The organism is Microbulbifer aestuariivivens, assembly GCF_039545115.1.
In the GTDB taxonomy this organism is placed as follows: domain Bacteria; phylum Pseudomonadota; class Gammaproteobacteria; order Pseudomonadales; family Cellvibrionaceae; genus Microbulbifer; species Microbulbifer aestuariivivens.
The window spans coordinates 1-57,671 of record NZ_BAABRT010000014.1 but is presented as its reverse complement, the minus strand read 5'-3'; the positions used below and the strand labels follow the sequence as shown (position 1 = coordinate 57,671).

Below are 57,671 nucleotides of genomic sequence, written 5' to 3'. Positions count from 1 at the left end.
TCCCGAGGAGTTCGGTGTTTATGCCGCGCGTTGCCTGGATGAAAAAATCCAGGAGCTGGGTCCGGACAATATCGCCGCCTTTATCGCCGAGCCGATCCAGGGCGCCGGCGGGGTGATCATTCCGCCGGAAACCTACTGGCCGGAAGTGAAGAAGGTGCTCGCTCAGTACGATATTCTGCTGGTGGTCGACGAGGTGATTTTCGGCTTCGGCCGCACCGGCGAGTGGTTCGGTTCCGACTACTATGGCCTCGAGCCCGACCTGATGACCTTTGCCAAGGCGGTGACCAATGGTTACTTCCCGCTGGGCGGCACCATGGTGAGCGACCGGGTGGCTGAGGTGGTCAAGTCCAAGGGCGGCGAGTTCACCCACGGCTACACCTATTCCGCGCACCCGGCCGCCTGTATGGCCGGTCTGGCGACCCTGAATATCCTGCGCGGCGAGAAGATCATCGACAATGTGCGCGATAACACCGGCCCCTACCTGGCCAAGCGCTGGGCGGAGCTGGCCGATCACCCCATCGTCGGTGAAACCCGCAGCCTGGGTATGGTCGGCGCTCTGGAGCTGGTTAAGGATAAGGGCAGCCGGGCGCGTTTTGATGACGACTGTACCGCCGGCGGTATCTGCCGCGATATGAGCATCAAGAATGGTCTCGTGATGCGCGCAACCGGCGACACCATGATCATCGCGCCGCCGCTGATTATCACCACCGAGCAGGTGGACGAGCTGGTGGAGAAGGCGCGCCGGGCGCTGGATGATACTGCCAAGGCTCTGGCGTAAAATGGCTGAATGCGGGCACGGCTAGTGCCCGCATTGCGTTCTGGCAACGATAAAAAACCCGGGCAATTTATGTCATCAGAAGAAAAGTTTTCCCCGTCTCCGGAAGTGCTGAGCACATCGCGCACTTTTCTGGAAGAAAACCCCGATCTCAAATGGGTCGAGGGTTTCGTGTTCGATATCAACGGCATCCCCCGTGGTAAATGGCTGCCGGCGGACTCGGCAGAGAAGCTGCTGGGTGGCGGCCTGCAGATGCCCCGCAGCGCGGTCAGTCTCGATGTCTGGGGGCGCGATATCGAGAACAGCCCGCTGGTATTCGCCAGTGGCGACAGTGATGGGGTCTGTATGCCGGTATCGCCGCTGGCTCTGGCGCCCTGGCATCGGGACAAGACCGCGCAATTGCATATGCAGCTCATGGAGGCCGACGGCACCCCGCTGTACGCTGATCCGAGAACCCAGCTGCAGCGTGTAGTCAAGCGTCTGGAGGGGCTGGGGTACCGCGCCGTGGTGGCCACCGAGCTGGAATTCTACCTGCTGCGGGAAGACGCGGATCACCTCGCGCGCCCGCGTCCGGTCAGTGACAATGACGCCGAACTGGTGCCCTCCACCGATGTCTACGACCTGTCCGAGCTGGATGCCCAGCGCGATTTCTTTGCCGATGTGCGGGCGGCCTGTGAGGCTCTGGGTGTCCCGGCGGATTCCATTCTTTCCGAGTGTGCGCCGGGGCAGTTCGAGATCAACCTCCTGCACTGCGATGATCCCGTGAAAGTGGCGGATCAAACGCTGCTCTTCAAGCACCTGCTCAAGGGGATTGCGCGCAGCCACGGTCTGCGGGTCAGCACCATGGCCAAGCCCTTCGGTGATCAGGCGGGTAATGGCATGCACGTGCACATGAGCCTGGTGGACGCCGGGGGTAACAATGTCTTCAACGACGGCTCCGACGAGGGGTCCGAGCTGTTGCGGCAGGCGGCGGCCGGCATGCTGGCGACGGCCAACGACGCGATGGCGTTTTTCGCCCCGCACTCCAACTCCTACCGCCGCTTCCAGGAAAGCTCGCACGCTCCCCTGAACCTTTGCTGGGGCTATGACAACCGCACTACCACCTTGAGGGTGCCGGCCAGCCCGCCGCAGGCGCGGCGCATCGAGCATCGCATCGCCGGTGCGGATGTAAACCCCTACCTGGTGCTGGCGGCGATTCTGAGCGGTGTCTGCTATGGTCTGGAAAACCGCTTGGAGGCGCCCGACCCTGTTTCCGGTGATGCCTATCAGGTGGAAAGCGAGCAGTTGATTAACACCTGGAGTGGTGCGCTCAAACGCTTTGAGCAGAGCCCGATCTGGCAGAAGTATCTGGACCCACGCTTTATTGAGCTGTTTTTGCTGTTGAAGCGGCAGGAGCTGCTGGAGATTGCCTCGCGCGTCACCGATGTGGAGTACCAGAGTTACCTGCATCGAGTGTGATTGCACGGACAGCAGGGTTGCCCGTAAAACGGGTAAAAAATGCCTGATTTGAGGTTTGTCACGTCACCAAGGTCAGCGGGATGGGATACTCTGCTATACCTAATGGTAAGCGCTAAGGCGCTTATGACTCTCCTCCTGAAAGTGTGTTCGAGAAATCTGGCCCGCCAACTGGCGGGCATTTTTTTGCCCGGAATTTTCTGACAGAGTTTTATTCCCTTGTTGCCTGCCTTCCTTAGACAAGCCTTGCTTGATTTCAAAAAAGCCTGCCTATACTGAAGTAACCGCGACTGCGGCGAAGGAGCGATTTAGCGTTACAAGGAGTTACCCATGAGATTCAAGCCTCTCCTCATTCCCATGGCCGTGGCGGGTTTTGCCGGCCTCGCCGCACAGTCTGCGCTGGCGGGCCCCTCTGGTTACCCGGTTGTGCAGCCAACGCCGCCCGTCTGGGGCGCAGGGACTTTTGCGGTACGCGTGGGGGCAGCCTACGTAGACCCAGGTGACCATGCGATTAGGAATGTCACCTCCAGTTTTGCCGATGACCCCTCCTCTGACCAAGTTGAAGAGGTCCCGCTGGATTTGACCACCCATCTGGACCTGGATGACGATACCAGCTGGTTCGTTAGTGCCACTTATGTCTTTATGGACCACTGGGCGGTTGAGCTTCACTACGCCGATGATGTCAGCTTTTCCGGCTCGCTCTATTCGAAAGCCAGTGCGCCCTCTCTTAGCTACGAAGGTGAATTCACTCAGGACCTGGGTGACTTCGATACCAATTACACCAAGCTGTTTCTGGACTGGTATTTTCTGGATACCACGTGCCTCTGGCAGCCCTATGTGGGGCTTGGGGTCGTGTACACCGATATCTCCGAGGACTTTATTCGCCCGGTTTACAATACGAACAACCGCTGGGGCGCCGGCAAGATTGGCTTTGGCAGTGACTTGAGCTGGGCTGCCCAGGTGGGTGTCGATGTTGTCCTTGGCAGGGAAAGCAACTGGATCGTCAATGCCTCTGCCATGTATCTGGATTCTTCGCCGGAATTTTTCATTGGTTATGATGTGCGTACAGATCTCCCTGAGTTTGGCGAGCCGGTAATCAGCTCGGTGCGGATTCGGGATTCTGGATTGGACCTCGATGCCTGGTCTTTCAATCTTGGGATCGGTTACAAATTTAATTTCTAGCACTTTCTGAGTGACACAAGAGCGAGGGCGCACTTTGTGCCCTCGCTTTTTTTTGCCCGGCAATAACCGCTAATAAAAGGTATTGCCACATATGGCGGAAAGTTTTCGCCTAGCAGTCATTGCCGCGCCAGTGTATTCTTGGCCTTTTTACCCGCCAATGCAGAATAGTAACGACACGGGGAAGCCATGACCGCCTTGGGGAATTTTGCCGACGGTCCCACCGCCAACGAATCTCGATCCTTGCGTATTTGCCTGCTCGGTTATCGCAGTCATCCCTACTGTGGTGGGCAGGGTGTCTATCTGCATTACCTGAGTAAAGCGCTCGTCGAAGCCGGCCATCAGGTGGATGTTATTTCGGGCCAGCCCTATCCTCAGCTGGATGCGCGGGTCAAGCTGATCAAGATGCCGGGCCTGAACCTGTTCGAATGCGAACATCCCGCCAGGGCACTGCGCTGGCGCCATTTGCTTTCTTGGGCGGATTTTTTTGAATGGTGGAGCAAACTCACCGGCGGGTTCGCGGAACCCTACACCTTCGGTCGGCGGGTGGCGAAATACCTGCGCAGTCATCCCGGTCGTTATGACATCGTGCATGACAATCAATGCCTGGCCTACGGCCTGCTGGAGATTGAGCGTCAGGGGCTGCCGGTGGTTGTCACGATTCACCATCCCATAACCCGCGATCGACAGCTGGCGCTGGATGCTGCACCGGACTGGGGTTACCGTCTGCTGGTGCGCCGTTGGCACAGCTTTCTACGCATGCAGATTCGTGTGGCGCGCCGCCTGCGAAATATCGTCACAGTTTCCGAGCAGTCGCGCAGGGATATTGTGCAGCAGTTTGGCGTGGCGCCGGAGCGGATCACGCTGGTGCACAACGGCATTGATACGACGATTTTCTGCCCCCGTCCCGAAATCGAAAAGCAGCCGTTTCGCATTATGACAACGGCATCTGCTGATCAGCCTCTCAAGGGGCTGCGCTTTCTGCTCGAGGCGGTGGCACAGCTCCGTGACGTCTTTCCACAGCTGGAGCTGTTGGTGGTGGGCCGGCTTAATCAGGGTGGGGATACGGAGCGACTCCTGCAGGCTCTGCGGCTGCAGGATTGCGTTCGTTTTGTCAGCGGTATTTCCAACGAGGAAATGGTGAATTACTACGCCGAGGCTGCGGTGGTGGCCTGCCCATCGCTCTACGAGGGCTTCGGTCTGCCTGCCGGTGAGGCCATGGCCTGTGGCGTGCCGGTGGTTTCCAGTGACGGCGGCGCACTTCCCGAAGTGGTTGGCGATGCGGGCATTATCGTGCCTGCAGGCGACAGCCAGGCGCTGGCCGGGGCCCTGCAAACCCTGCTGGAGAATCCGCAGTTGCGGGCTAGCCTTGGGGAGCGGGCGAGGGCCAGAATCCTGCAGCATTTTTCCTGGAAGCTGGCCGCAGATCGGCTCGTCAGATATTACCGGGAACTGCTCGGCCAGCCCGCGGTATCTGTTGAAGAGCAGCCAGCGCCGAGATCCATAGACAGCGTGGAGGCCGCCTGATGATTACCATTGATCCGCATCGTTTGCGCCTCCAGCCCGGGCAGCGGGTACTTGATCTCGGCTGCGGAGAAGGGCGCCATTCCATACATCTGTGGCTGAGCGATGCCGTCGATGTGTTCGGTGTTGATTTGAGCTTCAAGGATGTGAGCACGGCTGGGCAGCGCGCAAAGCCTTTTGCCGAAAGTGACCAGGTGCCCGGTCGTCTGCTGCTCAGTGTCGCCAATGGCCTGTCGTTGCCTTTTGCCGACAGTAGCTTCGATGTGGTGATTTGCTCCGAAGTGCTTGAGCATATCGATGATTATCCAGCGGTTCTGGCGGAAATCGACCGGGTGCTGAAACCCGCGGGTATTTTTGCCGCCAGTGTGCCGAGCTATTTCCCGGAGTGGGTGTGCTGGCAGCTCAGCGATGAATACCACCAGGTAGAGGGTGGGCATGTGAGAATTTTCCGCGAGCGGCAATTGCGCCGCAGCATCGAATCTCTGGGTCATCGCCGCTATGCCCGTCACCGGGCGCATGCCTTGCATGCACCTTACTGGTGGCTCAAGTGCCTGCTCTGGCAGCGTCCGGATTCGCGCCTGCTCAAGGCATATCACCGCCTGCTGGTATGGGATCTGATGCAGAAACCCCTTGTGACCCGCTGGCTGGAGAGGCTGCTGAACCCGCTTCTGGGCAAGAGCACCGTGATGTATTTCGTCAAGCCGGCAGCCTTGCAGCCGGAAACCCTGTCCCCGCTGGAGGCAGCGGCGTGACCGATTCCACGGCCGCAGCGGCGGCACCTCTGTATCCTGAGCATTTTCTGCGCACCAGCGCGGAATACATTCTTTCCCAGCAGTATGCCGATGGCCTGATCCCCTGGTTCAGGGGGCATCATGCAGACCCCTGGGACCATGTTGAAGCGGCGATGGGGTTGAGCATTGCCGGCGAGTGGGAGGCGGCAGAGCGGGCCTATCGCTGGCTGGCGGACAACCAGCTGGCGGATGGCAGCTGGTGGGCGGCATACCGCGATGGTGCTGAACAGGATCGCGAGCGTCGCGAAACGAACTTTGTCGCTTATGTGGCTACCGGTGTATGGCACCACTACCTGATTTCCTCGAACCGGGATTTTCTTGCTTCTCTATGGCCCACTGTCGAGGCCGCTATTGAATTTGTTGTGCGGCTGCAGACGGAGGAGGGCGAGATTCACTGGGCTGTCGATGTGGACGGTGCGCCGATGAAGGATGCCCTGGTGACGGGGTGCTCCTCGGTTTTCAAGAGTCTCGAGTGCGCGCTGCAGGTGGCTGAGACACTTGGCCGGCCGCGCCCGGCGTGGCGCCAGGCGAGGCAGAGGCTGGGCGAAGCGCTCAGGAGCAAGCCCTACCGCTTTGACCGCACATGGGAGAGTAAGGCCCGCTACTCCATGGACTGGTTCTACCCGGTGCTCACCGGCGTATTCAGCGTCGAGGAAGCCCGCCTGCGCTTGAATGCGCGCTGGAATGAATTTGTCGTGCCGGAACTGGGCTGCCGCTGCGTCAGCGATGAGCCCTGGGTGACCGTGGCGGAGTCCTGCGAGCTGACCATGGCCCTGCTGGCCGCCGGTGACAGAGAGCGTGCCGCGAGCCTTTACCGGGGTCTGCACCGCTGGGCCGACAATGACGGCGGTTACTGGACTGGCTATGTCTATCCCGACCGCGCCATCTGGCCTGAGGAAAAAACCACCTGGACCGTGGGCGCGATGCTGCTGGCAGCGGATGCACTGGCGGGTCTGACCCCCGCCAGCGGGCTGTTTACCAGACCCGGCGAGCGGTCAGAGCCTGCGCAGAATGCCGAGCGTGTCGACCATCTCCACGAGCTCGAACTGGCCGGAGGCCAGGGCTAGCTGGTAAATCTCATGCGGGGCCTGACCGCCGTCGGCGGGATCGGGGAAAATATCGTGAATGGCGAGAAAGCCGCCGGGCACGATATGCCGCGCCCAGCAGCGGTAGTCTGTGAGGGCGGCCTCGCGGGAGTGGCCGCCATCGATAAAGACCAGGCCCAGGGGCGTATTCCAGCGCCGTGCGGCAACCGCTGAAGGTGCTACTACCGGAACCACGCACTCCTCCAGTTCCGCAGCGCGCATATTTGCCCGAAAGGTGCGGAAGCTGTCCATCAGGTGAGCGCTGCTGTCGAACAGGGCCGGATCGTGGTACTCCTCTCCGGGCTGATGCTCCTCTGAGCCGCGATGATGATCCACGGCAAAAAGAATGTTATCGGTTTCGCGGCAGGCGGTGCCGAGATAAATGGAGGACTTGCCGCAATAGCTGCCGACCTCCAGGCAGGCGCCCAGCGCTGCGCATCCGCTGGCGAGGTGGAAGAGAGCTTCGCCCTCGCTGGCGGCGAGAAAACCTTTGACGGTGTCGATATCGACGGGAAGTTGAATAGACATGAAAATTCGAAATGTTGGCAAACTTGCGGCAACAGTAAACCGCCGGTTTGGCAAAAGCAATTGTGTCTGTATATCGGTGTGTACCTCTGTCTGTATAAATACTGCCCGCAATTGAATCTGCCCCTGCAAAGCCTCCCGGAGTTTTTCTGAATGCGCAAAGACCATCGGCCCTACTGGCTCAAGCGTTTACAGCTGCGCCTGCGCTACTGGCGAGTGCAACATTTTCTGTTGCCAGAATTTGATGCCATCGGATGTGAGCCGGAGATTATGGACCCGGGTTCGGTGAAGCTGTTTGGTCGCCACATTCGCGTTGGCAATTATCCGCACCTGATTTCCACGCCGGATAACTGCATACGGCTGACCACACTGGGTCACAGGGGCGGCGATGCATTGATTTCCATCGGTGATTACGTGCTGATCTCGCCCGGAGTACGTATTTCCGCTGCGGAAGCAATCACCATTGGTGATGCCTGTATGATTGCCGCCAATGTGTATATCTCTGACTCTGACTGGCATGGCCTGTACAATCGTACCCGCCCGTTTCGCTGTACAGCCCCCGTTACACTGGGAAACAATGTGTGGATTGGGGACAGCGCGATTATCTGTAAGGGAGTGACGATTGGCGATAACTCGGTGGTAGGTGCCGGCAGTGTCGTCACCAAGAGTGTGCCCGCGAATACGGTCGTGGCGGGTAATCCGGCCAGGGAGATAAAGTCCATCAATCCCGGCCGCCGCATGATCACCCGCGAGGCGCTATTTGCCGATGCATTCCGTCAGAGCCGTAATATGGACGGTCTGGATCGAATGCTGCTGGAGGGCAACTCACTGCTCGGATGGCTGCGCTCGGTGTTTTTTCCACGCCGGGGGGACTGAGAAAAGTCCCATCATGGCCAGGCCAGGCCAGGCCAGGCCAGCACAGCCAGTTTTGTTTATGGTGAATAACCGTCGTGAAAATAGTGGTAAAAAAGCGGTAAAAGTCGATGAAGAGCAATCAAAGTGTCGTTCTGATTGGAATGCCCGGTGCCGGTAAGAGCACGGTGGGTGTGTTGCTGGCCAAAGAGCTGGCACTGGACTTTGTGGATACCGACGTTCTGATTCAGTCGCGGGAGGGCAAGACCCTGCAGGAAATCATGAACGAGAGTGATTACCTGAACCTGCGGCGTATCGAGGGGGAGGTGATCGCCGAGGCCGACCTGCCCGGCTATGTGATCGCCACAGGCGGCAGTGCCGTGTACAGCGAGGAGGGCATGGCCAACCTGCGGCGTTTCGGCGCTATTGTGTTTCTGAGCTGTTCCGCTGAAGAGCTGCGCCGGCGCATCCATAACTATGAAAGCCGTGGCATCGCCAAGGCCCCAGGGCAGTCCTTTGCCGACCTGTTTGCAGAGCGACAGGCGCTGTACCGCAAGTATGCGGATATCACCATCGACTGCGATGGCCGCGATTTACAGGAAGTTCTGCAAGCCGTGTTAGCAGCCTTGAGTGATAGGCAGGCTTGAAGGGAAACGCAGGCCTGATAAACGTCTGCAAGAAAGTTGTGCCGTCGCTGCAAAAAAAGAGGATTGATTCAGAAAATTCGGCCGCATCGGCATAGCTATCACCATGGTGCTGGCGAGCAAGGCTTGTGGGTTGCGCTGATATGGGGGGATAGGCAGCCTTATGGGGCGCGGTTATGTGGCGGTTATGTATGAAACGCGGTTATGAGAGCCGCTTGAGGCGTGACTATGGCCATTATCGTCAGCGAGCTGGCGGTGATCCTGCCCCCCTTTATTATTCGGAGTGAAGCCAGAACCGCCGCCGGTCACCCTGCCGCCAGTTACAGTGGCAGCTGAGTGGTGTACTTGACCTGTTTAAGGGCAAAGGTGGAATTTACCGAGGCCACATTTGGCAGGTGCACCAGGGTGCGCTTCAGCAGTTGCTCGTAATGCGCCACACTGTCCACCACCACACGCAGCAGGTAGTCTTTGTCGCCACTGGTGGAATAGCATTCCACCACTTCCTGAACGCCCTGTACTGCGGATTCAAAATTGTTCAGCGATTCCTCGTCATGGTTGTGGATGGTCACATAGCAGTGAACCGTGACGCCGAGGTCGAGTTTTTGCGCATCAAGTAGAGTCACTCGGCCGCGGATGATACCCTCTGCTTCGAGGCGTTTAATACGGCGCCAGCACGGCGTGTGGGAAAGACCCACTTTGTCTCCGAGTTCCGCCATGGAATAATCGGCGTTCTCCTGCAGCGCTCGCAGAATCTTGCGGTCAAAATCGTCCAGGTCTGTCGAACGCTTCATAAAACTCCCATCCTACATTCTTCGTTCTGATCGAGATAGTTGTCACAATTTTACGCGCTATTGTGTAAATAAAGCAATGCTCGGTTGCCCTCAAGCATCTAGTATGAATTGACCGGCCCGTCGCTGGCGCGCCTGCCCCTTGGGGGCAAAGCGGTGTCACAGTCAACGTCCAGTCAAAGCTAAAACTCCCATCACTGAAAGCGAGCCGCCCCAGGCCCGGCGGGAAAACCGGACGAGTCACGACGCTCGCCCGAGCATCATCGAGCTGGGGAAATAACTGGAAGCAGGTATATGAGTGAAGACGTGCACAGTGCGCAGCAGAGCGAGGCTCCGCGCAGGAAGCCCATCTCCCTGGATGACCGTTACACCACCCTAAAGGGGCGGGTGCTGCTGTCGGGTATTCAGGCGCTGGTTCGCCTGCCTATCGATCAGATGCGTATGGATCGCGCCCGCGGCCTGAACACCGCCACTTTCATTTCCGGTTACCGCGGCTCCCCGCTCGGCGGTTACGACCAGCAGCTCAGGCGGGCACAGAAACACCTCGATGCGCTCAATATCCGCTTTCAGCCCGGCGTTAATGAAGAGCTGGCCGCCACCGCCGTCTGGGGCTCCCAGCAGGTTGGCCTGTTTGATGGCGCTCGCGTCGATGGTGTCTGCGGCATCTGGTATGGCAAAACCCCCGGCGTGGATCGCTCTGGCGACGCCTTCCGCCATGCCAACGCCGCCGGCTCCTCCCCCAAGGGGGGCGCCCTGATCATTGCCGGTGATGACCACGGTTGTAAGTCGTCCTCTTACCCCGGGCAGTCCGAGTTCGCCTTCGTCGATATGCATATCCCGGTGCTGAACCCGGCGACCGTGCAGGAGGTGCTGGATTACGGCCACTACGGCTTGGAGCTGTCGCGCTTCAGCGGCTGCTGGGTGGCCATGATCACCCTGGCGGAAAACATGGACAGTGCCTGCACCGTGGAGGTGGACCCGGACCGCGTGCAGTTCAGCTATCCGCAGATAGAGCGACCCGAGGGCGGTCTGAATATTCGCAAGCAGGACAACCCGCTGGAGCAGGAAGAGCGCCTGTGGCGCTACAAGAGGCCCGCTGCGCTGGCTTTTGCCCGTGCCAACCATCTGAACAGGGTGGTGCTGGGCAATCCGCAGGCGAAGCTCGGCATTGTCAGTACCGGCAAGGCCCATCTGGACCTGATGCAGGCCCTGGAAGATATGGGCATCGACGAGCAGCAGGCACGCGACCTCGGTATCCGTATCCTCAAGGTGGGTATGACCTATCCGCTGGATGTACCGGGCATTCAGGAGTTTGCCCGTGGTCTGGACCAGTTGCTGGTGCTGGAGGAGAAGCGCAGCCTGATGGAGGTGCAGCTCAAAGAAGAACTGTACAACATCCACCTGAAAGATCCCCATTTCCCGCGCATCCTCGGCAAAGTCGACGAAAATGACCGCCCCCTGATGCCCGTGTACGGCGAGCTGTCGCCGGCGGTGGTGGCCCGGGTGTTGGGCCGGCTGCTGGGTGACAGGCTCAGTGAGCGCGCTGGCCATCGGTTGGCGCGCCTCAATGCACTGGCGGAGCGTATTGCCCGTCAGACGGATTCCAGCGTCTCACGCCTGCCGATGTTCTGCGCCGGCTGCCCCCACAACCGTTCCACCAAGGTGCCCGAGGGCAGCCGTGCCCTCGCCGGCATCGGTTGCCACTATATGGCCCAGTGGCTGGACCGGGAGACCTACACCTTCACCCAGATGGGAGGGGAGGGAGTGAGCTGGGTTGGGCAGGCGCCCTTCACCAGTGAGCGACACGTATTCGTCAATTTGGGTGATGGCACCTATTTCCATTCCGGAATTCTCGCCATTCGCGCCGCCATCGCCGCCAAGGTGAATATCACCTACAAGATTCTGTTCAACGATGCCGTTGCCATGACCGGTGGACAGCCCCACGACGGGGAGCTGCAGCCGGATATGATCTGCCGCCAGGTGCTCGCCGAGGGGGCGCAGAAGGTGGTGTTGGTAATGGATGACAAGGACAAGTATCGCGGTGCCCTGTCTTTCCCCCGTGAGGTGCAGATCCGCCACCGCGATGAAATGTCGCGGGTGATGGAAGAGTTGCGCCAGGTGCCGGGTTGTAGCGTGATTATTTATGACCAGACCTGTGCCACCGAATTGCGCAGAAAGCGCAAGCGCGGGTTGCTGCCCAAAGCCGAGGGTAGACCATTTATCAATGAGCGCATCTGCGAAGGCTGTGGGGACTGTGTCAAGCAGTCGAGCTGTATCGCGGTGGAAAAAGTGGAGACCGCGCTGGGTGACAAGCGCAGGATCAACCAGACAGTGTGCAATCAGGATATGTCCTGCCTGAACGGTTTTTGCCCGTCTTTTGTCACCGTGAAAGGGGGGCGGCTGAACAAGCGCGCCGGTGTCGGCGATGTGCTGCGGACGGAAGCGGCAAAGCTGGATCGCCCGCAGCTGCCGGGAATTGCGCAGCCCTTCAACCTGCTGGTCACCGGGGTTGGTGGTACCGGCGTGGTGACAATTGGCGCGCTGCTGGCCATGGCCGCCCACATCGAGGGGAGGGCCTGCAGCACCCTGGACCAGACTGGACTGGCCCAGAAGGGCGGGGCGGTTTATTCCCATGTGCGTTTTGCCGAACGGCCTGAAGCGTTGCAGGCGGTTCGCATTTCCGATGGCCGCGCGGATGCGCTGCTGGCCTGCGATCTGATTGCCGCCGGCAATCTGCCGGCCTGTCTGGCCAAGCTGGACGAGACTCACAGCCGGGCGGCGGTGAACACACATCTGAGCCCCACAGCGGCTTCGGTGCTCGGCCGCGAGGACAGCCACTCGCCACAGGCGGTGCTGGACACCATCCTTGACGCTGTGCGCGATATGGAGACGGTTGACGCGCACCGGCTTACGAGCGCGGCACTGGGCGATACCCTGGCTGCCAATATCTTTATGTTGGGGTTCGCCTGGCAAATGGGGCTGCTGCCACTGCAGGAGGAATCCCTATTACAGGCCATCGAACTCAATGGCGTGGCGGTGGAGGCGAACCTGCAGGGCTTTGCCGCCGGCCGTCTCGCTGCCGGCAACCGCGCAAGGCTCGACCGTATGCTGCGCGCCGAAGAGCCCGGACAGCAGCTGCCGCAAGGGCTGGAAGCGGTGCTTGCCCACCGCTCAGCCCATTTGCGCGGTTATCAGAACGAGGCCCTTGTCTCTCGCTACCGGTCGCTGGTGGATCGGGTGAAAGCTGCGGAGATCATCAAGGTGCCGGGCAGTGAGGCTCTGGCGGAAGTGGTCGCGCGCAACTATGCCAAACTGCTGGCCTACAAGGATGAGTACGAAGTGGCACGGCTGTATAGCGACGGGCGTTTTACGCAGCAGCTGCGGGAGACGTTCGCTGGGGATTACACCCTGGAGTTTCATCTGGCTCCGCCCTTGCTGGCGCGCGTTGACCGGGCTCTCGGACGCCCGCGCAAGCTGCGATTTGGTGGCTGGATGTTGAGAGCCTTCGGCCTGCTGGCCAAACTCAAGGCGCTGCGCGCTACTCCCCTGGATCCTTTTAGCTACACAGCTGAGCGAAAAATGGAGCGCCGCTTGATTGGCGAGTATGAAGTGCTGGTGGATCGTGTCCTTGGAGGCCTCAACGCCGACAATCACGCCGCCGCCGTCGAGCTGCTGGGCTACCCGGACCTGATTCGTGGCTATGGCCCGGTGAAGGAGGCGAGTCTGGCCAGGGCGCATAGCCTGCGTGACGCTGCATTGCAGCAGTTTGAAAACCCCACAAGCGGTGGCGATAGCGGCCTCGGCAGGGTGGAGATATTTGATCCAGCCACTGCCCAGCAGGTGGGTTAAATCCCCTCCAGCGCGGAAAGCAGCCGGACAGAAAACGTAGAGAAATCACCGAAAGAAAACGCAGATAGGCAGTGGACAGAAAGCAGGCACAAGAAACGGGGCGTTTAGCCCCGTTTTTTTATGCCGTGATAAACCGCGATTATGCGTTGCTGTAATGATGAAAGGTGATGGCAGCTGATGAAAAGTGCCGCCAGCAAGTACGAGTGGAGCTGAGGGCTACCAGCTCATCTGTGCGCGAATACCCAGCTGGTCGGTGCTGTCGCCAGTAAAGTCGTCATGACCGAAGCGCAGGTTCAGCATAAAGCGCACCTTCGGGCTGTGGTAGTAATTGATTCCCACAATCCAGCTGTCTGCTTCAAGCTTGCGGATCTCGTCATTTTTTATGGAACCGTAGCGGGCGGTAAGCTCCCATGCGCCCCAGGGGTTTTTAGGTTTGGCGGATTTAAATACGCCCGCCTTGCTGTTGTAGGGTTTGTGCTCGCCGGTGATCATCCAGCTGCCCTGGATATACCAGGCGTGGACATCCTGATCCTTGATGTTGCAACCGAACTCCAGGGTGCATGCAAGCGTCGGCGGCGCGTCGAAAAGGTCTTCGAAGTAGGGCTCCGAGATGAAATAACCACCCTCGTAATCACCATAGGCATACTCCATCTGCGCATAGAGTGGCCCCCAGGTGCCGGCCAGTTCGAGGCCCGCTATGCCCACCGAGCCGCCCTGGTCGCCGAGGAAAAACTTCTCCTGACCAAATTCGCCGAAAAAATAGGCTTCATCCCCCGGGGTCAGTGCGATCAGCTGGCTGGGGCCACGGCGACCGGCGTAATTCGCATTGGCCTCTAAAGGCTCAGACCCGCGGTTGGTATTCTCGTAGCTGTAGGAGAAGCCGAAGTGTACCGTGCTGAGCGCGTCATTGATTGGTGCTAAGGTAAACCGGCCGGCTGCCCCGACGCCTTCATTGCGGGGCATATCGGCGTTGCGCAGGTTGAAAGCCATTACACCGGCGGTGTAACAGTCCCAGTAATGATTCCAGCCAATCCCCTGCTGGAACTGTCTGCCGTCAAAGAGACCAGTTGCGGTGGTAAAGGGGCGCTCCAGCATCAGGATTTCGTTCGAGCTGGTCAGTTCCGCCATGCCCCGGGGAGGCTTGAACTGACCGATGCGGATTTTGCCCGCGTAAAAATCATGGCCGATCCAGGCTTCGCGAAGGCCCGCTAGGGTGTCCCCGGCGGCAAAGTCCTGCTCCAGTTTGTATTCGAAGTCGTAGGCCTGACCCTGCAGGGTAATCCGCGCACGGCGGAATTCCGTGGTGCTGATCGGGTCGGCGATATCGGGATCGAACAGGTAGGTATCGAAATGAATTCGGCCGCCCAGCTCCGCGGAGAAGTTGCCGTCATCGGAGACAATCTCAAGACCGCCCTTGGTCTTGGCCTCGTCACCCCAGGCAGAAGCGCTGAGGGCGGAGACCAGAAGCGCCCCCGCTCGATAAGCAGTCCTCACAGATACCTCCTTGTATCCATTACCCGGTATCTATTGCCCGGTATCCCTTACCAGACACCCATTGCCCAGCACCCATTCCCCAGAACCACAGGTCCTACCACTCGGGGTTGACTCAACCGGTGAGCGTACTCCGCTTCCTGCGGAACACTGGCAGTCTAGCAGTGGCTAGAGCGCGGTAATGCGAAATTGGCGCTTTTCCAGCTCTTCCAGCATACTTTTGCTGCCCACCAGATGTCCGGCACCGACGATGACAAAGAGAGTGTCATGGGTTTTGCTGGCCTGGGCGATAGCGCTCGCCATTCGACGGTTGCGCTTAAAAAACATCTCCTCGTATAGGGCCGCGTAATCGGGGCTTTCCTGCAGGTAATCGGCGATGATCAGTTGATACATGCCGTCGGCATCCCCCTGTTTCCAGGCCGACATCATTTTTGGCAAGACGGTATCGATCTCCCCCAGCTGTTGCAGTGTTTGTTGCAGCATCAGGTCTGGGTTTTCCAGGTTGTTCAACATGGAAAGCTGCTCCATCACGCCCTCGAGTTCGAGAACCTGCTTGTCTCCAGTGTTGTGGGCTTTCAGCAGGAAATGGCGATCAATACCCAGCTGAGGATTTAAACCGCGGGCCTGCATCTCCACCATGCTCAATGTGATCATGGCAATGGCCGGGCGTTGACGAATAAACATGGCTTCCGGTAACTGCCGCTGGTTCAGCCAGCTCTGCAATTGCTGGAAGGTTTCCGCGGAAAGATCATCCCGCAGGCTTCTGCCATTGGTATAGAGGGACTGCTGCATGATCTGCTGCTGCAGGGTCGGGTTTCTCTCTGCCGCGAGAATGTCGGCTTCGACGGCGAGTGCATCACTCCGCTCGTAGGCTTGCAGTATTTCGCTGCGCAGCGGATAGAAGTCCGGTGTTGCCAGGTGAACGGAGCCGAGAAGATAGACTCTCTGCCCCTGTTTCTCCGCCATCCAGAAAAGGCCGCGGTCCTGGGCGGCCATGGCCGCAGCGGAAAGGATCAGCAGTACCAGTGCGGCACATGCCTTGAGAAGAAGGGTTTTAGGAAGGACACATTTTTTTGGGGAAAGAATCACGCTGGGGCTCCCTGCCGGTTATCCGGGGATAATGAGCCTCCATCATAACGGTTACGGGCAAGTTCACGCGAGCCCAAAGGGTTTTGTTTCTCCCTTGCAAAAAAGATGGCGCGGGTCTCGGCAAACTAGGCGGAATGGCGCAAAATGACCCCCACTAATTGGGTGGGAAATAAGCACAAAGGTTGGACAGTAGCATGCGGGTTTTACAGGCAGTTGCGAGGATGGACGCTTCGCCGGAGGGGCGGGCCACCCTGGAGCTGGGGCAGGAGCTGGTGCGCTTGGGCCATGAGTCGATCGTGGTGTCCGCTGGCGGTGAGCTGAAGGATCGCCTGGTGCTTCGGGGCTCCCGGCATGTGGATATGCCGCTGGATCGGCGCCGTGTCCTGGCACTCCGGCTTGTGCGGCCCCTGCGCAGGCTGCTTCTGGAGCTCGACGTGGACGTCGTGCATGCCCGCGCTCCGCTGCCGGCCTGGTTGTTCCATCTGGCGATTCGGGGGCTGCCCGAAGCGCAGCGGCCGAAGTTTGTCACCTCGGCACATCGGGTTTACAAGGGCGGTCTTTTCAACAGTGTCATGGCAGCCGGCCAGCAGGTAATGGCGGTGTCGGAATTTGTCGCCGCACAGCTTCGCAGTGAATTCAGCAAGAAACTCGTTTCGACACCGGAGATCGTCCCGGGGGGCATCAATACCCGCGAACTCGATCGCAATGCGCCGGTATCCGGGCACTGGCATCAGCGTTTACTCAATGACTTCCCGCAGTTGGAGGGGCGTAACTGGCTGTTGCTGCCCGCGCCGTTGGCGCCGGGTATGGGGCATCAGCAATTCCTGGAGATGCTTTCGGCGTTGAACCGGCAGCGCGGTGATATTTTCGGTCTGGTCGTCGGTGAGGTGCCTCCCGGGGGCGATAAGTACGCCCGCAAGCTTGAGCAACTGGCGCTGGATTTGGATCTCAGCGGCAGGGTGCTGTTTATGGGGCCGCGCCGGGATATGCGCGAACTCTACGCCAGCGCGCGCATTACCTATTGCCTGAATGAAACGCCAGAGGCCTATGGGCAGACCGCGGCTGAGGCGCTGGCAATGCATTGCCCCGTCATTGGCTACGATCTCGGCGGTATGGCCGAGCTGCTGCAGAAACACTTTCCCCTTGGCCTGGTGCATCCCGGTGATCCGGAATCACTGCTGCGAGTGACTCTGGCTGTGCTCGACGGGCCGGTACAGGTTGAATCCAGTGGGCTGAGCCTTGAGTCGATGTCGCAACAGGTGCTGTCACTTTACGCCCGGGCTTGATTGTGTCGGCTCGATCAGCCTGGAAGGGTACAAGCATGGCTGTGATGAGGCGGGGCTAAGCCCCAGTAAACTCTGCCGGCAGGGGGCTGCCAGCTAACACCGGAAAAGTGGGTACATTGATCTCTGTTTTCCCTCCTCCACCTTGCATATTCACCCAGTGTGCTCTCTCTTGTGGAGATGAGATTGTCTGCAGCAGTCGTTGCCGGCTCAGAAATTGAAGTGCCAGTTCAGGGAGGCGAAATCGAAGCCGGGGTTGGGGGTGTTGGTGTAGGCGTTCGAGAAGTGGCTGTAACGCACAGAGGCAACGGCGCCATTTCGCAGACGGTATCCAGCGCCAAAATGCAGGGCGAAATTACCGTGCGTGGTGAGCTCGATATCGCCGAAACTCTTTTCACTCAGATAGGCGGCGCCGACGCCGGCTTCGCCGAACAGGCCCTCTGCAGTGGATCTCGGATACCAGCGCAGTACCGGTTTCAGCTCGGTAACATTCTGCTCCTGTTGTTCGCCATCATCAGTCAGCTGCAGTTGGGAATAGCTGCCCTGGACCCACCACTGCCAGAGCCCCGAATCCAAGGGGAACTCGGCAAATTTGGCCGAATAATTAACGCCAGCCATTTCCGCGCTGGCGATGGAGTCGCGCTGCATGAGGGCGTTGCCAAGGCCCTTGCCCGCACTCAGTATCACTTCCTGCTCCGCCTGGGCGGTCAGGGTTGTAATCAACAGGCAGCAAACAAGGGCGGCTGGCAGTTTCATGGTGGGCTCGGCGGGTTGCTCCGGTTGTTATGTAAAGAGCAGGTAAACTGGTAAAAGCCTAGTCGGTCGCCGCCGCTTGGCAAGTTGTTGAATGGTCGCCTTGGCGCGATATGGTGGGCAGGGAGGCAGGGAGGCAGGGAGGCAGGGAGGCAGGGAGGCAGGGCGCTTTAGCGCCACTGCCGCCGCAGTTGCCGGATGGCATCGGAGTGCAGTTGTCGGGCCCGCTCCTGGCTGAGTCCGAGCTGCTCGCCGATAACCCGGAAGGAGCAGTCGCGATCCGATATCAACCCGTAACGCAGGTTGAGGACGGTGCGCTGCCGCGGTGGAAGCCGGTCAACCGCCTCGCGCAGGCGCTGCGCGAGTTCCTGATTCGTCACCAGTTCGTCGGTGTTGTAAATTTCGTCGGCCGGCGCATAGTCCAGTTTGGTACTGCTCTGGTCTTCCGCTACCGGATCGTCCAGTGAGCCTGTCGGGCCGGGCAGTTTGAGGAGACTCTGTATCCGCTCCAGATCGAGGCCGGTTTGTACGGCGATGTGCTCGTCAGTCGCGGCGGCGCCTTTGGCGCGCAGCTCACTGATGGCTCGATAGATGGCTCGCAGGTCATCCTGCACATTGGCAGGTTGCCTGACGATATCGTCGTTGCGGCGCAGCGCCAGTTGTATTTCCTGCTGTATCCACCAGTAGGCGTAGGTGGAGAACCGATAGCCCATCTGTGGCTTGAATCGTTCAATGGCTTTCATCAACCCCACATTGCCTTCCTGAATGAGATCGATAAATGGCACGGCAGGATTGCGAAATCGCTTGGCGATAGCAATCACCAGGCGCAGATTGCACTGAATCAGCCTCTTGCGCTGCTGCTGGAATCTCCGTAGCTGGTTGCGCAGCGCCGTGCGGTCACGCTGCGAAATTTTGCCCTGCTCCAGTAATGTTTCTGCCTGGGCGATGATCAGGCCATGGTCATAGGCGCCAGTGCTGCCTCGCTGTTCGACGCCTTCGCTGCGCAGGTCGACCAGTTCCACGCCGCGCTTTTGCAAGAGGGCGATAATCTTGTCTTCCAATTCCCGCAGCAGGCAGGTGGTTGTGTGTTCCTCCTCGGGGGTCAGCAGGTCCAGCCGGTACAGATGCTTGAGGTAGTTCTGCATCGGCGTGCTGCTGGGTTCTGCAGCGCGTTCTGCTGGCGCCTGCGTCTGTTCAGTCTCCGCTGCATCACCACCGAGTGGCTTTTCTGACTCGGGGCCGGAAACCAGTTCGCCTGTGTCCTTCAGCCATGCTTCATCCCTTGAGTCGATATTTTCTCGGGACAACTGAGTACACCTTCATGTTGAGTGGACCATTATTGCCACGCCGCGGGACTTGCCGACGCATGGCGCCTCTTTCCTTTTGAATATAGGTGCTGGTAGAGATTCGCGCCGAATAATGCTGACTGACTGGTTTCGTCGGGACTCTTGTCGGGTGCGCCCCGAGGTGGTGGTGCATAAGAGCGGGAGGCTATTTAGAGAGGGGGGTGGTTGAGAGCTGGTTTGGAGAAGACGTTGTGACTGCCGGTCTTGTGGCAGAGTATGAGATTCGTTTGCCTCTTGAGTTGCATGGGCAACAGGGGGGAAGGGCGAGCGTGACCCCATAGCCGGTCAGCGGTGAGCCGCTGGCTCGACAGCGCCCACTCCTGGGCGCTTTACGGTTTGCGGGGCAGTGAGTGAAGCGAATCAGCGCTGCCGCTTGACCCGGATCTTGCGACCGCCGTCGGCGGATCGCATAAAGAAAGAGCCAAAGATACCGCGCTCAACGATAACCGGGTCACCGGCACTCCAGAGCACCCGCAGATTGTCGTTCTGGCGCCAGAGCTGACCATTATCGAGCGCGATAATGGCCTTGCCATAGGCGCCCTCCTGCACGGAGAGGATTTTTGCCGCCATTTGCTCCGGGGCTTCCTCGGTGATATGTTTTTTCTCACGGCCAAACATCTGTTCCGCGCGCGCGTCAAGACTTTGACTCAGTGCGTCGAAACAGCTCAGACGCTCGTCATCGGACTCTATCGCGGCGCAACCGCGCATCTGCTTGGTGAGAGAGTCTCCACTGGCGTTGGCCGCCAGCAGTAGAAGTGAAAGAACGAGAGCGATTCGCATATTGGCAGCTGACCGTAAGCATTTGCAGAGAGTGTCTGCCGGATTCTGCCTCAGTGCTGTTGCACGGACAAATGAAAACGTGTGAGGGTTCGCATTTTGTGATCTGCCACCGTGGAACAATAATCCGCTCTTAATAATCATAAATTCACGCTATCAGGGGGTGGACAATGAAGAAAATCATTATCCCAGCAATCGCAATTGCCGCAGTGGGCGGTTATCTGTATTACCAGAATCTGGAGCCTGCGGGCAGTGAAGCGGAAATTGCCAGTGAAGTGCAGTCCGCTGTGGAGGAGGCCGGCGCCGCAGTGGCAGAGGCTGCTGAGGAAGCGGTTATCGCCGCCAAAGAAAGCGAGATGATGCCGACAGAAGGCGATATTTTCGCCGATGCGCCCGCGCACATGATGGATACGGCTGAGGAAGTGGCGGAGGAGGCCGCGAACTCCGCTGAAGAGGCAACGGACACCGTCGCAGAAGTCGCCGAGGCGGTTTCCGAGGAAGTGTCTGAAGTTTCCGAAGAAGTGTCCGAAGAGATGGATGAGCCGGCCGACAGCAGCGGGCAGTAATGGGCAGCAGGGATAAGTCGCCTTGCTGATGTAGGAAATACCCGGGCAGCGCCCGGGTATTTTTTTGCCAGTAAGTCTCCCGGCCCGGACCCACGGGGCTGGCGAAAAGAGGTAAAGAATGAACCTGAACCAGATTACCTTGCCGGCCCGGGATATGGCGGCATCCACGGCATTTTACCGGCGCCTGGGCTTTGTCCAGATTGTAGATACGCCACATTACGCGCGCTTTGAGTGCCCTGAGGGTGGGGCCACTTTCTCTCTGCAGCTGGCGCAGGAAGCGTGTCACAACGGCGCGGTGATCTATTTCGAGCACGAGGCGCTGGATGCGCTGGTTCAGGAACTGCAGCAGCGGGGCGTCGCGTTCGCCCAGCTGCCAGAGGATATGCGCTGGCGCTGGCGTGAGGCCGTGCTCTTCGATCCCAGTGGCAACAAGGTCAAGCTTTACTGGGCGGGGGAGGATCGCCGCTACCCGCCTTGGCGCAGCGAAATTCGCGATTGAGCCAGCGCGGGTCTGTCAGCCCTGAGCGTTGAACTGTTTGCCGCTGACCCCGCGACTGTCGTCGCCCATCAGGTACAGGTAAGTGGGCATGATGTCTTCCGCTCTGGTGACTGTCCGAGGGTCCTCGGCGGGATAGGCGGCCGCGCGCATATTGGTGCGCGTGGCGCCGGGGTTGATACTGTTGACGCGGATATTGGACACGCCGTCCAGTTCGTCCGCCAGTACCTGCATCAGGCCTTCGGTGGCAAACTTGGAGACCGAGTAGGCGCCCCAGAAGGCGCGACCTTTGAGGCCGACGCTGGAGCCGGTAAAGATAATCGAGCCGGCCGGCGATTCTTCCAGCAGTGGCAGCAGTGCCTTGGTGAGGCCAAATGCGGCATTCACATTGACCCGCATCACCTGTTCCCAGGTGGCGAAGTGATAATTGGCGATCGGGGTGCGCTGGCCGAGAACCCCTGCGCTGTGCAGCAGTCCGTCGAGGCGGCCGAATTCCTGCTCCACCGCTTCCGCGAAATGCTCGAAGGCGTCTATCTTAGCCTCATTCAAATCCATCGGGAATATTGCCGGCTGCGGACCGCCCGCCTCTTCAATCTCGTCATATACCGCCTCCAGCTTGGCGGTAGTTCGCCCCAGCAGGATGACCGTAGCGCCGTGCGCTGCATACGTCCTGGCGGCGGTGCGGCCAATGCCATCGCCGGCGCCGGTGACCAGAATGATTTTGTCTTTGAGGAGGTCTGGAGCAGGGGTGTAGTTGCCGATGGTCTCAGACATGGGGATCCTTTTTACTTGGTTGATTCGCTTATTGAGGGTGGGCGCTGCTGCTGAACCGGGTGAGGTTTCAGTCACCCAGCTTCATATAGTGTTTGCGCAGCAGGGGCCAGATCTCCTCGGCGCTGTCGACCAGGTGATCGGCATTCCAGTTGGCGGCGCTGTCACCGGCATCGATATAACCATAGCTGCAGGCAATGGTGGGCGTGCCCGCAGCCTTGCCGGCCTCGATATCCCGCGCGTGATCACCCACATACACCGCCTCTTCCGGCGCACAGCCGATCCGCGAGCAGGCGAGGAAGATCGGTTCTGGGTGGGGCTTGCGCTGGGTGACATCATCGGGGCAGACGATGGCGCTGGGTTGTGGCAGATGAGCGAAAGCTCGCATCAGGGGGGTCGTATAGGCGGCGGGCTTGTTGGTCACTACGCCCCAGGCAATATCGGCTGCCGCCAGTTTGTGCAGCAGGTCGGTAATTCCAGGGAAGGGCACGGTGTGCTCTGCCAGATTGGCGAGATATAGGTCGAGAAAGCGCTGGCGCAGCGACTCAAACACCGGCTCGCCCTCGTCGCCGCCAAAGGCGAGCTGAACCATCGCCCTGGCGCCGTTGGAGACCACTTCGCGAATGGCCTCTGCGGATAGCGGCGGAAGCTGCTCCTGGCGGCGCAACTGATTCAGCACCACGATAAAGTCGGGGGCGGTATCGAGTAGAGTGCCGTCGAGATCAAATAAAACTGCTTTCATACAACTTCGCCGGATCAGGGCGCCTTGGTCGCGTGTACCAGATAGTTAACGTCAACGTCCCGAGGGTCCAGTTTGTAAGCCCGGGTGAGCGGGTTGTAGGTCATCCCGGTTATATCCCTTGTCGTCAGGCCAGCGTCCCGGATCCATGCTCCCATTTCCGAGGGGCGGATGAATTTGCTGTACTCATGGGTGCCCTTGGGCAGCAGGCGCAGTACATACTCCGCCCCCACTACCGCAAACAGCCAGCCTTTGGCGGTGCGGTTGATGGTGGAGAAGAACAGTTGTCCACCGGGCTTGACCAGAGCGGCACAGGCGCGAATAACTGAAGCCGGGTCCGGCACATGTTCGAGCATTTCCAGGCAGGTGACGATATCGAAACTGGCCGGCTGCTCCCTCGCCAGCTCCTCCACCGGCAGCTGCCGGTATTCAATCTGCAGCTCGCTTTCCAGTGCGTGCAGCCTTGCCACGTTGAGTGGTGCCTCGCCCATATCGATGCCGGTGACCTCGGCCCCCCGCTGTGCCATGGCCTCACTGAGGATGCCGCCACCGCAGCCCACGTCCAGCAGCTTCTTGCCCGCAACCGGTGCGCGCAGGTCGATATAGTTGGCGCGCAGGGGATTGATGTCGTGCAGAGGTTTGAATTCGCCCTGGCGGTCCCACCAGCGGCTGGCGAGCTGCTCAAACTTGGCGATTTCGGCCGGATCTACGTTACTCATGGGTGGTTCGTCAGTGTCTCAGAATATTGGGAAACGCGCGCGGCCTGCAGGTGTCCCCGCGCCGCTTCAGTTGGTTCATGCGCTGGTGTGGTTGCACCTAGACCGACTGGCCGGCGATTCTAGCACGCCAGTCGCGGACCCGTTGCAACAGCTCGGCTTCATTAATGGTGGTGAGCTGGCCATTGGCCAGCAGTTGCCGACCGGCGACCCAGGTATCGGTGACAAGGTGTCCGCCACCGGTGTAGACCAGCTGTGAAATAGGGTCGTGCAGGGGCTGCTGTTCCAGCCTGGCCAGGTTGAGCGCGGTCAGGTCCGCTTGCTTGCCCGGCTCCAGGCTGCCGGTGCGATCTTCGATGCCGAGCGCCCTCGCACCGTGAATGGTGGCCATGGCCAGCGCCTGCTGGGCGGGCAATGCGTCGGCGCGGCCGCTGACGGCCTTGGCCAGCAGGGCGGCGGTATTGGCTTCGGTGAACATATCCAGCCCGTTGTTGCTGGCGGCGCCGTCGGTCCCCAGTGCCACATTGATGCCGTTGTCCAGTAGCTTGCTCGTGGGGCAGAAACCGGAAGCCAGTTTCATGTTCGAGCGCGGGCAGTGGGCAACGTGGGCGCCGTTCTCTTTGAGCAGCTCCAGGTCGAGATCAGAAACCGCCGTCATATGCACACACAGGGTCTGTGGCGTGAGGAGGCCGAGGCGGTGCAGGCGCTCGGTGGGGCGCTCGCCATGCTGGGCCACAGCCCGCTCCACTTCGCCGGCGGTTTCATGCAGGTGCATCTGCACCGGGATCTGCGCCTCGGCGGCGTAGACGGCGATTTTCTCCAGCGTCGCGTCGCCCACCGTATAGGGGGCGTGCGGAGCAAACACCACATCAATGCGCTCATGGGCGCGGTAATCGTCCCGCAACGCCAGGCCTTTTTGCAGGGCATCTTCTCCGTCGCGGCTCCAGGGGGTTGGTGCGTCGATGATCGGGAAGGCGATCTGCGCCCGCATGCCGGTTTCCCTGGCGACCTGGGCGCTGGCTTCAGGGAAGAAATACTGGTCTGAAAAGGTGGTGGTGCCGGAGCGGAGCATTTCCGCAATCGCAAGGCGACTGCCGTCGGCAACAAAGGCCGGCTCCACCCACCTCTGCTCCGCCGGCCAGATATGCTCGTGCAGCCACTCCATCAATGGGCGGTCATCGGCATAGCCGCGCAACAGCGTCATGGCGGCGTGAGTGTGGGTGTTGATCAGGCCGGGGATCAGGGCGTGGTGCTCCAGTCGCACCACGTGGTCGGCCCGGTAGCGGCGCTCGGCCTCGGTCGAGGGCAGGATTGCCAGAATGCGGCCGCTGTGTATCGCCAGCGCACAATTTTCGTACACCTTGCCGGCGGGGACGACAGGAATAATCCAGCGCGCGTGCACCACGGTGTCGACAGTTTGGGCTTGCTCGGCTGCTGCCATGTTGCGCTCAGTGTCATTTATAAGGCGGTAGACTTTAGCGGCCTGCCCGACGGTGGACAAGTCGATTGGCGAGCGTCCTCCCGGGCGCCAAATATGATAACATTGCGCGCTTGATCGAATCCCGGGGTTCTGGCGCCAGCGCAGGTCGTTGGCTGGACGGGTATCGGGGCCGCACAGGCGGCTCTGGAGCCATTGGCGGCGGGCAACCCCGGCGGATTCGGTGCGGCGGTAATAACGATTCTCAAGGAATGCCGGACATATGGCCGAGTTAGCCAAAGAAATTTCTCCGATCAACATCGAAGAAGAGCTGAAGCAGTCCTACCTGGATTACGCCATGAGCGTGATCGTCGGCCGGGCCCTGCCCGATGTGAGGGACGGCCTGAAGCCGGTGCACCGGCGTGTGCTCTTCGCCATGAACGAGCTTAAAAACGACTGGAACAAGCCGTATAAGAAGTCGGCTCGTGTGGTCGGCGACGTGATTGGTAAGTACCACCCGCACGGCGACTCCGCCGTGTACGACACCATCGTGCGGATGGCCCAGCCGTTTTCCATGCGTTATACGCTGGTGGATGGTCAGGGTAACTTCGGCTCCATTGACGGCGACAGCCCGGCGGCGATGCGTTATACCGAGATCCGCATGGACAAGCTGGCCCACGAGCTGCTGTCTGATCTCGACAAGGAAACCGTCAACTACATCGACAACTACGACGGCTCTGAGCAGATGCCGGAAGTGTTGCCGTCGCGGGTTCCCAACCTGCTGGTGAACGGCTCCTCCGGTATCGCTGTGGGGATGGCGACCAATATCCCGCCGCACAACATGGGTGAAGTGGTCAACGCCTGCCTGGCGCTGATCGAGAACCCGGATCTGAGCGTCGACGACCTGATGGAGTACGTCCCGGGTCCGGACTTCCCCACCGGAGCCATTATCAATGGCCGTGCCGGTATTCTGATGGCCTACCGCACCGGGCGCGGACGCATTTATGTGCGCGCCAAGGCGGAGGTGGTTCGCGACGACAAGACCAACCGCGAAACCATCATCATCCACGAAATTCCCTACCAGCTGAACAAGGCGCGCCTCATCGAGCGCATCGCCGAGCTGGTGAAAGAGAAGAAAATTGAGGGCATCTCCGAGCTGCGCGACGAGTCCGACAAGGACGGTTTGCGGGTGGTTATCGAGCTCAAGCGCGGCGAGCTGGGTGATGTTGTCCTCAACAACCTCTATTCGCAGACGCAGCTGGAAAGTGTCTTCGGCATCAACATGGTGGCGCTGGTGGATGGCCAGCCCAAGGTGCTGAACCTCAAGCAGTTGCTGGAATATTTCATTCGCCATCGCCAGGAAGTGGTGACCCGTCGCACCGTCTACCTGCTGCGCAAGGCCCGCGAGCGCGGCCACCTTCTTGAAGGTCTGGCGATAGCCATCTCCAATATCGACCCGGTGATCGAACTGATCAAGTCTTCGGCGACGCCGGCGGATGCCCGTGAAGCCCTACTGGCCAAAGGCTGGGCGGTGGGTGAAGTACAGGAGTTTCTGGAGCGCGCCGGTGCCGACGCCTGTCGCCCGGATGACCTGCCGGCAGAGTTTGGCCTCCGTGATGACGGCGCCTATTACCTGTCGCCGGCCCAGGCCCAGGCCATTCTCGAGCTGCGACTGCATCGCCTCACCGGCATGGAGCATGACAAGCTGCTGGCGGAATACAAGGAGCGCCTGGAGCAGATCGCCGAGTACATGCACATTCTCGGCAGCTTCGAGCGCTTGATGGAGGTGATTCGCGAAGAGCTGGAGGCGCTCACCAAAGAGTTTGGTGACGAGCGCCGTACCGAAATCGTCGCCTCGCGCCAGGACCTGACAGTGGAGGATTTGATCACCCCGGAAGACAAGGTGGTGACCATCTCCCATGGCGGCTATGCGAAGAGCCAGCCGCTGACTGACTACCAGGCCCAGCGCCGCGGTGGCATGGGTAAATCGGCCACCCAGGTGAAGGATGAGGATTTCGTCGAACACCTGCTGATCGCCAATTCCCACGACACGATTCTGTGCTTTTCCAACAAGGGCAAGGTGTACTGGCTCAAAGTCTATGAGGTGCCCACCGCAGGTCGCGCTTCCCGTGGACGTCCCATGGTCAACATGCTGCCGCTGGAAGAGGATGAGCGCATCAGCAGTATGCTGCCGGTATCCGAGTACGATGAGGACCACTTTATTTTCTTTGCCACCGCCAATGGCACGGTGAAGAAGACCCCGCTGACGGCCTTCTCGCGGCCGCGCAGTGTCGGCCTGCGTGCGATCGAGCTCGAAGAGGGCGACCGCCTGGTGGCCACGGCCATTACCGATGGCCAGCGCGACGTGGTGCTGTTCACCAGTGGTGGCAAGGCCGCGCGTTTCGCCGAGGCCAATGTGCGCTCCATGGGACGTGTTTCCCGCGGTGTGCGCGGTATTCGCATGCCGGAAGATAAATCTGTGATCGCCATGGTCATTCCGGAAGAGGGCGGTGCGGTGATGATCGTGACCGAAAACGGCTATGGCAAACGCACGCGCCTTGAGGACTTCCCGACTAAAGGGCGGGGTAACCAGGGCGTGATCGCTATCGCCGAAAGCGAGCGCAACGGCGAGCTGGTTGGCGCCTGTCAGGTGCACCCGGGTGAGGAGATTATGCTCATCAGCGATCAGGGCACTCTGGTGCGCACCAGGGTCGACGAGGTCTCCGTGCTGGGGCGCAATACCCAGGGCGTTCGCGTTATCCGTCTGAAGGAGGGGGAGAATCTCGTCGGGCTGGCCCGTATCCAGGAGAGCGACGACGAGGACCAGGAAGAGGATAGTGGCGAGTGAACCCGCCATCCCAGCGTCGAGAAAGGCTGCGAAGTTTCGCGGCCTTTTTTGACTCTGCCGCATTAAAAATCCCCGGGTAGTGTGACAGGCCTTTTGTTGGTTGGCCGATTCGGCGTCGTTTTATCTCAACTTGGTTCAATTGGTGCAAAGGCTCGCAAATTGAGCTGCTGCTCCGGACAAGACTTGTAAGTTATGGAAATTATTCATGCGTAAATTTAATTTCTGTGCAGGCCCCGCCGCTCTGCCTGAACCGGTACTGCTGCAGGCGCAACAGGAACTGCTGGACTGGGGTGGGCGCGGTTGCTCGGTGATGGAAGTCAGCCATCGCTCTGCGGAATTTACCGAGGTTGCGGAGCGCGCTGAGCAGGATCTTCGCGATCTGCTGATGGTTCCGGACAACTACAGGGTTCTTTTTGTTCAGGGCGGTGCCACGGGCCAGTTCAGCGCCATTCCCTGGAACCTGTTTGGCGGTGAGGTTCAGAGTGCTGACTATATCCATACCGGGCAGTGGGCCGGCAAGGCGATCAAGGAAGCGAGTCGCTACGGCAAGGTCAATATTGTCGCCAGCAGCGAAGACCGCAATTTCTGCTATGCGCCAGCGGCAAACGCCTGGCAGGAGAGCGAAAAGTCGGCTTATTTCCACTACACGCCCAACGAAACCATCGGCGGAGTGGAGTTTAATTATGTGCCGGAGGTGAAGGCGCCCCTCGTGGCTGATATGTCCTCCACCATCCTTTCGCAACCGATCCCCGTCGAGAAGTTCGGCATGATCTATGCCGGTGCCCAGAAAAATATCGGCCCCTCCGGTATTGCCGTGGTTATCGTGCGGGAGGACCTGCTGGAGCGGGCTATGGCGGGAATTCCCCGCAGCCTGAACTGGAAAATCGCCGCGGAAGCGGGCTCCATGGATAATACCCCTCCCACCTTTGCCTGGTATCTCTCCGGGCTGGTGTTCCAGTGGTTGAAGGCTCAGGGCGGTGTCGAGGCGATGTACCAGCTCAGCCTGCAGAAATCGGCCATGCTGTACGATTTTCTTGATCGCAGTGATCTCTTCTCCAGCCCGGTGGATACCGCCAGCCGCTCGCGGATGAACGTGCCCTTTGTGTTGGCGGATGACCGCCTGGATGCGCGTTTTCTCAGTGAGTCCGAGGAGGCCGGGCTTCTCAACCTGCAGGGGCATCGCTCTGTCGGTGGTATGCGCGCGTCCCTTTACAACGCGGTTCCGGTGGAAGCGGTGGAGGCCCTGGTGTCCTTCATGGCGGACTTTGAACGGCGTGTAGCCTGACCCTCACCTTACAATTTTGATCGTTATCCGAGCGGGAGCAATAGGCAGACGATGTCTCAACAACAGCAAAACACTGATCAGCAATTGGCGCAGTTGCGGGATCGCATCGACCAGATCGATGCAGACATCGCCCGCCTGATCAGTCAGCGCGCCGAATGTGCGTTGCAGGTGGCCGAGGTCAAAAAGGCCAATGGCGAGGATGCGCTTTACTATCGTCCGGAGCGCGAGGCGCAGGTACTGCGCCGCGCAATGGAGCGCAACGGCGGGCCGCTGACCGACGAGGAGATGGCGCGACTGTTTCGCGAGATCATGTCTGCCTGTCTGGCGCTTGAAGAGCCGATCAAGGTGGCGTACCTGGGACCGGAAGGCACCTTTACGCAGCAGGCGGCACTAAAGCATTTCGGCAACTCGGCTAAGAGTCGTCCGCTGGCGGCAATTGATGAGGTGTTTCGCGAGGTGGAGGCCGGTGCGGTCAATTACGGCGTGGTGCCGGTGGAAAACTCCACGGAGGGTGTGATCAACCACACCCTGGATAATTTCCTGACCTCCAATCTGCAAATTTGTGGCGAAGTGGAGCTGCGCATTCACCATCACCTGATGATTTCCGACATTACCCGACCGGAGGCGATCACGCGGATTTATTCCCACGCCCAGAGTCTGGCGCAGTGCCGCAAGTGGCTCGACTCCCACTATCCGAATGTGGAGCGGGTGGCGGTGGCCAGTAATGCGGAGGCGGCAAAACGCGTCAAAGGTGAGTGGAACGCCGCCGCGATCGCGGGCGACATGGCGGCAGATTTGTACGGCCTCAAGGTGCTGGCGGAAAAAATTGAGGACCGCCCCGATAATTCCACCCGCTTCCTGATTATCGGTTCCCAGGCCGTACCGCCGAGCGGTGACGACAAGACCTCCCTGATGGTATCCATGCGCAACGAGCCGGGCGCTCTGCACGACCTGCTGGAGCCGTTCCGTCGCCACAGCATCGACCTGACGCGGGTGGAGACGCGACCCTCGCAGTCCGGCAACTGGACCTACGTGTTCTTTATCGATTTCGCCGGTCACCGGGATACGCCCAGTATCGCCGAGGCGCTGAGGGAAGTCGCTGACTGCGCCTCGGATATCAAGGTGCTGGGCTCCTACCCGCGGGGGGTGCTCTGAGTGCCTGAGCCATTGATCGGTCGGCTGGTTGTCGTCGGGCTCGGTTTGATCGGCGGCAGCCTGGCGCTCGCACTGAAAGCGGCCGGCGGCTGCCGGGAAGTCATCGGCGTGGTGCGGCGGGAGAAAACCGCACAGCAGGCTGTTGAACTCGGAGTCTGTGATCGCGCTGTTTCCAGTCTGTCGGAGGTGCTGGGCGAGTTGCAGTCTGGCGATGTCATTTTCGTCGCGGTACCGACGCTGGCAGTCGAGGCGATTTTTTCCGAGCTGAAAGACTGCCTGCCCACCGGTGTGACGGTGACCGACGGCGCCAGCGTCAAAGGCAGCGTGGTGCGGGCGGCCGCAGCAGTCTGGGGGCGGGTGCCGGACTTTCTGGTGCCGGGCCATCCGATTGCCGGCTCGGAAAAGAGCGGTGTGACTGCCGCGCGCGGGGATCTCTACCGCGATCACCGCATTATTCTTACCCCGTTGCCCGATACGGCGGCAGCGCACCTGCAGAGAGTCCGGGCCATGTGGCAGGCCACGGGTGCGGAGGTGCTGGATATGCCTGTGGCCGAGCACGATGAAGTGCTGGCGGCGACCAGCCACCTGCCGCACATCATCGCCTATGGTCTGGTGGATACACTGGCGCACGACTCGGAAAACGAAAATATCTTTCGCTACGCCGCCGGCGGCTTCCGCGACTTCACCCGTATTGCCTCCAGCGATCCGGTGATGTGGCGGGATATTATGCTGGCGAACCGCGCGGCAATCCTCGAGGCCGTCGACCTCTACCGCGGCAATCTCGACACCCTGCGCGGCGCCATTGACCGCGGTGACAGCGATTACCTTATGGGTGTCTTTACCCGCGCGAAGGCAGCGCGGGATCACTTTACAAAAATGTTGGCAAAAAAAGCGTACACGGAAACCATGCAAGCTCAGGAAGTTACTTTTACCGCGCAGCCTGGTGGCGCCGTCAGCGGCACGCTGCGGGTCCCCGGCGACAAGTCCATGTCCCACCGTTCGATCATGCTCGGCTCCCTTGCCGAGGGGGTCACCGAGGTTGAGGGTTTTTTGGAGGGCGAAGATGCTCTCGCCACGCTGCAGGCATTTCGCGATATGGGTGTGGTCATCGAGGGCCCGGTAAATGGCCGCGTGGTGATTCACGGTGTGGGGCTGCACGGCCTGCAAGCGCCGCCCGGGCCTCTGTATGTGGGTAACTCCGGCACCTCGATGCGGCTGCTGGCCGGACTGCTGGCGGGGCAGGGTTTCGATGTGACCCTGACTGGCGATGAATCGCTGTCAAAGCGGCCAATGAATCGGGTTGCGACCCCCTTGCGTCAGATGGGCGCTGTGATCGAGACAGGCCCGGAGGGGCGTCCGCCGCTGTTGATCAAGGGCGGTCATCGTTTAAGTGGCATCGATTATGTGTTGCCCATGGCCAGTGCCCAGGTGAAGTCCTGTGTGCTGCTGGCGGGACTCTACGCTGAGGGTGAGACCAGTACGCTGGAGCCGGCGCCAACCCGGGATCATACCGAACGGATGCTGTGTGGATTCGGCTACCAGGTGGTGCGCGATGGTGCCCGTGCGAGCCTGTGCAGTGGTGGCACACTGACGGCTACCAAGATTGATGTGCCTGCGGATATCTCCTCCGCCACCTTCTTTATGGTTGCCGCCGCGATCGCTCCCGGTTCCGATGTGTTGCTGGAGCACGTGGGCATCAACCCCACCCGCGACGGCGCCATTAATATCCTGCGGCAGATGGGCGCGGACATCACCCTGAGCAACCGCCGCGAAGTTGGTGGCGAGCCGGTGGCTGACATTCGGGTGCGCTACGCTCCGTTGAAGGGTATTCAGATACCGGAGGATCAGGTGCCCCTGGCGATTGACGAATTCCCGGCCATTTTCGTCGCGGCTGCCTGCGCCGAGGGACAGACGGTGCTCACTGGCGCGGAAGAGTTGCGCGTCAAGGAGAGTGACCGGATCCAGGCGATGGCGGATGGCCTGAAAATTCTGGGGGTCAGTGCCGAGCCCACGGAGGACGGCATCGTGATTCAGGGGCACACCGAAGGTGCGGTCTTTGGTGGCGGCACTGTCGATAGCCTCGGTGATCATCGCATCGCCATGTCCTTCGCGGTGGCATCTTTGCGGGCTGGCGATACCATTCGCATCCTGAACTGCGCCAATGTGGCGACTTCCTTTCCCAATTTTGCCGAACTGGCGACGCGGGCCGGGCTGAAGTTGCAGGTTGGCTGAGAGGGCGCAGAAGTGCAGGCGGGCGCTGCGAAACCGCTTCGCGCCGGCTGCCAAGGCGGATTGGAGATAGGCGAAGGTTCTGACTATGAGTGAAACGAGCAACCTGCCACCGGTGATTGCCATCGATGGTCCCAGTGGTTCCGGCAAGGGCACCATCGCCCGCCTGCTGGCGGACCGGCTGAACTATGCCCTGCTGGATTCCGGCGCCCTGTACCGGCTGACAGCGCTGGCGGCGCTGGAGCAGGGGGCGGATTTGACCGATGAAGCAACCCTCACAGAGATTGCCGCCAACCTCGATATCCGTTTTGAGCTTCGCGCCGGCGAGGTCGCGGCGATTCTGGCTGGACGCGATGTGAGCCACGATATTCGCATGGAGCGGGTCAGCATGGCGGCTTCCAAGGTTGCCGCCATGCCCGGTGTGCGGGCGGCGCTGCTGCAGCGGCAGCGGGACTTCCGCCAGAGCCCGGGGCTGGTGGCCGATGGTCGCGACATGGGCACCACGGTATTCCCCGACGCCCCGGTCAAGGTCTTCCTGACCGCCAGTGCGGAAGAGCGTGCCCGTCGCCGCGAGGCGCAGTTGCGGGAGAAGGGGGTTTCTGTTAGCCTCCGCGACCTGCTGGAGGACATCCGCGCCCGGGACGCCCGGGACATGAATCGCGAAACCTCCCCGCTGGCGCCCGCTGAAGATGCGGTTGAGCTGGACAGTACCGGGGTGGGCATCGATGAGGTTCTGCACTCCGTATTACAGCTGGTGCGTGAGCGCATCAGAGGCGCCAGATAGATGTAGAGATTGGCGCAACAGCAACAGATTTCTAACGACAGCGGCCGGGATCAGCCAGAATTGCCCGGCCGCTGTCGTAATCCGACCCGCGTACTGGCAGCGCGGTAGGGCCCCGGCTGGCGGTTGACTACACTTCGACGTCACCACCGGCTTGGGTCCATGCAAATAGGTAATGTAATGAGCGAGAGCTTTGCTGAATTATTTGAAGAGAGCCTGAAAAGCGTAGAGATGGCCCCCGGTTCCATCGTGACCGGTGTGGTAATCGACGTGGATAAAGACTGGGTGACCGTTCACGCGGGCCTGAAGTCTGAAGGCGTTATCCCCGCTTCCCAGTTCCTGGATGAAAACGGGGAAGTAAACCTGCAAGTGGGTGACGAAGTGCAGGTAGCCCTGGAAGCCGTCGAAGACGGTTTCGGTGAAACCCGTCTGTCCCGCGAGAAGGCCAAGCGCGCTGAATCCTGGAAGATTCTGGACGCTGCCCACGCCGCTGACGAAGTGGTCAAGGGTGTTATCAGCGGTAAGGTTAAGGGTGGCTTCACTGTCGACGTCGCCAACATCCGCGCGTTCCTGCCGGGCTCCCTGGTTGACGTTCGTCCGGTTCGCGATACCGCGCACCTGGAAGGCAAAGAGCTCGAGTTCAAGGTCATCAAGCTGGACGCCAAGCGCAACAACGTTGTGGTATCCCGTCGCGCCGTGATGGAAGCTGCCAACAGCGAAGAGCGCGAAGCTCTGCTGGCCAGCCTGCAGGAAGGTATGGCGATCAAGGGTATCGTCAAGAATCTGACCGACTACGGTGCATTCGTGGATCTGGGCGGCATCGACGGCCTGCTGCACATCACCGATATGGCCTGGAAGCGCATCAAGCATCCGAGCGAAATCGTGAATGTTGGCGATGAAATCGACGTTAAAGTCCTGAAGTTCGATCGCGAGCGCAGCCGTGTATCCCTGGGTCTGAAGCAGCTGGGCGAAGATCCGTGGGTCTCCATCAAGCAGCGCTACCCCGAGAACAGCCGCGTCAAGGCAACCATCACCAACCTGACCGACTACGGCTGTTTCGCCGAGCTGGAAGAGGGTGTGGAAGGCCTGGTGCACGTGTCCGAAATGGACTGGACCAACAAGAACATCCACCCGTCCAAAGTCGTGTCTGTTGGCGACGAGGTCGAGGTAATGATTCTGGATATCGACGAAGAGCGTCGTCGTATCTCCCTGGGTATCAAGCAGTGCCAGGAAAATCCGTGGGATGCCTTCGCACGTAAGTACGCCAAGGGCGACAAGATCTCCGGTAAGATCAAGTCCATCACCGACTTTGGTATCTTTATCGGTCTCGACGGCAGCATCGATGGTCTGGTGCACCTGTCCGACATCTCCTGGAATGAAGCCGGCGAAGAAGCCGTGCGCAAATTCAAGAAGGGCGACGAGATTGAGACAGTTATCCTCGGTATCGACTCCGACCGCGAGCGTATCTCCCTGGGTATCAAGCAGCTGGAATCCGATCCGTTCACTGACTATGTGGCCACCAATGACCGCGGCACTATCGTAACCGGTACTGTCAAGGAAGTTGACGCCAAGCAGGCAGTCATCACCCTGGCGGATGAAGTGGAGGGTGTACTGCGCGCTTCCGAAATCAGCCGTGACAAGGTTGAAGATGCCCGCAATGTTCTGAAAGAAGGCGAAGAGGTAGAGACCAAGATCACCAGCGTGGATCGCAAGAACCGCGTGATCAGCCTCTCCATCAAAGCCAAGGATCAGGACGACGAGAAGCAGGCTATCAAGGATCACAGTAAGAAGCAGTCTGAACAGGTTCAGCCGGCTACTATCGGTGACCTGATCAAGGCCCAGATGAACAACAAGGACTGATAGTCTCTTGTTGTTAGATGCCCCGGGTTGATTGCCTGGGGCAACTTGAAAGCCGGACTGGGGTTGCCCAGTCCGGCTTTCTATTAGATGATTGCCGCTCTACTGCAGAATAATCAATGACTTACATAAGGTTGCAGGGCGCATGACCAAGTCCGAACTGATCGAAAGGATCGCGTTGAGGCTCGATCAGCTGCCAGTGAGGGATGTGGAGCTGGCGGTCAAAGTGATGTTGGATTCCATGTCGGATGCTCTCTCCGAGGGGGAGCGTATCGAGATCCGCGGCTTTGGCAGTTTTTCCCTGCACTACCGGGCTCCGCGCACCGGCCGCAATCCCAAAACCGGGGATGCCGTGCAGCTAGCGGGCAAATTTGTGCCGCACTTCAAGCCGGGAAAAGAGTTGCGTGACCGGGTAAACCGGAGCATGCAAGACGAGACGGTAACAGAAGCGTGAAGCGGGGGCCCATTGGCCTGCGTGGCCGCCGGCCCGCTATCGGTTCTGGTCGGTCTACAGTTCTAAGAGAATCACTCCTTCCTGCAGGTGGAGGTTGACCTTGTCTTTCTTACGTTGGTTGTTGCGCCTCATTTATGGTGTGTTGGCCCTTCTCTGCATCGCCATCGGCGTCTATTTTGCGGTTGATAACCCGCAACTCATCACGCCCAGCTTGATCGGCCGCGCCTTGCCTGAGGGCAGCGTCGGTTTCTGGCTGATAGGCGCACTCCTTGCAGGCGTTCTGCTCGGTTTCATCGTCAGCCTGCTGCCGCTCTATGGCGAGCGCCGGCGGGCTCACAGGCTCGAAAAAAAGCTGGATCGGACTGAACAGGAGCTCTACACGGTGCGTCGCAAGGTCTCCGGAGACTAACTTGGCCGATCTGACTTTCTTCTTCTTCCTGCTTGCCGCAATAGCCATAGGCTGGCTCCTCGGCCGCAGGAGCGTAAAGAAAAAGAGGCGTGATACCAGCGAGCAGCAGCAGTCGCTGGCCAATTCTTATGCCCAGGGGCTGAATTACCTTCTCCATGACAGTCATGGCGATGCCATCGACAAGTTTATCGATTCACTCGAAGTTACTAGCGCCACTTTTGATACACATTTGGCGCTGGGTAATCTGTTGCGCAAGCGCGGGGAGCACGATCAGGCCATTCGTGTACACCAGAATCTGCTCGCGCGACCCAGTCTCGCCGTGGCCAGCCAGCAAAAGGCACAGTTGGAGCTGGCCCGGGATTACATTGCTGCAGGCTGGCTGGACCGGGCTGAAAGACTGCTGCAGGAGCTGGTTGAGGCTTCATCGGAATTGCGCAATACCAGCCTGGAGCATCTGGTTGAGGTGTACCGGGATGAAAGGGAGTGGTCCAAGGCTATTCATGCCGTAAATCTTCTACACGGGCGCCGTTTCAAGCGCTTGCCCTCGGAATGGGCGCCGGTACAGGCACACTTTTGTTGCGAGCTGGCCGAGGAGTCTATCGCCGGCAGGGATTACCTCAGTGCGCGCAAGCATATTGACTCAGCCCTGGGCTATGACCGCACTTCAGCGCGTGCAAATCTGTTATGGGCCCGGCTCGAGTATCAGCTAGGTCGGCCCAAAGAGGCTATAAGAGCTCTGCAGAGAATTCCTCGGCAAAATCCCGACTATACCCCGGAGATCCTCCCTCTCCTGATGACCTGTTACGAGGCGGTAGGTGATGAGACGGGTTTGGATACCTATCTGGAGTCCCTACTCCGCGAGCACCCATTTAATAGTGTGCTGATCGCTCTTACCGAGCGTATCCAGCTGCAGCGCAGTGACGTGGAGGCGGCAGCTTTCATGGGTAAATATTTGGCCCTGCGCCCGTCGCTTCGTGGGCTGGGCTATTTTCTCAATCTCCATCTCGACAGTACTCAGGGAAGGGCCCGGGAGAATCTCGCGTTGCTGAAGACACTGGTTGACCAGTTGATTGCCGCGCGCCCGCATTACCGTTGCGGTAACTGTGGTTTCTCCGGTAACCAGCTTCACTGGTTGTGTCCCAGTTGTAAGAGCTGGGACACCGTTCGTTCGGTCAAAGGCATAGAGGGCGAGTAGGAGCGTTTGCTGCTGCCTTTTTCGTTTCCCGAGCCGCTTTACTCCACTGCATATATTTCACAGCATACAGAGGGAACCCCTTGCAAGATAAAGTCTCATCACCGGTCATTGTTGCATTGGATTACGACAGCGCTGAGGCCGCTCTGGCGATGGCAGACAGGCTCGATCCATCACTCTGTCGCGTCAAAGTTGGCAAGGAGCTGTTCACAATCGCTGGGCCGAATGTGGTGCGGCAGCTGGTTGCCAGAGGATTTGAGGTTTTCCTCGATCTCAAATTTCACGATATTCCCAATACCGTTGCCGCCGCAGTGCGGGCCGCTGCAGAACTGGGTGTCTGGATGGTGAATGTGCATGCCAGTGGCGGTGCGCGGATGATGAAGGCGGCGGTCGAGGCTCTGGCGCCCTACGGTGAAACTAGGCCGCTGTTAATCGGCGTGACGATCCTGACCAGCACTGCGCCGGAAGAACTGCTTGAAACCGGTGTAACCCGTTCACTGCAGGAGCAGGTATTGGCGCTGGCATCGCTGGCGAAGAGCTGCGGCTTGGATGGGGTGGTGTGCTCAGCACAGGAGGCGGCAGCCCTCCGTCACGAGTGTGGCGAAGATTTTGCACTGGTGACCCCGGGGATCCGCCCCTCCGGTTCTGCAGCGGATGACCAGCGCCGGATCGTGACTCCGGCCCAGGCACTGGAGCTGGGTTCTTCCTATCTGGTTGTCGGGCGCCCCATAACAGCCGCGCAGGATCCCGCGTTGGCCCTGAAAAAAATCCTCGCGGAGATTGGGCGCTGAGCTGAAATGGAATGTAATGACGTGTAATCGATAGTCACCCCTGGTGGGAGGTCAACCTGATAAAGTGGTTCCGCTTGGGGAAGTAAAAGCAGTCCCGAGTGAAAATAACGCACCGAAACGTTAGTGGGAGCAAGCTTATGAAGACTATTCGTTTACCTCTTATCGCCATCATCGCCGCACTCTTTCTCGTCCTGAGCGCCGCCGGGGCTTCGGCTGAGGATGTGTCAGTAAAAGATGTGCAGATATCCACTGTCACCGTTAATGTCAACAGCGCCTCCGCGGAAGAGTTGGCAGAAAAACTGGTGGGTATTGGCGCCGTGCGAGCCAAGGAAATTGTCGAGTATCGGCAGGAGTTCGGCCCTTTTACTTCAATTGAGCAGCTGCTTGAAGTGAAGGGTGTGGGCACGGCGACACTTGATAAGAATCGTGCACGTATCCAGCTTTAGGTTGAAAGAGGTTGTGGTCAATTACGATTAAGCCACAGTTTTCAGTCATAAGGCCAGCCTGATTTTGAGCTGGCCTTTTTATCGGCGGCGAGGGCCTGGCTCAAAAGCTAGCCACCATCTTTTCCTCACATAGGTTCAATTTCCCCGCTCTCAACATCCTCTGCTTGGTCAAGCCGTCCTCGGTGGTACGGCATGCCAATTCACCGTCCGTGCCGGATAAGTGAAGCCTATGCCTTCGTTGGAACTGCATGCTTTGAGATGGCAATAAAGGCTTTGATCCTGAAATCTTTCGTTATAGCGTTACAGGGCGGTTTCAGATTCCAGCTATATTCGTTAGTTTTAGGAATTTAGACTTCTTTGCTAATAACTCACACCATCTGCGTGAATTAAGGGCAGCATAATCCACGCGCCATAATCTCACTTCCTCGCACTTGCTGGCACGTGAGCTACTATATTCAACAAGCTAGTCACAGATGGCTCGTTCTTTAATTCCAGCCGCTTTCCTTTAGGGGGGGCGGTTTTGGCGCGGGAATGATTTACAAGGTTAGCCATGTTTTCTGGTGATACTGCATTTAAAGAGGAAACAATATTTCGCCTTGACCTTGGGGTTTTCGTTGCCAGTACCTAGGCGCAAAAACGAGAATGGCGGTTGAGTGGTATAGCGCGACATTTGGTTTTTAGATTGACTGTGTCAGCCTGCTATGCCGAAAGTTGACGAACCGTCGGTTAAGTTGAGAGCGCTGTGATTTAGGGGTAGAAGAGAATTATCAAAATGAAACATTTCCGTCTCAGAAGTTGTTTGGTTAGACCGCATGAGATTGCTCAGGTTGATTTTCGTTTTTCGCTCAATTTTCTCGATCTATGGATTAGAGGTTGAGAGTTAGAGTTCATGGTTTCTGTGGCGGGTTGGTTAACCGTAGCTTTGTCAGCAGAAAGCCCTGTGTTTTTTGTACAGATAAATGGAGTCCATTGCCTAGCGGAGTGAAATTTATTATCCAAACGGATCAGCTTGAGCAGAAATCTAAAAGTTATTGCTCAAAGGAGATCCGCTTGTGAAATCCGGTTTTATGGGGGGGGAAGTTTAAGCCTCTCTGGATACGTTATCTTTTAGTGAAAATTTCACCAGATTAGTTGGAGTTTTTGCAGTTATTTCAAGCTGATGGGCTGCAGTTCCCAGTTGACGTTTTTTCTTTAGAGCGTTGGCCGGTGCCCTATTTTGACGATCCACCTCAATGAGGGGGTAGCATTCAAATGGCGCGATGGGTGGTTTTTGGGGGGACGGGATATATTGGTTCAGCCTTATGTTCACAGCTTGTCTCCGAGAGAGAAGCTGTGGTTTCGGTATCCCGTGCAGTCAGTGGTCCAAATGGTTGCGAACACCGCACTATCAATATGGCAACGGATACCGACCTCGAAAGCTTGTTCCAGGCTGGGGATAAGGTGGTTTACGCCGCCGGGCTTGCCAGCCGAAAAGCCTGTGAGTTTTCGCCGCAGTTGGCCCAATTTCTCAATTGCGACTCTCCTTTGCTGCTATTGCGCGCAGCGGATGCTGCGAGGGTGGACTCTTTTACATACCTTTCGAGCGTGAAAGCGCGAACCCCACCCACCGGTATTGTTGCCTGTGAGGGTACAGGTCAGCCTGCCGTTGACACCTATGGTCGCAGCAAATGGCTTGCAGAGCAGAAACTTCTTTCTTTCAGTGGGTATTGTCGGGTCAATGTTATTCGGCCGGCCACAGTCTATGGCTGCAATGTAAATAAAGAACCCGTTTGTGGTCTCAACAGAAAGTTGCAGCCGCTGCTAAGATTTTTGGGGCTTAGTCGTGTGGTTTTACCTGCCAGTGGAAGGCGGGCAATGGTACATATCGGGGATCTGGTAGCGGCTATTTTGGCGGTGTCTGGCGAGGCTAGTTGCGATCGCCAGGTCTATATCGCTGCAGAGCCTTATTTCTACGATGTGGCAGCTATTGCTTCTGTCCTCAGTGGGCGCCAAGTTCGCTCAAGCCATCTGTTAACTCGTTGCTTACTTTCACCGCTACGCCCGCTAGGGCGGATGCCGATAATTCGACGTATCCTTGAAATAGAGAGCTGCGAGCTTTATAGCGCGGCGCGTCTTCGTGGAGCCGTTAACTGGAAGCCGCGTACGCGGTATCTAGATTATTTACGGGCCAGTGCGTGACAGATATTGATGCGTCAGTTTTGGTTGCTTGGGGGCTCTCTGTTGTATTAGCAGTGGCTGTGAGTGGTGGAGTGCTGTTTTTGTTGCTTTCCAGCCTGTTTGAGTTTGCACTGGATGTTCCCAATCAGCGGTCACTCCACACGGTACCAGTACCACGCACGGGTGGCTGGGCTGTAATTGTCGGTGCAGTGTCTGCTCTGGCTGCGAGTCCGGCGTCCTTCGCCCCACTTGTAGTGACGGCATTTTTATTGCTGGTTGTGGTTTCTGCTCTGGATGATATTCGTAACCTTTCAGTGTGTATCCGACTTGTTGTGCATATCGGGGTTGTATCCCTGCTGCTTGCGGCACTCCCGAGATCCTTAAGCTGGTGGTGGTATCCGCTATTGCTGGTTGGGGGTGTGTGGGTGATTAATCTTTATAACTTCATGGATGGTATGGATGGATTCGCCGGCAGCATGGCCTTTTTTGGATTGACTATACTTGGGCTGGTGAGTGCCTGGAGGGGGCATATCGAGTTGGCTGGCATCTGCGCGGTATTGGTCGTCTGTGTATTGGTGTTCTTGCGATTTAACTGGCCGCCCGCTCGCATTTTTCTTGGGGATGTCGGGTCAACCACTCTGGGCTTCACGGTGTTTTCTGTTGGTTTGTTTGGCTGGCAGCAGGGTGCATTTGGTGTAGTGCTGCCACTCATCATATTTGCGCCGTTCTGGTCTGATGCAACCGCAACTCTGTTGAGGCGAATGCTGCAGGGGAAGCGTTGGTGGGAGGGGCATCGGGAGCACTGGTACCAGCGAGGGGCACTGCGTTTTGGTGTGCGGCGCACGCTGTTATCGGAAATCATCGTTATGACGCTAGCTTCGACTTTGGGGCTGGCGCTTGTGGCGGCGGGGCTGGCCTGAATAGGCCTTGCCGGATATGGACTCCGTTGTACAGGGGTGGAGTTAAGGATAACTCAAGAGGAGGGGTGGTGAAGCGACCCTGGCCCGCTGTAAAGAATAATTACAAGCAAGTCTTAATGCTTTGTTTCGACCTGCTCGTATTGGCTCTTGCCTTTGCTTCCGCAATGGTTATCCGATGGAGTAGCTCTTCCCAGCTTTTTGAGAGAGAAGTGTTTCTCTGTCTGATTTTTACTCTCGGTACAAGCAGTCTTATCTTCCTTCGTCTCGGTCTCTACCGCACGGTGATTCGGTATATGGGGCAGCAAGCATTGCTGGCTGTGGTTCAGGGGGTAACCGCATCTGCGATTGTGTTGGCGGTGGCTTCCTATCTCACCTATGCCGGAGTGCCTCGTTCGGTTCCGGTTATCTACTGGTGTTTCGCTCTCATCGCTGTTGGTGGCTCCCGCTGGTTGGTGCGGGTCTATTACCAGAGGGCGTTGGAAATTCACAAGACCCGCGTGGCGATCTATGGTGCGGGTACTGCAGGTTTGCAGCTCTATAAGGCGCTGGCGCATGGGGAGATTTATAAGCCGGTTGCCTTCTTTGATGACAATGCTTCTAAGCAGAATACCCTGATCGACGGGGTGTTAGTGCACAACCCGGGTGAAATTGTTGAGGTTGTTACCGAAGGAGGGATCGCCGAGGTTCTCTTGGCTATGCCGGGTGTGCCCAAGCGGCGCCGGCGCGAAATTGCCAAAGGGCTTCGTGACCTAGGGCTGGTCGTGAAGGTGATTCCAGGCTTGGAGGAGCTGGTTGATGGGGCAGGTCGAGGCTCGGATGATGTTTCGCAGATTTATGAAAATGTCCTGGGGCGTGCGCCGGTCGAGCCGCAGAGTTCTCTTATCGCCTCCTCTATTAGTGGCAAGGTGGTGCTGGTAACAGGGGCTGGCGGTTCAATTGGATCTGAGCTGTGTCGTCAGATTATCCAGTGGTCCCCAGCTCACCTGGTACTGGTCGAGTCTTCTGAGTTCGCGATCTACCAGATCGAGCGTGAGCTTTTTCAGGTGCAGCAGGATGAGGCACTGCAGGTCCCAGTAACGGCTCTGCTGGGCGATGTGCGCGACCGCGCAAGGATGGCGGAGGTCATAGAGAGTTTCTCGGTTCAGACTATCTATCACGCTGCCGCTTATAAGCATGTACCACTGGTTGAGCGGAATGTGGTTCTTGGAGCCGAAAACAATATTCTGGGTACTTTGGCAGTGCTGGAGGCTGCTGAGGCGTCTGGGGTGGAGCAGTTTGTGCTCATTTCCACGGATAAGGCGGTACGCCCCACTAATGTTATGGGGGCGACAAAACGCTTCGCTGAGCTGATCTGTCAGGACTTCGGTCGCCGTTTTGGGCGCACTCGGGTGTGCATGGTTCGGTTCGGTAATGTGCTTGGGTCCTCAGGCTCAGTCATTCCGCTGTTTACTGATCAGATCAATGCTGGTGGCCCTGTGACGGTCACCCATCCCAAAGTCACCCGCTACTTTATGACGATTCCCGAGGCCGCCCAGCTGGTATTGCAGGCCGGCAGCATGGGTCGAAACGGTGAGGTATTTGTGCTGGATATGGGCGAGCCGGTGCGCATTTACGATCTTGCCTGTCGGCTCGTACAGATCATGGGCCATACAGTTAGAGGCGATGATAGTCCGGACGGGGATATCGAAATTCAGATTACCGGCCTTCGGCCCGGTGAAAAGCTTTGTGAAGAGCTATTGTTGGGCGACAACGTTGCCGATACGGACCATCCCATGATTATGCGCGCCGATGAGGAGCGTCTCAGTTCTGAGCAACTGTATTTGCTAATCACTGAGTTGCGTCAGGCATGCTCCCGTCACGATTGTGAAGAGGTTCATCGTATTTTGCGCACTGCGGTGAGGGACTATGCGCCAAGGCAGCAGCTGTTTGATGCGGTCTGGGCTCAGAAGCGGCAGCCCCAGGCGCTACTTCGCGGAGGGCAGGTGGAGCGCCTAACGGTTGGACCGAAGGTCGAGGTGGGTTGATATAGCCATCATGGATGCAAAAAGCTCCTGCATGGCTCCAAGCGGGTTTTCGTTGCTGCTGACTTTGGGATGACTGCCTGGAGTGGGAAAAATGTTTCTGAATGGTGGCAGGGAATATTGGTCTACCACTGAATTTGGAGGGATGGCAGGGCAGGTGTACGCAGGTGCTCTAAGTGTCACTTGATCAACAGGCTTACCCGTAGATATGAAAAAGGCCCCTCAACTTTCGTTGAGGGGCCTTTTTGCTATTTGGCTCCGCCTGCTGGGCTCGAACCAGCGACCCAATGATTAACAGTCATTTGCTCTACCAACTGAGCTAAGGCGGAATTTCTAATCGGCTGTGCCGTTCAGATGGCGCGTATATTATAGGCGGCCCCCAGGGTCGTCAACCCCTTTTTTGCACTTTAACTTATTGATTTGTCAGGCATTACTTTTTTTGAGCGACTTGATCAAAAAGGCAGCCAATTCAACCTCGAATGCAGGCTTGATCTGCAGGGGCGGGTTTGTCGCTCTATAGAGCAGGGCCTACAATCCTCGATTGCTTTCGGGATTACAAGTGGTGGAAGTCTATGGAGTCGCGCCCGTTTCAGGTGGCCAGCAAATATGAACCTGCCGGTGACCAGCCGGCCGCAATCGAGGCGTTGGTGGAGGGGGTTGAAGATGGTCTCAGCCACCAGACCTTGCTGGGTGTGACCGGATCAGGGAAAACCTTCACTATGGCCAATGTCATCGAGCGCCTGCAGCGTCCGGCGATTGTGATGGCTCATAACAAAACCCTGGCGGCGCAGTTGTATGGGGAGTTCAAAGAGTTCTTTCCAAAGAATGCAGTCGAGTACTTCGTCTCCTACTACGACTATTACCAGCCGGAAGCCTATGTTCCCTCCTCGGACACCTTTATCGAGAAGGACGCCTCGGTCAACGAGCATATCGAGCAGATGCGCCTGTCCGCCACCAAGGCGCTGATTGAGCGCAGGGACGTCATCGTGGTTGCCACGGTCTCCGCCATTTACGGCCTCGGCGATCCGGACAAGTACCTGAAAATGGTTCTGCATCTGGATCGCGGCGACCTGGTGGATCAGCGCACGATTTTGCGCCGCTTGGCGGAGCTCCAGTACACGCGCAACGATACCGATTTCCGGCGGGCGACTTATCGCGTCCGCGGTGATGTGATCGACATCTATCCCGCCGATTCCGATCTGGAAGCGGTAAGGGTTTCACTGTTCGATGAGGAAATCGAAGAGCTGACCCTGTTCGACCCGCTGACTGGAGAGGTGCTGAGAAAGGTTCCGCGCATTACCATCTTCCCCAAGTCCCACTATGTAACGCCGCGGGAGACAGTGGTCAGCGCCATCGACCAGATCAAGGAGGAGTTGCGCGGTCGGCTCAAGCAGCTGCGGGATAACGACAAATTGGTCGAGGCGCAACGGCTGGAGCAGCGCACCAAATACGACTTGGAGATGATGCAGGAGCTGGGCTACTGCAACGGGGTGGAGAACTATTCCCGCTACCTGTCTGGACGCGACCCCGGCCAGCCGCCGCCCACCTTGTTTGACTACTTTCCTCACGACTCCCTGCTGTTCATTGACGAGAGCCATGTCACCGTGCCGCAGATCGGCGGCATGTACCGGGGTGACCGCTCGCGCAAGGAAACACTGGTGGAGTACGGCTTTCGCCTGCCCTCGGCCCTGGACAACCGGCCGCTCAAGTTTGAGGAGTGGGAAAAGCTGGCGCCGCAGGCAATCTTCGTGTCCGCCACACCGGGCCCCTATGAGGCTGCCCACGCGGGTGCGGTTGTGGAGCAGGTGGTCAGGCCCACCGGGCTGGTGGATCCGATTGTGGAGGTGCGGCCCGCTTCCACTCAGGTGGATGACTGCCTGTCGGAAATCCACCGCTCAGTGGAGGCCGGGCAGCGGGTTCTGATCACCGTGCTGACCAAGCGCATGGCGGAAGACCTGACGGAGTACCTGAGCGAGAACGGCGTGCGGGTGCGCTACTTGCACTCGGATATCGATACGGTGGAGCGGGTGGAAATCATTCGCGACCTGCGGATTGGCGAGTTTGACGTACTGGTGGGCATCAACCTGCTGCGCGAGGGCTTGGACATGCCGGAAGTGGCGCTTGTGGCTATTTTCGATGCCGATAAAGAGGGATTCCTGCGCTCCGACCGCTCCCTGATCCAGACCATCGGCCGTGCGGCGCGAAACCTGGAGGGGCGTGCGATTCTCTATGCCGACAAAGTTACCGATTCCATGCGCCGCGCACTGGACGAGACTCAGCGCCGTCGCGACAAGCAGTTGGCCCATAATAAAGAACACGGCATTACGCCGAAGGGTATCCGCAAGAGCGTGGCGGATATTCTGGAGGGGGCCATCGCCCCCGGCGTGCCTGCTCGCGGGCGGCGCAAAGTGGCCGAGGGGCAGGGAGCCTACAGTGTCCAGTCCGAACCGCTGTCCGATAAAGAACGCTGGGCCAAAGTCGAAGCCCTGGAGCAGCAGATGTATAACCACGCCAAGAACCTCGAATTCGAAGAGGCGGCCAAGCTGCGCGACGTGATCACCAAGCTGAAAGAAGGAGTGCAATAGCAGGTGTAATCCGCACCCGCTGGCCGCTCGAGTGATCGTTTGTAGCGGCCTCGGATTTTTTATTGCCGGGGGTTACTAAGTTGTTGAAAACACTGAAAACGGGTGCTAAAGTTCGCGTCCTCTGCAGCAGGGTGCTCCCGCTGCAAGCCTTTAGACCCGTAGCTCAGTTGGTTAGAGCGCTGCCTTGACATGGCAGAGGTCAGCAGTTCAAATCTGCTCGGGTCTACCAAATTCTTGCCCGGCGCAACGCGCCGGGTTTTTTTCTGGCTCACAGGCTGAGCCACTGCCCGCAAGGCAGACTTTCCTTCGGGCAGTTAATCAAGCGGTCTTTCGTAGGGATCGCCACTGATAGAAGGACGTACAATGCCCGTTGTTACTCTTCCCGATGGTTCTCATCGCGTTTTTTCCGAAGCTGTTACTGTCCACGATGTGGCCGCTGATATCGGCCCGGGTCTCGCCAAGGCTGCACTCGGAGGCGTGGTGGACGGCAAAGAGGTCGATACCAGCTACCTGATCGAAAAGGACGCGGAGCTGGCGATTATCACCGACCGTCAGCCGGAAGGTCTGGAGATCATCCGTCACTCCACCGCGCACCTGTTGGCCCAGGCGGTCAAGCAGTTGTATCCGGGCGCCCAGGTCACCATCGGTCCTGTGATCGAGGACGGCTTCTACTACGATTTCGCCTACGAGCGTCAATTTACTCCGGAAGATCTGGAGAAAATTGAAAAGCGCATGGAGGAGTTGGCCAAGCAGGATATCCCGGTCAGCCGCCGTCTGATGCCCCGCGACGAAGCGGTTAAATACTTCCGTGATATGGGTGAGGAGTACAAGGCGCAGATCATCGCCGATATTCCCTCCGATCAGGATATTTCCCTGTATCTGCAGGGGGATTTCGAGGATCTCTGCCGCGGTCCGCACGTCCCCTCCACCGGGCGCCTGAAAGCCTTCAAGCTTACCAAGGTGGCTGGCGCCTACTGGCGCGGCGATGCCAGCAACGAGATGCTGACTCGCGTATACGGCACTGCCTGGGGCAACAAGAAAGACCTCAAGGCCTACCTGCACCGCATCGAAGAGGCGGAGAAACGCGACCACCGCAAGCTGGCGAAGAAGTTTGACCTGTTCCATATTCAGGAAGAGGCGCCGGGCATGGTGTTCTGGCACCCCAATGGCTGGACTATCTACAGTACCATCGAGCAGTACATGCGCGAGCGCCAGCGCAAAGCCGGCTACAAAGAGATCAAGACGCCGCAGTTGGTGGACTTCAGTCTGTGGGAGAAGTCCGGGCATGCGGACAAGTTTGGTGACGACATGTTCTCGCTGGTCAGCGAGGAGCGCCAGTTCGCCATCAAGCCCATGAACTGCCCCTGTCATGTGCAGGTGTTTAATCAGGGCCTGCGCAGCTACCGCGATCTGCCCCTGCGCCTGGCGGAGTTTGGTTCCTGTCACCGCAGCGAGCCTTCCGGTTCCCTGCATGGCCTGATGCGCGTGCGCGGTTTTGTGCAGGACGATGGCCATATCTTCTGCACCGAAGAGCAGATCCAGTCGGAAGTTTCCGATTTTATGGACCTGTTGCACGCCGTATACAAGGATTTCGGTTTTGAGGAGGTGATCTACCGCCTCTCCACCCGCCCGGAGCAGCGGGTAGGCTCCGATGAGAGTTGGGACAAGGCGGAAAAAGCACTGGCGGATGCCCTCAATGCCGCCGGCCTGCCGTGGGAAGAGTTGCCGGGAGAGGGAGCCTTCTATGGACCCAAGATCGAATTCTCCCTGAAAGATTGCCTGGGCCGGGTATGGCAGTGTGGCACCATTCAGGTGGATTTCTCCATGCCGGGTCGCCTGGACGCCCAGTATGTGGCGGAAGACGGCTCCCGTCAGACCCCGGTAATGCTGCACCGCGCGGCGCTGGGCTCCTTCGAGCGCTTCATCGGCATCCTGATTGAGAACTACGAGGGCGCCTTCCCCACCTGGCTGGCCCCACGGCAGGTGGCGGTGCTGAATATCACCGATCGACAGGCGGATTACTGCCGCGATCTGGAGCAACATCTCGGCGCGTTGAACTACCGTGCCACAGCCGACTTGAGAAACGAGAAGATCGGCTTTAAAATCCGCGAGCACACGCTTCAGCGTGTACCTTATCTGCTGGTCATCGGCGATAAGGAAGTCGAGAATCAAACGGTCGCCGTGCGGACACGCAGCGGAGAGGACCTTGGAACCATGACCTTCGAGTCGTTCCTCGAGATCCTTGAGCAGGATGTCAGCCGCCGCGGCCGCGCTGCTATTGCAGATTCTCGCGATTGATTATTGGTAACTGGAGACGATAGCTATTAAACGAGACAGCAAGGGACGGTCCAAGAAGGCCCGCATTAATGATCAGATTGAGGCATCACAGGTACGCCTGATTGGCGCCGACGGCGAACAGGTGGGAATAGTTTCCCTAGATGAAGCGCTGGATCTGGCTCAGCAGGCCAGTCTGGATCTCGTTGAAATCGCACCGGATTCAGATCCGATAGTCTGTAAGATCATGGACTACGGAAAGCACATTTTTGAAGCCAAGAAGGCCAAAAATGCTGCCAAGAAGAAACAGAAGCAGCAGCAGATCAAGGAAATGAAATTCCGCCCCGGTACTGATATCGGGGACTACCAGATCAAGCTGCGCAACCTGACCCGCTTCCTGGAGGCTGGCGACAAGGCGAAAATTTCCCTGCGCTTCCGCGGCCGTGAGATGGCCCACCAGGAGCTGGGCATGGAAATGATGCAGCGCATCGAGAAAGATCTGGAAGAGCTGGGCGTGGTGGAGCAGCGGCCGAAGATGGAAGGCCGCCAGATGATCATGGTGATCGCGCCCAGCAAAAAGAAGAAGTAAGGGACGGAAAGCGATTTCCGGACCTGCTCGGAGAAGTGATTGGGCGACGGCTGCCTCCTCACTCTCATAAACCGCCGGTATAGCCGGCGGTATTTAACGAAAGCCCCCAGGGGCAATATTCACTACTGGAGTACAAAATGCCGAAAGCAAAGACGCACAGTGGCGCTGCCAAGCGCTTCAAAAAGACGGCTGCGGGCTACAAGCACAAGCACGCCAACAAGAGCCACATCCTCACCAAGATGACCACCAAGCGTAAGCGTCAGCTGCGCGGTACCCAGACCATGAACAAGTCTGATGCCACCCTGGTCGATCGTATGCTGCGCGCCAAGTAATTGGCTCCATTCGCAAAGAGTTAAGAGGATACAGTTATGGCCCGTGTTAAACGTGGTGTAGAGGCGCGTCGTCGTCACAAGAAGATTCTGAAGCAGGCCAAAGGCTACTACGGTGCGCGTTCACGCGTATTTCGCGTTGCCAAGCAGGCCGTTATCAAAGCTGGTCAGTACGCTTACCGCGACCGTCGTGTCAAGAAGCGTAACTTCCGTCAGCTGTGGATCACCCGTATCAACGCACAGTCCCGCGCCGAAGGCCTGAGTTACAGCCGCCTGATCGCCGGTCTGAAGAAAGCCGACATCGCCCTGGACCGTCGCGTCCTGGCCGACCTGGCTGTCTACGACAAAGCCGCTTTCGCTGCCGTAGTGGAAAAAGCCAAGGCAGCCCTGGCAGCTTAAGTCGTCTTCAGTTGAAAGACTGAGCGCCATTAAAGATAGGGAAGGGCTGTAAAGTCCTTCCCTATTTTTTTATACGATTTCAGGTGCCGCTCCCCGCTTGAGCGCGAGAGGCGCCACTCAGTCCCGGCACACAGGCCAGGGCACCCGCTAAAAAGAACGTATTTATCTAGACGGAAACGACTCCATGCAAGATTTGCAGTCCCTCACCGAACAGGCACTGGCGCTGGTGGAGCAGGCGGAAGGCCTGCCGGCACTGGACCAGGTACGCGTGGATTACCTGGGCAAAAAAGGCCACCTGACTGCACTGCTGAAAGGGTTGGGCAAGCTCTCCCCGGAAGAGCGTCCCGCCGCCGGCGCCAAGATCAATGAAGCCAAGCAGCAGGTGCAGGAACAGATCAACGCGCGCCGCGCCGCCCTGGAAGAAGCCGCCATCGCCACCAAGTTGGCAGAAGAAACCATCGACGTGACCCTGCCGGGCCGTGGAGAAGCGCAGGGCAGTGCGCACCCGGTAACCCGCACACTGCGCCGTATTGAAAAACTGTTCGTGCGCCTCGGTTTCTCCGTGGAAGAGGGGCCGGAGATTGAGGACGACTACCACAACTTCGAAGCCCTCAATATTCCCGCGCATCACCCCGCGCGGGCCATGCACGATACTTTTTATATCGACCCGTCCACGGTGCTGCGCACCCACACCTCCCCGGTGCAGATCCGTACCATGGAGAAGACCGCGCCGCCCATTCGCATTATCTGCCCCGGGCGTGTCTACCGCTGTGATTCAGACGTAACGCACTCCCCGATGTTCCATCAGGTGGAAGGTCTGGTGGTGGACAAAGACGTGAGCTTTGCGCACCTGAAGGGCTGTGTGGATCAGTTCCTCAAAGCCTTCTTCGAGGCCGATGTGCCCGTGCGCTTCCGCCCGTCCTACTTCCCCTTTACCGAGCCGTCGGCGGAAGTGGATATCCAGTGCACCGCCTGCGGTGGTGACGGCTGCCGTGTGTGCTCCGGTACCGGCTGGCTGGAGGTGATGGGATGCGGCATGGTGCATCCTAACGTGTTTGCCTCCTGCGATATCGACAGCGAAACCTATTCCGGCTTTGCCTTCGGCATGGGCGTGGAGCGCCTTGCCATGCTGCGCTATGGCGTCAACGACCTGCGCCTGTTCTTCGATAACGACCTGCGCTTCCTGAAGCAGTTCTGACGCGAAAACCGAATGACTACTGAAGCGCGGCCCGTACACCCGGGTGGCGCGGCGCCGCCAAAGTGAACCACCGGCGCTTATGGAAATAAGAGAAAGAGATCGATTATGAAATTCAGTAATGCCTGGCTGCGGGAATGGGTCAGCCCACAACTGACCGCGCAGGAACTGGCCGACCAGATCACCATGGCCGGACTGGAAGTGGATGGGGTCGAAAACGTCGCCGGTGACTTCTCCGGCGTGGTTGTTGGTGAAATCATCGCCTGTGAACAGCATCCCGACGCAGACAAGTTGCGGGTATGCAAAGTGGCCGGCCACCCGCAAGGCGAGATGCAGGTGGTCTGTGGCGCGCCCAATGCCCGTGTCGGTATCAAGATTCCATTCGCGCTGGTAGGCGCGCAACTGCCCGGCGACTTCAAGATCAAAAAAGCCAAGCTGCGCGGTGTTGAGAGCTTCGGCATGCTCTGCGCCCAGACCGAGCTGGAACTTGGTGAAGACAGCGACGGTATCTGGGAATTGCCGGCTGATGCCCCCACCGGGCAGGACCTGCGTGAATACCTCGGCCTTGATGACGAAATCATCGAGGTGGACCTGACCCCCAACCGCTCCGACTGCCTGGGTATCGCCGGCATCGCGCGCGAAGTGGGCGTACTCAACCGCTGTGCGGTACAGGGCCCGGAAATCTCCCCGGTTGCCGCCAGCCATAACGACAGCCTGCCGGTATCCCTGATGGCGGGCGATGCCTGCCCCCGTTACGTGGGCCGGGTCATCCGCAATATTGATATCAGTGCCCAGACTCCGCTGTGGATGCAGGAGCGCCTGCGCCGCAGTGGCCTGCGCAGTATCGACCCGGTGGTGGATGTCACCAACTATGTTCTGCTGGAACTGGGCCAGCCCATGCACGCCTTCGATCTGGCCAAACTGGAAGGAGGCATCAAAGTGCGCCTCGCTGCACCGGGCGAAAAGCTCACACTGCTGGACGGTCAGGAAGTGGAGCTGAAAGACGGCACCCTGCTGATCGCCGACGAGAAAAAGCCCCTGGCCATAGCCGGCATCATGGGTGGGGAAGAGTCCGCAGTCTCTGTAAACACCCGCGACATCTTCCTCGAGAGCGCCTTCTTCAATCCGCTGGCCATCGCCGGCAAGGCCCGCTCATACGGCCTGCACACCGACTCCTCCCACCGCTTCGAGCGCGGCGTCGACTATCGCCTGCAGGAGCAGGCCGTCGAGCGCGCCACCCAGCTGTTGTTAGACATCGTCGGTGGCGAACCGGGCCCAGTGCACCTGCGTGAGCTGGAAGAGGCCATGCCGGCAGAGCGCCACATCACCCTGCGCCGCGCCCGTGTTGCCGCCGGACTGGGCGTCGAGATCGGCGATGACGAAATCGTCGATATCCTCACCCGTCTCGGCCTGCAGAAGATCGGCGAAGACAGCGAGGGTTGGACCTTCCTCGTGCCCAGCTTCCGTTTCGATCTCGCCATCGAGGCCGACCTGCTGGAAGAGCTGGCCCGAGTGTATGGCTACAACCGCATCCCCAGCATCAGCTTCAGCGCCGCCCTCGATATCGTGCCGCAGAAAGAATCCCGTGTTGCCCTCGAGGCGTTGGAGCAGACCCTGCTGGCCCGCGGTTACCACGAAGCCATCACCTTCAGCTTTATCGACCGCGCCTCCGCCGCGCTTTTCGACCCCAAGGCCGAGCCGGTGGCCCTGCAGAACCCCATCAGTGCCGATCTGGCGGTAATGCGCACCAGCCTCATGCCCGGCTTGTGCAAAGCGCTGCAGTACAACCTCAACCGTCAGCAGAGCCGTGTGCGCCTGTTTGAAACCGGCCTGCGCTTTGTGCCGGGCGACGAACTGCGCCAGGAGCCCATGATCGCCGGCCTGATCTACGGCGGCCGCGAAGGTGAAAGCTGGACCGGCGGCAAAGACACCGTGGACTTCTATGACATCAAAGGTGACGTGGAAGCGCTGCTTGCCCACTTCGGCAATGTCGAATTCCAGTTCCAGGCCGGCGAGCACAGCGCCCTGCACCCGGGCCAGACCGCGCGTATCACCCGCGATGGCCGCGACCTGGGCGTAGTGGGGGCGCTGCACCCGCAGCTGCAGAAGCAACTGGAACTGCCCAAGGCCGCCTACCTGTTTGAGCTCAGCCTCGACGCCCTCGGCGAAGCGGCACTGCCCGCATTCCAGCCGCTGTCGCGCTTCCCCGAAGTGCGCCGCGACCTGGCCCTGCTGATCGACGCCGATGTACCGGCCGCCAGCATGGTGGCAACCGCCACCGAAGCCGCTGGCGAAACTTTGACGGACCTCAACATTTTTGACGTCTATCAGGGCAAAGGCATTGATTTCAATAGAAAAAGTGTCGCCATGGGGTTGACCTTTCAGCATCCGTCGCGCACCCTTAACGACGAAGAAATCAATGCCGCAGTCGATGCGGTGGTTCGACAATTAGAACAACAATATAACGCCAGCTTGCGCTGATCCGGCTATGTCGCTCCGGGGTGCAGGTTGCCTGGCACCCCGAGAGCGTCTGCTACCGGGTTGAAAGCCGCCGCGGTTTGGGCCGCTTCCGATCTGGAGTCGACGCCTCTGAAGGTATTGGTAGGAACCAATGACAGAGGCACTGACCAAGGCCGGGCTCGCCGAAAAGTTGTATGAAGAGCTGGGTTTCAATAAGCGAGAAGCGAAGGAAATCGTCGAATTTTTTTTCGAGGAAATCCGCAATGCGCTGGAAAATAACGAGCAGGTAAAACTGTCCGGCTTCGGTAATTTCGATCTGCGGGACAAAAGCCAGCGTCCCGGACGCAACCCCAAGACCGGCGAAGAGATCCCGATCTCCGCCCGGCGTGTAGTGACATTCAAACCGGGACAAAAACTCAAGGCACGAGTAGAAGAGCATGCTGGAAGCGAGCAACAATAGCGAACTGCCAACCATCCCTGGCAAGCGCTACTTCACCATTGGCGAAGTCAGTGAGCTTTGCGCGGTGAAGCCCCACGTACTGCGCTACTGGGAACAGGAATTCCCACAGCTCAGCCCGGTCAAGCGTCGTGGCAACCGCCGCTACTATCAGCATCAGGACGTTATCCTGATCCGTCAGATTCGCGCACTGCTGTACGAAGAGGGCTACACCATCGGTGGTGCCCGCCTGCAGATGGAGTCCGGTACCGAAAAGGTGCAGGGCGTACAGCTGCAGCAGGTCCTGCCTGAGATGATCGCCGAACTGGAGGGTGTGCTGGCACTGCTGGAGGCTCCCAACTAAAGTTCAAAATCGGTGCAGATCCGGGCTTGCATTCCCCGTCAGCTGATGTATGATTTGCGCCTCATCGCAAAGCGATGCCTTAAAAATCAAGGACTTAGCAAAACCTAAGCCGCTTGGTTCCCCTTCGTCGGAGTGTAGCGCAGCCTGGTAGCGCACCACACTGGGGGTGTGGTGGTCGTCGGTTCAAATCCGGCCACTCCGACCATTCAATCGTTGTTGATCAACGACAGAAAAGCCCGCCGTTTGAGCGGGCTTTTTTGTGTCTGAAATTTAGCTCATATGAGGAGGGATGGTTAATCAGCTGAGCGTTCTTAAGCTTTTGGGCGATTGGGAGCTGCTGGAGTTGGGCGTTTGATAGGGAGGTTAATGCTTTTGCCCAGAAATAAGCGGATTCGAGGAATTTGGCAAAAAAATAGTTCCGCGAAACTTGGATAAAATAATTTCGGTTAATTGTGTGACTTTGTTCTCAGCGTAATCAATGCAGCGATTTATAGGTGGATTCACTGCGGCTTACTGCGTAGTATCGCAAAAATTTTCATTGAGTCCGAAATAGAGACTCATAACTAAAAAATTACGAGTAGTTGATGTGAAAAGGATGGTCACATCAATAGTAACTGTTAGTGCTTACTTTTTTTCTTCTATGGGGGGTGCGGAAGTTGGCGGTGGCGTAGCTATTGATGAAAGCTTAGCCCGTAGTGAGATTAGCTCTATTGAGGCTAAAAAAGCTGTAGATACACCACGTATACAAAATAGTACGATTGTTTCTCATTCCTGCTTTGTCCCTTATACGCAAGTATCAGGCAAAATAACCATCATCAATATCTCCAGGGGTTCGTTACCAGATATCTTCCCTGCCTACTCCATTCATCTTCCCGCTTATCAACTAAAGCAAAAAAGCTTTCTCAAAGGCCAATCGCTATTGGTTGTGGCAGAGCCCTATAAGCGTTATGAGCTCACTAAGTTATGTATAGATCTCATTGCTGATGGGTTTGTGAAACCCAAGATAGGCATATGGTCACCTGCAAATAATAGTGGAAAGGTGCAAATTGTCGTGCCTCCAGAAGAGTTTCTTATTGAGGCAAGAAATTTTGGAGCGGTAACAATCGCAGAGAATAAGTTAATTGCAGACAAACTGAAGGGTTATGGTGTTGAAGCCCTCTACCCAGAATCGGGGCAGATTACCCAGTCGTTTATTGACAGCGCCCTCTCCCAATACCCTGCTGATGAGTACTTGCCAGTGTTTGTGGTGGCGGATAAGCGTAAGGGAAGTTTTAAATTTTCAGGTGAAGTGCCAGTTTATGCGGTTCAAGGGGGGATGGCTGCTATTGATGCTGCGCTTAGTATGGGGCGAATAAACTCCCTGAAAGCGAACGGCAAACTTCAGGGTGTGGCCTGTGTCGATTAGATTTTCTGGCTTTTTCAGGTCATCCATTTGTTTGTCTGTTGTCGGGTTTATCATTCTTGCTGGCTTGGCTGGAATGATTAACAGCTCGCAGCGAAAAAATATTTCAGAGTTTACTAGGTATAAAACGCTGCGTTATAGCTTTTCTGTGACTAATGATAGTGGAGAGGTTATTGATAGCGCGCAGATAAAAATATTTGCACCGGTCAAGCAAAACTCCTATCAGAGAACATTGAGCCTTGGGTCAAATCGTGACTTTGAACTGGTGGCAGAAGAGTCGGGCAATCAAGCCTTGATGTTTGCGATTGAAAAATTGCCCCCATTTTCCACTGAGATCATCAGTATTACCGCTGAAATTGCACTATCTGAAAATGCGCAAGAGTTTCAAGCAGCGGGCGATTACATCGCTCCAGAGCGAAATATTGAATCCGACTCGCCTGAGATCAAATCATTGGCAGAAAATCTTGCTGGTCAGAAAGATTTTATCGCTGATACCGTTTCATGGGTGTACAGAAATGTCGATGATGTGGGCTATATCGCAGAAGATCGCGGCGCATATTTTGCGGTTACAGAGAAAAAGGGTGACTGTACCGAGTTTTCTTCTGCCGTTGTGGCCATAAGTCGAGCGCAAGAGGTGCCTGCCCGGCTGATTGGTGGATTTGTACTCGAAGAGTCAGGAAGGTTGCGGGCGGACGATTATCATAATTGGGCTGAGTTAAAGCGAGGTGACAGCTGGATAATCGCGGATGCGCAAAATGACATCCTTGACTCAGGCTATGGCTCTTATATCGCGTTTTTTAATTTTGACAGAAATTCTCGGCTAAAAAATAGTCATCGCTTTATGAGCTATGACTCGAGATTAACTGTGCAGATGCTTTAAGTTGAAGGATTAAGTAAGTGAAAGGGTTTTCATTTAGAGGCGGGTCGACAATATTTGCGCTGCTACTGTTGATAGAGTCTGCTGCCGCTGTTGCGACTGAGCCAATGGCATATTGGCCCATGGCAGAGTTTCAGGATGGGTATTACTGGGACATGATGGATAATGCTCCCCATTTAAATTCTAAGTGGCAACCTAAATACATCGCTAGCGGCCTGAATTTTGGTCCTGCTGTCAATTTCGAACAAGGGAATTACTTCTACACTACGAATAAAACTCTGCCTGTATTTTTAGGTGCGTTTTCCCTTGAGATTTGGGTGAATATAAGCGTTCATGGTGGTAGGCAGGTGTTACTGCAGCATGGTCTCTGGGATGCGGGAAGCTCTGTTTTCAGTCTGCACCTGGCCGGCCAGTCAAAGACATTTGATGTTGGGCGACAAGAGGCTGGTCACCTTGCATTTGTGGTTAATGATGGTGCACAAGTTGCGGCTGTCAGTGATGCGGAAATTTTAGAGGTTGGTGAGTGGTATCACATTGCAGTTACCTATACAGGCAGTGTATTAAATCTCTATAAAAATGGTGTCTTGGTTCAGAGTCAGCCCTATATCGGGGCACCTACCCCTGGTTCCGAGCCTCTATTTGTTGGAGGTCTTCCTGACGGTGACAGTATCAAGGATGGTGTCAATGGTTATATGGCGGAAGTCTTTTTATTTGATAGCGCAATCACTGAAGCGGAGATCTCTGAACACTACGCGCTAAGTGGGGCTGAGAGGCCTCCGGAGCCGGTGGTGTTCAGCGAGAATGGCTATATATCCGCATCGGATATGCAGTATGAGGGTGCAGAGATCGTTGTTGATGGTGCGGTTGTAACCATTGATGGCATGCATAATTTCAAGCGGCTGGAGATTGTGAATGGCGGTCATGTAACTCATTCCAATCAGGCTGGTTTGAGTCTTAGTATCGAAGGCTTATTCAGGCTGTCTTCTGATTCAAAAATCAGTGTGAGCGGCCGGGGATTTTCTGCTACTTCTACAAGTAATTATGGAGCCAGCCATGGTGGTGCCGGGGCGGGTAGCACTGCCGATTCAACCTATGGCAACTTCGAAGAACCGACGACTTTTGGCCGTTCCCCCAGCTCCACCCGTGGTGGCGGAGCCATCAAACTGCAGGCGGACCAGGCAGTTATCGATGGCGCTATTCTGGCAGATGGTCTCCAGCCAAGCTCATATGGTGGTACAAGTGGCGGTTCTATTTGGCTGATAGTGAATACCCTTTCAGGAGCTGGTTCCTTATCGGCACAAGGAA

The 57,671-nt window shown here is 58.0% G+C and carries 49 protein-coding genes and 3 tRNA genes (1 of these 52 running past the window's edge); 40 read left to right on the top strand and 12 right to left on the bottom strand.

What is annotated here, in order from left to right; translation table 11 throughout:
- The 6 genes from ABEA58_RS09745 to ABEA58_RS09720 form a co-directional block, all read left to right on the top strand.
- On the top strand, positions 1 to 778 hold the 3' portion of the coding sequence (locus ABEA58_RS09745; RefSeq protein ID WP_345551033.1) for an aspartate aminotransferase family protein. 572 nt of this gene lie to the left of the window's left edge; 778 of the gene's 1,350 nt are visible here — the last part of the coding sequence; the start codon falls outside the window, past its left edge; it ends in the stop codon at positions 776 to 778.
- A 69-nt stretch (positions 779 to 847) separates the two neighbouring features.
- Positions 848 to 2,233 (top strand): glutamine synthetase family protein, encoded by a 1,386-nt coding sequence (locus tag ABEA58_RS09740; RefSeq protein WP_345551031.1) that lies wholly within the window; start codon positions 848 to 850, stop codon positions 2,231 to 2,233.
- 327 nt (positions 2,234 to 2,560) lie between these two features.
- Positions 2,561 to 3,412 (top strand): OmpW/AlkL family protein, encoded by an 852-nt coding sequence (locus ABEA58_RS09735; RefSeq protein WP_345551030.1) that lies wholly within the window; start codon positions 2,561 to 2,563, stop codon positions 3,410 to 3,412.
- A gap of 186 nt (positions 3,413 to 3,598) precedes the next feature.
- Positions 3,599 to 4,936: a glycosyltransferase family 4 protein gene (locus ABEA58_RS09730; protein ID WP_345551029.1), complete on the top strand. Its 1,338-nt coding sequence runs from the start codon at positions 3,599 to 3,601 to the stop codon at positions 4,934 to 4,936.
- On the top strand, positions 4,936 to 5,685 hold the full coding sequence (locus ABEA58_RS09725) for a class I SAM-dependent methyltransferase (protein WP_345551028.1): 750 nt from the start codon (positions 4,936 to 4,938) through the stop codon (positions 5,683 to 5,685). The genes ABEA58_RS09730 and ABEA58_RS09725 overlap by 1 nt, the downstream gene beginning before the upstream one ends.
- Positions 5,682 to 6,791: a prenyltransferase/squalene oxidase repeat-containing protein gene (locus ABEA58_RS09720; protein WP_345551027.1), complete on the top strand. Its 1,110-nt coding sequence runs from the start codon at positions 5,682 to 5,684 to the stop codon at positions 6,789 to 6,791. The genes ABEA58_RS09725 and ABEA58_RS09720 overlap by 4 nt, the downstream gene beginning before the upstream one ends.
- Here ABEA58_RS09720 and ABEA58_RS09715 read toward each other — a convergent pair.
- Positions 6,720 to 7,337, bottom strand: a complete 618-nt coding sequence (locus ABEA58_RS09715; protein WP_345551025.1) for a class I SAM-dependent methyltransferase — start codon at positions 7,335 to 7,337, stop codon at positions 6,720 to 6,722. The two genes, ABEA58_RS09720 and ABEA58_RS09715, sit on opposite strands and share 72 nt — an antisense overlap.
- Positions 7,338 to 7,487: 150 nt before the next feature.
- On the opposite strand from ABEA58_RS09715, the gene ABEA58_RS09710 reads away from it, so the two are divergent.
- Together ABEA58_RS09710 and ABEA58_RS09705 are read left to right on the top strand one after the other, a co-directional pair.
- A complete protein-coding gene (locus tag ABEA58_RS09710) occupies positions 7,488 to 8,210 on the top strand; it encodes an acyltransferase (RefSeq protein WP_345551023.1) in 723 nt (240 codons plus the stop codon).
- Positions 8,211 to 8,317: 107 nt separating this feature from the next.
- The gene (locus tag ABEA58_RS09705) at positions 8,318 to 8,833 is read left to right on the top strand and encodes a shikimate kinase (RefSeq protein ID WP_345551021.1); all 516 of its coding nucleotides are present in this window, start codon (positions 8,318 to 8,320) and stop codon (positions 8,831 to 8,833) included.
- 317 nt (positions 8,834 to 9,150) lie between these two features.
- On the opposite strand, the gene ABEA58_RS09700 is transcribed toward ABEA58_RS09705, so the two are convergent.
- Entirely contained in the window at positions 9,151 to 9,621 is a 471-nt protein-coding gene (locus tag ABEA58_RS09700; RefSeq protein WP_345551020.1) for an Lrp/AsnC family transcriptional regulator, read from the bottom strand.
- A gap of 291 nt (positions 9,622 to 9,912) precedes the next feature.
- Between ABEA58_RS09700 and ABEA58_RS09695 the strand changes: the two genes are divergently transcribed.
- Entirely contained in the window at positions 9,913 to 13,467 is a 3,555-nt protein-coding gene (locus ABEA58_RS09695) for an indolepyruvate ferredoxin oxidoreductase family protein (RefSeq protein WP_345551018.1), read from the top strand.
- 216 nt (positions 13,468 to 13,683) lie between these two features.
- Here the strand turns inward: ABEA58_RS09695 and ABEA58_RS09690 are convergent, their stop codons facing one another.
- Positions 13,684 to 14,961, bottom strand: a complete 1,278-nt coding sequence (locus ABEA58_RS09690) for an OprO/OprP family phosphate-selective porin (protein WP_345551016.1) — start codon at positions 14,959 to 14,961, stop codon at positions 13,684 to 13,686.
- Positions 14,962 to 15,126: 165 nt separating this feature from the next.
- Positions 15,127 to 15,954 (bottom strand): TraB/GumN family protein, encoded by an 828-nt coding sequence (locus ABEA58_RS09685; RefSeq protein ID WP_345551015.1) that lies wholly within the window; start codon positions 15,952 to 15,954, stop codon positions 15,127 to 15,129.
- A 314-nt stretch (positions 15,955 to 16,268) separates the two neighbouring features.
- On the opposite strand from ABEA58_RS09685, the gene ABEA58_RS09680 reads away from it, so the two are divergent.
- A complete protein-coding gene (locus ABEA58_RS09680) occupies positions 16,269 to 17,333 on the top strand; it encodes a glycosyltransferase (protein ID WP_345551013.1) in 1,065 nt (354 codons plus the stop codon).
- A gap of 207 nt (positions 17,334 to 17,540) precedes the next feature.
- Here ABEA58_RS09680 and ABEA58_RS09675 read toward each other — a convergent pair whose 3' ends face one another.
- The 3 genes from ABEA58_RS09675 to ABEA58_RS09665 all read right to left on the bottom strand — a co-directional run bounded on the left by ABEA58_RS09675 (position 17,541) and on the right by ABEA58_RS09665 (position 20,209).
- A complete protein-coding gene (locus tag ABEA58_RS09675; protein WP_345551011.1) occupies positions 17,541 to 18,086 on the bottom strand; it encodes an acyloxyacyl hydrolase in 546 nt (181 codons plus the stop codon).
- 167 nt (positions 18,087 to 18,253) lie between these two features.
- Positions 18,254 to 19,390, bottom strand: coding sequence for a sigma-70 family RNA polymerase sigma factor (locus tag ABEA58_RS09670; protein ID WP_345551009.1), 1,137 nt, complete (start codon positions 19,388 to 19,390; stop codon positions 18,254 to 18,256).
- Between the two features lie 399 nt (positions 19,391 to 19,789).
- Positions 19,790 to 20,209 (bottom strand): hypothetical protein, encoded by a 420-nt coding sequence (locus ABEA58_RS09665; RefSeq protein ID WP_345551007.1) that lies wholly within the window; start codon positions 20,207 to 20,209, stop codon positions 19,790 to 19,792.
- A gap of 167 nt (positions 20,210 to 20,376) precedes the next feature.
- Between ABEA58_RS09665 and ABEA58_RS09660 the strand changes: the two genes are divergently transcribed.
- Together ABEA58_RS09660 and ABEA58_RS09655 are read left to right on the top strand one after the other, a co-directional pair.
- Complete coding sequence (locus ABEA58_RS09660; protein WP_345551005.1) at positions 20,377 to 20,772, top strand: hypothetical protein; 396 nt, start codon at positions 20,377 to 20,379, stop codon at positions 20,770 to 20,772.
- Between the two features lie 118 nt (positions 20,773 to 20,890).
- Positions 20,891 to 21,271: a VOC family protein gene (locus ABEA58_RS09655; protein ID WP_345551003.1), complete on the top strand. Its 381-nt coding sequence runs from the start codon at positions 20,891 to 20,893 to the stop codon at positions 21,269 to 21,271.
- Positions 21,272 to 21,286: 15 nt separating this feature from the next.
- Here ABEA58_RS09655 and ABEA58_RS09650 read toward each other — a convergent pair whose 3' ends face one another.
- The 4 genes from ABEA58_RS09650 to ABEA58_RS09635 form a co-directional block, all read right to left on the bottom strand.
- Positions 21,287 to 22,042: a YciK family oxidoreductase gene (locus ABEA58_RS09650; RefSeq protein ID WP_425563528.1), complete on the bottom strand. Its 756-nt coding sequence runs from the start codon at positions 22,040 to 22,042 to the stop codon at positions 21,287 to 21,289.
- A 67-nt stretch (positions 22,043 to 22,109) separates the two neighbouring features.
- On the bottom strand, positions 22,110 to 22,781 hold the full coding sequence (locus tag ABEA58_RS09645; RefSeq protein WP_345551001.1) for an HAD family hydrolase: 672 nt from the start codon (positions 22,779 to 22,781) through the stop codon (positions 22,110 to 22,112).
- 14 nt (positions 22,782 to 22,795) lie between these two features.
- Positions 22,796 to 23,497 (bottom strand): bifunctional 2-polyprenyl-6-hydroxyphenol methylase/3-demethylubiquinol 3-O-methyltransferase UbiG, encoded by a 702-nt coding sequence (gene ubiG / locus ABEA58_RS09640; RefSeq protein ID WP_345550999.1) that lies wholly within the window; start codon positions 23,495 to 23,497, stop codon positions 22,796 to 22,798.
- A 97-nt stretch (positions 23,498 to 23,594) separates the two neighbouring features.
- Positions 23,595 to 24,935 carry a TRZ/ATZ family hydrolase gene (locus ABEA58_RS09635; protein ID WP_345550997.1) on the bottom strand — a complete coding sequence of 447 codons (1,341 nt, stop codon included), beginning with the start codon at positions 24,933 to 24,935 and terminating at the stop codon, positions 23,595 to 23,597.
- A 259-nt stretch (positions 24,936 to 25,194) separates the two neighbouring features.
- Here ABEA58_RS09635 and gyrA point away from each other — a divergent pair, with 259 nt between their 5' ends.
- The 14 genes from gyrA to ABEA58_RS09565 all read left to right on the top strand — a co-directional run bounded on the left by gyrA (position 25,195) and on the right by ABEA58_RS09565 (position 43,459).
- Complete coding sequence (gene gyrA, locus ABEA58_RS09630) at positions 25,195 to 27,759, top strand: DNA gyrase subunit A (protein WP_345550996.1); 2,565 nt, start codon at positions 25,195 to 25,197, stop codon at positions 27,757 to 27,759.
- 205 nt (positions 27,760 to 27,964) lie between these two features.
- On the top strand, positions 27,965 to 29,044 hold the full coding sequence (gene serC, locus ABEA58_RS09625; protein WP_345550995.1) for a 3-phosphoserine/phosphohydroxythreonine transaminase: 1,080 nt from the start codon (positions 27,965 to 27,967) through the stop codon (positions 29,042 to 29,044).
- 51 nt (positions 29,045 to 29,095) lie between these two features.
- Positions 29,096 to 30,199, top strand: a complete 1,104-nt coding sequence (gene pheA / locus ABEA58_RS09620) for a prephenate dehydratase (RefSeq protein ID WP_345550994.1) — start codon at positions 29,096 to 29,098, stop codon at positions 30,197 to 30,199.
- Entirely contained in the window at positions 30,200 to 32,431 is a 2,232-nt protein-coding gene (locus ABEA58_RS09615) for a bifunctional prephenate dehydrogenase/3-phosphoshikimate 1-carboxyvinyltransferase (protein ID WP_345550992.1), read from the top strand. It begins immediately after the preceding gene.
- An 85-nt stretch (positions 32,432 to 32,516) separates the two neighbouring features.
- Positions 32,517 to 33,212: a (d)CMP kinase gene (cmk, locus tag ABEA58_RS09610; protein ID WP_345550990.1), complete on the top strand. Its 696-nt coding sequence runs from the start codon at positions 32,517 to 32,519 to the stop codon at positions 33,210 to 33,212.
- A gap of 177 nt (positions 33,213 to 33,389) precedes the next feature.
- Entirely contained in the window at positions 33,390 to 35,069 is a 1,680-nt protein-coding gene (gene rpsA, locus ABEA58_RS09605) for a 30S ribosomal protein S1 (protein ID WP_345550989.1), read from the top strand.
- 142 nt (positions 35,070 to 35,211) lie between these two features.
- Positions 35,212 to 35,520: an integration host factor subunit beta gene (gene ihfB / locus ABEA58_RS09600; RefSeq protein ID WP_345550987.1), complete on the top strand. Its 309-nt coding sequence runs from the start codon at positions 35,212 to 35,214 to the stop codon at positions 35,518 to 35,520.
- Positions 35,521 to 35,620: 100 nt separating this feature from the next.
- Positions 35,621 to 35,929, top strand: a complete 309-nt coding sequence (locus ABEA58_RS09595; RefSeq protein WP_345550985.1) for a LapA family protein — start codon at positions 35,621 to 35,623, stop codon at positions 35,927 to 35,929.
- A gap of 1 nt (position 35,930) precedes the next feature.
- Entirely contained in the window at positions 35,931 to 37,124 is a 1,194-nt protein-coding gene (gene lapB / locus ABEA58_RS09590; protein ID WP_345550983.1) for a lipopolysaccharide assembly protein LapB, read from the top strand.
- 80 nt (positions 37,125 to 37,204) lie between these two features.
- Positions 37,205 to 37,912: an orotidine-5'-phosphate decarboxylase gene (pyrF, locus tag ABEA58_RS09585; protein WP_345550981.1), complete on the top strand. Its 708-nt coding sequence runs from the start codon at positions 37,205 to 37,207 to the stop codon at positions 37,910 to 37,912.
- Between the two features lie 137 nt (positions 37,913 to 38,049).
- Positions 38,050 to 38,358 (top strand): ComEA family DNA-binding protein, encoded by a 309-nt coding sequence (locus ABEA58_RS09580; RefSeq protein ID WP_345550980.1) that lies wholly within the window; start codon positions 38,050 to 38,052, stop codon positions 38,356 to 38,358.
- A gap of 1,251 nt (positions 38,359 to 39,609) precedes the next feature.
- Positions 39,610 to 40,536, top strand: a complete 927-nt coding sequence (locus ABEA58_RS09575; protein WP_345550978.1) for an NAD-dependent epimerase/dehydratase family protein — start codon at positions 39,610 to 39,612, stop codon at positions 40,534 to 40,536.
- Entirely contained in the window at positions 40,533 to 41,435 is a 903-nt protein-coding gene (locus ABEA58_RS09570) for an MraY family glycosyltransferase (protein WP_345550976.1), read from the top strand. The genes ABEA58_RS09575 and ABEA58_RS09570 overlap by 4 nt, the downstream gene beginning before the upstream one ends.
- Before the next feature lie 68 nt (positions 41,436 to 41,503).
- The gene (locus tag ABEA58_RS09565) at positions 41,504 to 43,459 is read left to right on the top strand and encodes a polysaccharide biosynthesis protein (protein WP_345550975.1); all 1,956 of its coding nucleotides are present in this window, start codon (positions 41,504 to 41,506) and stop codon (positions 43,457 to 43,459) included.
- A 250-nt stretch (positions 43,460 to 43,709) separates the two neighbouring features.
- Here the strand turns inward: ABEA58_RS09565 and ABEA58_RS09560 are convergent.
- Positions 43,710 to 43,785, bottom strand: a tRNA-Asn gene (locus ABEA58_RS09560).
- 243 nt (positions 43,786 to 44,028) lie between these two features.
- On the opposite strand from ABEA58_RS09560, the gene uvrB reads away from it, so the two are divergent.
- From uvrB to ABEA58_RS09490, 14 genes are all read left to right on the top strand, one after another.
- Complete coding sequence (gene uvrB / locus ABEA58_RS09555) at positions 44,029 to 46,041, top strand: excinuclease ABC subunit UvrB (protein ID WP_345550973.1); 2,013 nt, start codon at positions 44,029 to 44,031, stop codon at positions 46,039 to 46,041.
- A 152-nt stretch (positions 46,042 to 46,193) separates the two neighbouring features.
- Positions 46,194 to 46,270, top strand: a tRNA-Val gene (locus ABEA58_RS09550).
- A 134-nt stretch (positions 46,271 to 46,404) separates the two neighbouring features.
- The gene (gene thrS / locus ABEA58_RS09545) at positions 46,405 to 48,339 is read left to right on the top strand and encodes a threonine--tRNA ligase (RefSeq protein ID WP_345550971.1); all 1,935 of its coding nucleotides are present in this window, start codon (positions 46,405 to 46,407) and stop codon (positions 48,337 to 48,339) included.
- Positions 48,340 to 48,349: 10 nt separating this feature from the next.
- Positions 48,350 to 48,904 (top strand): translation initiation factor IF-3, encoded by a 555-nt coding sequence (infC, locus tag ABEA58_RS09540; RefSeq protein ID WP_425563529.1) that lies wholly within the window; start codon positions 48,350 to 48,352, stop codon positions 48,902 to 48,904.
- Positions 48,905 to 49,041: 137 nt separating this feature from the next.
- Positions 49,042 to 49,236, top strand: a complete 195-nt coding sequence (gene rpmI / locus ABEA58_RS09535; RefSeq protein ID WP_073271300.1) for a 50S ribosomal protein L35 — start codon at positions 49,042 to 49,044, stop codon at positions 49,234 to 49,236.
- Positions 49,237 to 49,272: 36 nt separating this feature from the next.
- The gene (gene rplT, locus ABEA58_RS09530; RefSeq protein ID WP_067080150.1) at positions 49,273 to 49,632 is read left to right on the top strand and encodes a 50S ribosomal protein L20; all 360 of its coding nucleotides are present in this window, start codon (positions 49,273 to 49,275) and stop codon (positions 49,630 to 49,632) included.
- 184 nt (positions 49,633 to 49,816) lie between these two features.
- A complete protein-coding gene (pheS, locus tag ABEA58_RS09525) occupies positions 49,817 to 50,830 on the top strand; it encodes a phenylalanine--tRNA ligase subunit alpha (RefSeq protein WP_345550963.1) in 1,014 nt (337 codons plus the stop codon).
- A 105-nt stretch (positions 50,831 to 50,935) separates the two neighbouring features.
- Positions 50,936 to 53,308, top strand: a complete 2,373-nt coding sequence (pheT, locus tag ABEA58_RS09520) for a phenylalanine--tRNA ligase subunit beta (RefSeq protein WP_345550961.1) — start codon at positions 50,936 to 50,938, stop codon at positions 53,306 to 53,308.
- A 130-nt stretch (positions 53,309 to 53,438) separates the two neighbouring features.
- Entirely contained in the window at positions 53,439 to 53,747 is a 309-nt protein-coding gene (gene ihfA, locus ABEA58_RS09515; RefSeq protein ID WP_345550959.1) for an integration host factor subunit alpha, read from the top strand.
- A complete protein-coding gene (locus ABEA58_RS09510) occupies positions 53,725 to 54,087 on the top strand; it encodes a MerR family transcriptional regulator (protein WP_345550957.1) in 363 nt (120 codons plus the stop codon). The genes ihfA and ABEA58_RS09510 overlap by 23 nt, the downstream gene beginning before the upstream one ends.
- A 128-nt stretch (positions 54,088 to 54,215) precedes the next feature.
- Positions 54,216 to 54,292, top strand: a tRNA-Pro gene (locus ABEA58_RS09505).
- Positions 54,293 to 54,673: 381 nt separating this feature from the next.
- Positions 54,674 to 55,492, top strand: coding sequence for a hypothetical protein (locus tag ABEA58_RS09500; protein ID WP_345550955.1), 819 nt, complete (start codon positions 54,674 to 54,676; stop codon positions 55,490 to 55,492).
- A complete protein-coding gene (locus tag ABEA58_RS09495) occupies positions 55,482 to 56,369 on the top strand; it encodes a transglutaminase-like domain-containing protein (RefSeq protein ID WP_345550953.1) in 888 nt (295 codons plus the stop codon). The genes ABEA58_RS09500 and ABEA58_RS09495 overlap by 11 nt, the downstream gene beginning before the upstream one ends.
- A gap of 17 nt (positions 56,370 to 56,386) precedes the next feature.
- Positions 56,387 to 57,671: LamG domain-containing protein (locus ABEA58_RS09490; protein ID WP_345550952.1), on the top strand; the 1,285-nt coding region annotated here is incomplete at its 3' end.

Coding starts and splice junctions, on each gene's coding strand:
- ABEA58_RS09740 (WP_345551031.1), top strand. CDS start 848: ATGTCATCAGAAGAAAAGTTTTCCCCGTCTCCGGAAGTGCTGAGCACA.
- ABEA58_RS09700 (WP_345551020.1), bottom strand. CDS start 9,621: ATGAAGCGTTCGACAGACCTGGACGATTTTGACCGCAAGATTCTGCGA.
- ABEA58_RS09655 (WP_345551003.1), top strand. CDS start 20,891: ATGAACCTGAACCAGATTACCTTGCCGGCCCGGGATATGGCGGCATCC.
- uvrB (WP_345550973.1), top strand. CDS start 44,029: ATGGAGTCGCGCCCGTTTCAGGTGGCCAGCAAATATGAACCTGCCGGT.
- ABEA58_RS09680 (WP_345551013.1), top strand. CDS start 16,269: ATGGACGCTTCGCCGGAGGGGCGGGCCACCCTGGAGCTGGGGCAGGAG.
- ihfB (WP_345550987.1), top strand. CDS start 35,212: ATGACCAAGTCCGAACTGATCGAAAGGATCGCGTTGAGGCTCGATCAG.
- pheA (WP_345550994.1), top strand. CDS start 29,096: ATGTCTCAACAACAGCAAAACACTGATCAGCAATTGGCGCAGTTGCGG.
- ABEA58_RS09635 (WP_345550997.1), bottom strand. CDS start 24,935: ATGGCAGCAGCCGAGCAAGCCCAAACTGTCGACACCGTGGTGCACGCG.
- ABEA58_RS09685 (WP_345551015.1), bottom strand. CDS start 15,954: ATGGCCGCCCAGGACCGCGGCCTTTTCTGGATGGCGGAGAAACAGGGG.
- ABEA58_RS09665 (WP_345551007.1), bottom strand. CDS start 20,209: ATGCGAATCGCTCTCGTTCTTTCACTTCTACTGCTGGCGGCCAACGCC.
- pheT (WP_345550961.1), top strand. CDS start 50,936: ATGAAATTCAGTAATGCCTGGCTGCGGGAATGGGTCAGCCCACAACTG.
- ABEA58_RS09735 (WP_345551030.1), top strand. CDS start 2,561: ATGAGATTCAAGCCTCTCCTCATTCCCATGGCCGTGGCGGGTTTTGCC.
- ABEA58_RS09660 (WP_345551005.1), top strand. CDS start 20,377: ATGAAGAAAATCATTATCCCAGCAATCGCAATTGCCGCAGTGGGCGGT.
- ABEA58_RS09710 (WP_345551023.1), top strand. CDS start 7,488: ATGCGCAAAGACCATCGGCCCTACTGGCTCAAGCGTTTACAGCTGCGC.
- ABEA58_RS09695 (WP_345551018.1), top strand. CDS start 9,913: ATGAGTGAAGACGTGCACAGTGCGCAGCAGAGCGAGGCTCCGCGCAGG.
- rpsA (WP_345550989.1), top strand. CDS start 33,390: ATGAGCGAGAGCTTTGCTGAATTATTTGAAGAGAGCCTGAAAAGCGTA.
- ABEA58_RS09730 (WP_345551029.1), top strand. CDS start 3,599: ATGACCGCCTTGGGGAATTTTGCCGACGGTCCCACCGCCAACGAATCT.
- ABEA58_RS09645 (WP_345551001.1), bottom strand. CDS start 22,781: ATGAAAGCAGTTTTATTTGATCTCGACGGCACTCTACTCGATACCGCC.
- rplT (WP_067080150.1), top strand. CDS start 49,273: ATGGCCCGTGTTAAACGTGGTGTAGAGGCGCGTCGTCGTCACAAGAAG.
- ABEA58_RS09705 (WP_345551021.1), top strand. CDS start 8,318: ATGAAGAGCAATCAAAGTGTCGTTCTGATTGGAATGCCCGGTGCCGGT.
- ABEA58_RS09580 (WP_345550980.1), top strand. CDS start 38,050: ATGAAGACTATTCGTTTACCTCTTATCGCCATCATCGCCGCACTCTTT.
- ABEA58_RS09715 (WP_345551025.1), bottom strand. CDS start 7,337: ATGTCTATTCAACTTCCCGTCGATATCGACACCGTCAAAGGTTTTCTC.
- ABEA58_RS09725 (WP_345551028.1), top strand. CDS start 4,936: ATGATTACCATTGATCCGCATCGTTTGCGCCTCCAGCCCGGGCAGCGG.
- rpmI (WP_073271300.1), top strand. CDS start 49,042: ATGCCGAAAGCAAAGACGCACAGTGGCGCTGCCAAGCGCTTCAAAAAG.
- serC (WP_345550995.1), top strand. CDS start 27,965: ATGCGTAAATTTAATTTCTGTGCAGGCCCCGCCGCTCTGCCTGAACCG.
- ABEA58_RS09675 (WP_345551011.1), bottom strand. CDS start 18,086: ATGAAACTGCCAGCCGCCCTTGTTTGCTGCCTGTTGATTACAACCCTG.
- ABEA58_RS09510 (WP_345550957.1), top strand. CDS start 53,725: ATGCTGGAAGCGAGCAACAATAGCGAACTGCCAACCATCCCTGGCAAG.
- cmk (WP_345550990.1), top strand. CDS start 32,517: ATGAGTGAAACGAGCAACCTGCCACCGGTGATTGCCATCGATGGTCCC.
- ABEA58_RS09575 (WP_345550978.1), top strand. CDS start 39,610: ATGGCGCGATGGGTGGTTTTTGGGGGGACGGGATATATTGGTTCAGCC.
- gyrA (WP_345550996.1), top strand. CDS start 25,195: ATGGCCGAGTTAGCCAAAGAAATTTCTCCGATCAACATCGAAGAAGAG.
- thrS (WP_345550971.1), top strand. CDS start 46,405: ATGCCCGTTGTTACTCTTCCCGATGGTTCTCATCGCGTTTTTTCCGAA.
- ubiG (WP_345550999.1), bottom strand. CDS start 23,497: ATGAGTAACGTAGATCCGGCCGAAATCGCCAAGTTTGAGCAGCTCGCC.
- ABEA58_RS09650 (WP_425563528.1), bottom strand. CDS start 22,042: ATGTCTGAGACCATCGGCAACTACACCCCTGCTCCAGACCTCCTCAAA.
- ihfA (WP_345550959.1), top strand. CDS start 53,439: ATGACAGAGGCACTGACCAAGGCCGGGCTCGCCGAAAAGTTGTATGAA.
- pheS (WP_345550963.1), top strand. CDS start 49,817: ATGCAAGATTTGCAGTCCCTCACCGAACAGGCACTGGCGCTGGTGGAG.